At 63.7% G+C, this 42,555-nt stretch carries 34 protein-coding genes, 1 tRNA gene, 2 pseudogenes and 1 riboswitch (1 of these 38 cut by a window edge); of the genes and pseudogenes, 25 read left to right on the forward strand and 12 right to left on the reverse strand.

Going from position 1 to position 42,555, the window contains the following annotated elements:
* Positions 1-350, reverse strand: partial view of a hypothetical protein gene (locus EBQ26_RS12990; RefSeq protein ID WP_238944268.1) — the 5' portion only. Its footprint begins 31 nt before the window's first position; the window shows 350 of its 381 coding nt (coding positions 1-350); its start codon is at positions 348-350; its stop codon lies beyond the left edge, outside the window.
* Between the two features lie 93 nt (positions 351-443).
* On the opposite strand from EBQ26_RS12990, the gene EBQ26_RS09040 reads away from it, so the two are divergent.
* Both EBQ26_RS09040 and secA read left to right on the forward strand, forming a co-directional pair.
* On the forward strand, positions 444-1,448 hold the full coding sequence (locus tag EBQ26_RS09040; RefSeq protein WP_122238693.1) for a M23 family metallopeptidase: 1,005 nt from the start codon (positions 444-446) through the stop codon (positions 1,446-1,448).
* 352 nt (positions 1,449-1,800) lie between these two features.
* Positions 1,801-4,530, forward strand: coding sequence for a preprotein translocase subunit SecA (secA, locus tag EBQ26_RS09045; RefSeq protein ID WP_122238694.1), 2,730 nt, complete (start codon positions 1,801-1,803; stop codon positions 4,528-4,530).
* A gap of 179 nt (positions 4,531-4,709) precedes the next feature.
* Here secA and EBQ26_RS09050 read toward each other — a convergent pair whose 3' ends face one another.
* The 5 genes from EBQ26_RS09050 to EBQ26_RS09070 form a co-directional block, all read right to left on the reverse strand.
* Entirely contained in the window at positions 4,710-5,813 is a 1,104-nt protein-coding gene (locus EBQ26_RS09050; RefSeq protein ID WP_122238695.1) for a hypothetical protein, read from the reverse strand.
* A 182-nt stretch (positions 5,814-5,995) separates the two neighbouring features.
* Positions 5,996-7,903, reverse strand: coding sequence for a TRAP transporter large permease subunit (locus EBQ26_RS09055; RefSeq protein WP_122238730.1), 1,908 nt, complete (start codon positions 7,901-7,903; stop codon positions 5,996-5,998).
* A gap of 163 nt (positions 7,904-8,066) precedes the next feature.
* Positions 8,067-9,104: an LD-carboxypeptidase gene (locus EBQ26_RS09060; protein WP_122238696.1), complete on the reverse strand. Its 1,038-nt coding sequence runs from the start codon at positions 9,102-9,104 to the stop codon at positions 8,067-8,069.
* A 116-nt stretch (positions 9,105-9,220) separates the two neighbouring features.
* Positions 9,221-10,210 carry a tripartite tricarboxylate transporter substrate binding protein BugE gene (locus tag EBQ26_RS09065; RefSeq protein WP_238944269.1) on the reverse strand — a complete coding sequence of 330 codons (990 nt, stop codon included), beginning with the start codon at positions 10,208-10,210 and terminating at the stop codon, positions 9,221-9,223.
* A 224-nt stretch (positions 10,211-10,434) separates the two neighbouring features.
* Positions 10,435-11,685, reverse strand: a complete 1,251-nt coding sequence (locus EBQ26_RS09070) for a glutamate-5-semialdehyde dehydrogenase (RefSeq protein ID WP_122238697.1) — start codon at positions 11,683-11,685, stop codon at positions 10,435-10,437.
* Positions 11,686-11,941: 256 nt separating this feature from the next.
* Here EBQ26_RS09070 and EBQ26_RS09075 point away from each other — a divergent pair, with 256 nt between their 5' ends.
* From EBQ26_RS09075 to pgi, 9 genes and pseudogenes are all read left to right on the forward strand, one after another.
* Entirely contained in the window at positions 11,942-13,873 is a 1,932-nt protein-coding gene (locus tag EBQ26_RS09075) for a type IV pili methyl-accepting chemotaxis transducer N-terminal domain-containing protein (RefSeq protein WP_122238698.1), read from the forward strand.
* Between the two features lie 20 nt (positions 13,874-13,893).
* The gene (locus EBQ26_RS09080) at positions 13,894-14,589 is read left to right on the forward strand and encodes a response regulator (RefSeq protein WP_122238699.1); all 696 of its coding nucleotides are present in this window, start codon (positions 13,894-13,896) and stop codon (positions 14,587-14,589) included.
* A 193-nt stretch (positions 14,590-14,782) separates the two neighbouring features.
* Complete coding sequence (gene guaB / locus EBQ26_RS09085; RefSeq protein WP_122238700.1) at positions 14,783-16,252, forward strand: IMP dehydrogenase; 1,470 nt, start codon at positions 14,783-14,785, stop codon at positions 16,250-16,252.
* 237 nt (positions 16,253-16,489) lie between these two features.
* Positions 16,490-16,816 carry a hypothetical protein gene (locus EBQ26_RS09090; RefSeq protein WP_122238701.1) on the forward strand — a complete coding sequence of 109 codons (327 nt, stop codon included), beginning with the start codon at positions 16,490-16,492 and terminating at the stop codon, positions 16,814-16,816.
* 124 nt (positions 16,817-16,940) lie between these two features.
* Complete coding sequence (locus EBQ26_RS09095; RefSeq protein ID WP_122238702.1) at positions 16,941-17,309, forward strand: RidA family protein; 369 nt, start codon at positions 16,941-16,943, stop codon at positions 17,307-17,309.
* A gap of 41 nt (positions 17,310-17,350) precedes the next feature.
* Entirely contained in the window at positions 17,351-17,578 is a 228-nt protein-coding gene (locus EBQ26_RS09100; RefSeq protein WP_122238703.1) for a hypothetical protein, read from the forward strand.
* A gap of 3 nt (positions 17,579-17,581) precedes the next feature.
* The gene (locus EBQ26_RS09105) at positions 17,582-18,442 is read left to right on the forward strand and encodes a CPBP family intramembrane glutamic endopeptidase (RefSeq protein ID WP_122238704.1); all 861 of its coding nucleotides are present in this window, start codon (positions 17,582-17,584) and stop codon (positions 18,440-18,442) included.
* Between the two features lie 107 nt (positions 18,443-18,549).
* Positions 18,550-18,678: pseudogene (locus tag EBQ26_RS09110) on the forward strand (Rid family hydrolase); the annotation flags it as partial.
* Positions 18,679-18,719: 41 nt separating this feature from the next.
* The gene (gene pgi / locus EBQ26_RS09115) at positions 18,720-20,375 is read left to right on the forward strand and encodes a glucose-6-phosphate isomerase (RefSeq protein ID WP_122238705.1); all 1,656 of its coding nucleotides are present in this window, start codon (positions 18,720-18,722) and stop codon (positions 20,373-20,375) included.
* A 192-nt stretch (positions 20,376-20,567) separates the two neighbouring features.
* On the opposite strand, the gene corA is transcribed toward pgi, so the two are convergent.
* Entirely contained in the window at positions 20,568-21,551 is a 984-nt protein-coding gene (gene corA / locus EBQ26_RS09120; RefSeq protein WP_122238706.1) for a magnesium/cobalt transporter CorA, read from the reverse strand.
* Between the two features lie 348 nt (positions 21,552-21,899).
* A riboswitch (cobalamin riboswitch) is annotated at positions 21,900-22,158 on the forward strand.
* Between the two features lie 213 nt (positions 22,159-22,371).
* On the opposite strand from corA, the gene EBQ26_RS09125 reads away from it, so the two are divergent.
* From EBQ26_RS09125 to secB, 8 genes are all read left to right on the forward strand, one after another.
* Complete coding sequence (locus tag EBQ26_RS09125) at positions 22,372-24,414, forward strand: TonB-dependent receptor (RefSeq protein ID WP_238944270.1); 2,043 nt, start codon at positions 22,372-22,374, stop codon at positions 24,412-24,414.
* A complete protein-coding gene (locus EBQ26_RS09130) occupies positions 24,414-24,986 on the forward strand; it encodes a DUF7676 family protein (protein ID WP_238944271.1) in 573 nt (190 codons plus the stop codon). The genes EBQ26_RS09125 and EBQ26_RS09130 overlap by 1 nt, the downstream gene beginning before the upstream one ends.
* Positions 24,987-25,072: 86 nt before the next feature.
* A complete protein-coding gene (locus tag EBQ26_RS09135; RefSeq protein WP_122238709.1) occupies positions 25,073-25,915 on the forward strand; it encodes an ABC transporter substrate-binding protein in 843 nt (280 codons plus the stop codon).
* Positions 25,912-26,904 (forward strand): FecCD family ABC transporter permease, encoded by a 993-nt coding sequence (locus tag EBQ26_RS09140; protein WP_122238710.1) that lies wholly within the window; start codon positions 25,912-25,914, stop codon positions 26,902-26,904. Before EBQ26_RS09135 ends, EBQ26_RS09140 begins: the two co-directional genes overlap by 4 nt.
* A complete protein-coding gene (locus EBQ26_RS09145; RefSeq protein WP_122238711.1) occupies positions 26,901-27,698 on the forward strand; it encodes an ABC transporter ATP-binding protein in 798 nt (265 codons plus the stop codon). Before EBQ26_RS09140 ends, EBQ26_RS09145 begins: the two co-directional genes overlap by 4 nt.
* A 161-nt stretch (positions 27,699-27,859) precedes the next feature.
* Positions 27,860-28,267 carry a rhodanese-like domain-containing protein gene (locus EBQ26_RS09150; protein ID WP_122238712.1) on the forward strand — a complete coding sequence of 136 codons (408 nt, stop codon included), beginning with the start codon at positions 27,860-27,862 and terminating at the stop codon, positions 28,265-28,267.
* A gap of 122 nt (positions 28,268-28,389) precedes the next feature.
* Positions 28,390-28,647, forward strand: a complete 258-nt coding sequence (gene grxC, locus EBQ26_RS09155; protein ID WP_122238713.1) for a glutaredoxin 3 — start codon at positions 28,390-28,392, stop codon at positions 28,645-28,647.
* A 164-nt stretch (positions 28,648-28,811) separates the two neighbouring features.
* Complete coding sequence (gene secB / locus EBQ26_RS09160) at positions 28,812-29,285, forward strand: protein-export chaperone SecB (protein ID WP_122238714.1); 474 nt, start codon at positions 28,812-28,814, stop codon at positions 29,283-29,285.
* 452 nt (positions 29,286-29,737) lie between these two features.
* Here the strand turns inward: secB and EBQ26_RS09165 are convergent, their stop codons facing one another.
* A complete protein-coding gene (locus EBQ26_RS09165; protein ID WP_122238715.1) occupies positions 29,738-30,430 on the reverse strand; it encodes a MarC family protein in 693 nt (230 codons plus the stop codon).
* A 16-nt stretch (positions 30,431-30,446) separates the two neighbouring features.
* A complete protein-coding gene (gene argC, locus EBQ26_RS09170; protein WP_122238716.1) occupies positions 30,447-31,382 on the reverse strand; it encodes an N-acetyl-gamma-glutamyl-phosphate reductase in 936 nt (311 codons plus the stop codon).
* Between the two features lie 312 nt (positions 31,383-31,694).
* Between argC and sucC the strand changes: the two genes are divergently transcribed.
* The 5 genes from sucC (at position 31,695) to EBQ26_RS09195 (ending at position 37,350) form a co-directional block, all read left to right on the forward strand.
* Positions 31,695-32,858: an ADP-forming succinate--CoA ligase subunit beta gene (sucC, locus tag EBQ26_RS09175; RefSeq protein ID WP_122238717.1), complete on the forward strand. Its 1,164-nt coding sequence runs from the start codon at positions 31,695-31,697 to the stop codon at positions 32,856-32,858.
* A gap of 9 nt (positions 32,859-32,867) precedes the next feature.
* Positions 32,868-33,761, forward strand: a complete 894-nt coding sequence (sucD, locus tag EBQ26_RS09180) for a succinate--CoA ligase subunit alpha (protein ID WP_122238718.1) — start codon at positions 32,868-32,870, stop codon at positions 33,759-33,761.
* Positions 33,762-34,056: 295 nt separating this feature from the next.
* Positions 34,057-36,474, forward strand: a complete 2,418-nt coding sequence (locus EBQ26_RS09185) for a protein-disulfide reductase DsbD family protein (RefSeq protein WP_238944272.1) — start codon at positions 34,057-34,059, stop codon at positions 36,472-36,474.
* 167 nt (positions 36,475-36,641) lie between these two features.
* Positions 36,642-37,067 (forward strand): large conductance mechanosensitive channel protein MscL, encoded by a 426-nt coding sequence (gene mscL, locus EBQ26_RS09190; RefSeq protein WP_122238719.1) that lies wholly within the window; start codon positions 36,642-36,644, stop codon positions 37,065-37,067.
* Between the two features lie 209 nt (positions 37,068-37,276).
* Positions 37,277-37,350 (forward strand) — tRNA-Gly (locus EBQ26_RS09195).
* A gap of 121 nt (positions 37,351-37,471) precedes the next feature.
* On the opposite strand, the gene EBQ26_RS09200 is transcribed toward EBQ26_RS09195, so the two are convergent.
* On the reverse strand, positions 37,472-37,978 hold the full coding sequence (locus EBQ26_RS09200) for an FKBP-type peptidyl-prolyl cis-trans isomerase (protein WP_122238720.1): 507 nt from the start codon (positions 37,976-37,978) through the stop codon (positions 37,472-37,474).
* Positions 37,979-38,119: 141 nt separating this feature from the next.
* Positions 38,120-39,181, reverse strand: a complete 1,062-nt coding sequence (gene ugpC / locus EBQ26_RS09205) for a sn-glycerol-3-phosphate ABC transporter ATP-binding protein UgpC (RefSeq protein ID WP_122238721.1) — start codon at positions 39,179-39,181, stop codon at positions 38,120-38,122.
* A 398-nt stretch (positions 39,182-39,579) separates the two neighbouring features.
* Here ugpC and alaS point away from each other — a divergent pair, with 398 nt between their 5' ends.
* A complete protein-coding gene (gene alaS, locus EBQ26_RS09210; RefSeq protein ID WP_122238733.1) occupies positions 39,580-42,417 on the forward strand; it encodes an alanine--tRNA ligase in 2,838 nt (945 codons plus the stop codon).
* A 21-nt stretch (positions 42,418-42,438) separates the two neighbouring features.
* Here alaS and EBQ26_RS09215 read toward each other — a convergent pair.
* Positions 42,439-42,555, reverse strand: a pseudogene (locus EBQ26_RS09215) (IS5/IS1182 family transposase); the annotation flags it as partial.

The following is a 42,555-nucleotide window of genomic DNA, read 5'->3' on the forward strand; positions in this document are numbered from 1 at the left end:
ATGCGGGTGATGACCGGCAAGGGCACTTGGGCAGCTTCGTCAGGCTCGGCCAGCGCCGCCAGCAAGGTGGGGATGAGCTGGCGCATTTTGGCCGCCACAGCCGAATTTGGCACAATCGCGCACCATTGATCGCCCTCCAAAGGCCCGGCCTGCACCGCTTCACGCAGCGGCGCGGGCAGCAAGGGCCGCAGGCGCGCCAGGACTTGCTGCGATTGCCGCGCCTGCTGCGCCAACTGCATCAGCAGCGGCGACTGGCCCACGCGGGTGTCGATGCGGGTGCGCTCGGAAGTCGAAGGCGTCTGGCGTACGGCTTGCAGCCCAGTGGCAAAGGGGTAAGAGGGCTTGGTCATGACGATGCGACGATGCGGCACAAGCGCCTTCAGCACTGCCCGGGCCATTGCGGCCCGCGACCGCGCCCCAGCCTACTGAAAGCAATTTTCACCATGCAATTGATTATTACCGATGCACGTTTAGCGCGAAGCCGCTGCCTGCGCCTGCCCGTTTGGGGCTTGCTGCTGGGGCTGGCGCTGTTATTCGCCGCCGGGGGCGCAACGGCGCTGCTGTTGCAGCCGTCGTGGCGCGAGGCTGCCGCCACGGCGCAGCAGGGGGTAGCGGATGCGGCCGAGCCCCCGGCCTTGCAAATCGCCGCAGCCGCGCCCGATCCGCTGGAGCAAGAGCGCGCCCAGATGCGCCAGGATATGGACGAAATGGCCCGCCGCCTGGGCGACATGCAGGCGCGGCTGGTGCAATTGCAGTCGTTTTCCGACCGCGTGGCCGAGCTGGCGGGGGTGCCTGCGCCGTCCGCGCCTTTCACGCCCGCCTCGGTGGCCGATAGCCCGGCCTTGCTCAGCGGCTTTGCCGGGGGCGCGGGCGGCCCGCTGGTGGGCGATGCGCCGCTGGAGCGCCAGGAGTTGCAGCACTTGATGGCGCTGATGGACGCGCGCATCACCGCGCAGGCCGATTTCCTCACTGTGGCGGAAGATCAGTTGTTCAACGACTTTCTCGATCGCCGCATGATCCCCACCACACGCCCCTTGCCCGGGCGCGCGGTGGGTTCGGGTTTTGGCACGCGCATCGACCCTTTCACCGGCCGCAAAGCCCAGCACATGGGGCTGGATTTCCAGGCGCCCGTGGGCACGCCCATCCTGGCGGCGGCGGGCGGCATCGTCATCACCCACGAATACCACCACGCCTACGGCCACATGCTGGAGATCGACCACGGCAACAACCTCATCACGCGCTATGCCCACGCCTCGCGCCTGCTGGCCCAGCGCGGCGACGTGGTGCGCCGTGGCGACAAAATCGCCGAAGTCGGCAGCACCGGCCGCTCCACCGGCGCGCATTTGCATTTCGAGGTGCTGCTCAACGGCCAGCAGCAAAACCCCCAGCGCTTTCTGAAGGCAGGCCAGAAGGCCGATTGGTCGGATTTGCTGGCGCAACGCCAGTGAGCGGCGCATTTGTGCGCACACGGGGCCTTGAATCGTGCCCGCATGCCCTTAGCTGAGGGGCGGCGCTGTGCAGCAGGGCGCTGCGCTTTATTACAAATCAAGGGAAAGTGCGATTCGCGAAAATAATGCCAAAACAGGCAAATTTCATTTCTTTTGATTGGCAATTTCGCCTTGCTTGGCGCGCTGTGCATGCTGCCGGCGCGCTTTGTTCTGGCGGGTGTGGCGTGCCTAACACGCTCTAGAATGGGCAGTGCTTTTTTGGGGGCTTTGCGCCCCCGTTCAGATTGGAACTTGAGGAATACGCCGCTGGCTGGGCGCACATTGCGTTTGGGCGCTTCTGGCGGTCATTTTTATGGCGAACTTACTTACCAAGCTATTCGGCAGCCGCAACGACCGGCTGCTCAAGCAGTACCGCAAAACGGTCAATCGCATCAACGCCATGGAGCCTGAGCTGGAGCAGCTCAGCGACGAAGCCCTGACGGCCAAGACGGCGCAATTCAAGCAGCGCCTGGCGCAGGGCGAAAGCCTCGACCATCTGTTGCCCGAAGCCTTCGCTGTGGTGCGCGAAGCCTCCAAGCGTGTGATGAAGATGCGCCATTTCGACGTGCAGCTCATCGGCGGCATGGCGCTGCACTACGGCAAGATCGCCGAAATGCGCACCGGCGAGGGCAAGACGCTGACCTCCACGCTGCCCGTGTACCTCAACGCCTTGCAAGGCAAGGGCGTGCATGTGGTGACGGTCAACGACTACCTGGCGCGCCGCGATGCCGAGTGGATGGGGCGGCTTTACAACTTCCTGGGCCTGACTGTGGGCATCAACCTCGCCAGCCTGCCCAAAGAGGTCAAGCAAGCGGCCTACCAGGCCGACATCACCTACGGCACCAACAACGAATACGGCTTCGACTACCTGCGCGACAACATGGTCTATGAAGCGGCCGACCGCGTGCAGCGCGGCCTGCATTACGCCATCGTGGACGAGGTGGACTCCATCCTCATTGACGAAGCGCGTACGCCGCTGATCATCAGCGGCCCGGCCGAGGACAACACCAGGGTCTATCTGGCCATGAACGCCATCGCGCCGCAACTGGTGCGCCAGGAGGGCGAGGCCGACCCGCGCACGGGCGAGGGCGTGATCACCCCGGGCGACTACACGGTGGACGAGAAAGCGCGCCAGGTGCACCTGACCGACCAGGGCTACGAAACGGCCGAGCGCATCCTGGCCGAGCATGGCCTGCTGGCCGAAGGCTCCTCGCTCTACGACCCCAGCAACATCATGCTGGTGCACCACCTCTACGGCGCGTTGCGCGCGCACACGCTCTACAACCGCGACGAGCATTACGTGGTGCAAAACGACGAAGTCATCATCGTCGATGAATTCACCGGCCGCCTGATGGCCGGGCGGCGCTGGAGCGAGGGCTTGCACCAAGCCGTCGAAGCCAAGGAGGGCGTGCGCATCCAGGCCGAAAACACCACCATGGCCTCCATCACCTTCCAGAACTACTTCCGCATGTACGGCAAGCTCGCCGGCATGACGGGCACGGCCGATACCGAGGCCTATGAGTTCCAGGAAATCTACGGCTTGGAAACCGTCATCATCCCGCCCAACCGCAAGAGCCAGCGCGAGGATCAGCTCGACCGCGTTTACAAAACCACGCGCGAGAAATACGCCGCCGCCATTGCCGATATCCGCGAATGCCACGAGCGCGGCCAGCCGGTGCTGGTGGGCACCAGCTCCATCGAAAACTCCGAAATCATCTCCAACCTGCTGACCCAGGCGGGCCTGGCGCACCAGGTGCTCAACGCCAAGCAGCACGAGCGCGAAGCCGACATCATTGCCCAGGCCGGGCGCGAGGGCATGATCACCATCGCCACCAACATGGCCGGGCGCGGCACCGACATCGTGCTGGGCGGCAACATCGAAAAACAAGTGGCCGCGCTGGAGGCCGACGAGGCGCTGGACGAGGCCGCGCGCCAGCAGCAAATCGACGCCTTGCGCCAGCAGTGGAAGGCCGACAACGCCAAGATCAAGGAGCTGGGCGGGCTGCGCATCATCGCCACCGAGCGCCACGAATCGCGCCGCATCGACAACCAGTTGCGCGGCCGCTCGGGCCGTCAGGGCGACCCTGGCTCCTCGCGCTTTTATCTGGGGCTGGACGACCCGCTGATGCGCATCTTCGCGGGCGACCGCGTGCGCGCCATCATGGAGCGGCTGAAGATGCCCGAAGGCGAAGCCATCGAGGCGGGCATGGTCACGCGCAGCATCGAATCGGCCCAGCGCAAGGTCGAGGCGCGCAACTTCGACATCCGCAAGCAATTGCTCGATTACGACGACGTTGCCAACGAGCAGCGCAAAGTCATTTACGCCCAGCGCAACGAAATCCTGGATGCGGCCAGCGTGGCCGAAGTGGTGGCGGGCATGCGCCAGGCCACCTTTACCGATTTGGTGCATCGCCATGTGCCCGCCGATTCGATGGAGGAGCAATGGAACGTGGCCGCACTTGATGCCGAGCTGGCGCAGGATTGGGATTTGCACCTGAATCTGGCCGCGCAGGTGCAGGCGGCCGACTCCATCACCGCCGAGGATGTGCTCGATCGCGTGCTGGAAGCGGCCAACGCCGCCTATGAGCAGAAAGTCGCCCAGGTCGGCGCCGAGCGCTTCAACCACTTCGAGCGCGTGGTGCTGCTGCAAACCTTCGACCACGCTTGGCGCGAGCACCTCAGCGCGCTCGATTACCTGCGCCAGGGCATCCACCTGCGCGGCTTTGCGCAAAAGCAGCCCAAGCAGGAGTACAAGCGCGAAGCCTTCGAGCTGTTTCGCCTGATGATCGACGGCGCCAGCAGCGAAATCACCCGCATCATCATGCGCGTGAAGATCCAGGACCCCGCCGAGGTCGAGCAAGCGGCCGAACAGATGGAGGACCAGGCCGAGGCCTTCACCCAGCGCGCCATCGACCACACCAATGCCGAGGCCGCCTTTGCCGACGGCGAGCCAGCGCAGCAGGTGCCGCGCGTGGGCCGCAACGATCCCTGCCCGTGCGGCAGCGGCAAGAAGTACAAGAATTGCCACGGGCAATTGACCTGAGCCCAGGGCTTGCGGCGCAGCCGCATCAAAAAAGCCTGCCCGCGCCACGATGGCGAGGGCAGGTTTTTTATGCGTGCTCCTGTCTTTTTTACAAATCAAAAAGAAATAAAAATGCCTTGTTTCGGCATGATGGGTATTTATTTTATTTTCTGTTGGTTTGTTATTTTTGATTTGCCCCGTCAAGCCTGTTCGGGCGCAGGCAGGGGGCTATCGTCTTGCTCATCCTCATCGGGCGCATAGGCGGGGCGACTGTCGTAAATGCGCGCAGGCAGGGGGCGGCTGACCTGGCCGAGTAAACGCAGCCGCTGCGAAGGCGGCAGCAGGTTCTGGATGGCGTCAAAGCGCGCATCGGCGCTGCGGCACGCCTCCAGCGCCTGGGCCATGGCGGGGTTGGGCGCGTGCAGCGGGCTGGCGCGCAGGGCGATGTCGATCACCTCCTCTTGCGTCAGGCGCTCGTGCACGATGCACACCGTATCGCGCACCTGCTCGAACTCGACGGCGCTGAGCGCGCCGCTGTGCAGGAAGTGGTCCAGCAGCGCCTCGTCCAGCGCGCTGCGCCAGGTGAGGCGCTGATGCTCCAGCGCGATGTTTTGCTGCTCGGGCGTGGGCGCTGGCGGCGGCTTGCCGATGGCGCGGGCCAGCCGCGCGCTTTTGTCCAGCATGGCTTGCAAGGTTGGCGGCGGCCCGGCCAGCGCGTGGTCGGCGCTCATGGCGTACATGATCTCGTACGCCTTGGCAAAGCTGCGCGGCTGGATGGGCAGCGGCTCGCCCGGCAGCGCCAACTGGTGCAGCGCCTCGTGCGCCTGGCGCGGCGTCAGGCTGGCATCGTGCAGGATGTTCCACTCGTCAGGGATAAAGGCCGGGTCTGGCACCAAAGAGGTGCTCACGCCCGCATGCACGCCCTGCCGGTTGCGGCGCGCCAGGTCAAACCACGGCGGCAATTGCGGGTGGTCGTAGGCCACAGCAAAGCTGCCATCGGCATGGGTGCCCGCCCACAGTTGCATGAACGGCAGCGCATCCACCTCATAACGCCCGGCCGATTGGTAGCCCGCTTGCTTGAGCGCCTGAACCAGCGCAGGCATGCCCTCTTGCTGCCATTGCAGGTTCTGGCGTTGCAGGCGCACGCGCGCAGCCACGGGCGTCACCAGCTCGGCCGCCCCCAGATTGGCCAGCAGCTTGCGCTTGATCCACCACGGCAGCGCATAACGCAGCGCCAGCAGCAGCAACACGCATAACAACACCACAGTCAGGGCGGCAATACCCAGCAGTTGCAAGAAAGTCATGGCGGCAAGGGGCGAGTGAATGAAAAGAAAGGCCCCCGGCGCAGCATCGGCGGGGGCGGGCGCAGTGCAAGCCAATGTAACACCGTCCGGGTGCATAGGGCCTGGGAACAGGCGCTGGCAGCCCGCTAGAGCGTGTTATGCACTTTTCGCCCCCCGCGAGAGCGCAAAGTGCATAACACGCTCTAGAGCAATGTGGCGCACAGCAAGGCCAGCGCCGCCAGCAGGGCCAGCAGATACGGCCAGCCCGCGGCAAACACCTGCCGGGCGGGCACGCCGCTGACGCCCGCGACGACGAACACCAGCAAGCCCACCGGCGGCGTGAGGCCGCCAATCATCAGCGCCACCACCATCACCACGCCAAACGCGACCGGATCGGCACCGGCCTGCACCGCCAAGGGCAGCAGCAGCGGCGCGAGCAAGACGATGGCCGCGCCAATATCCAGCACCAGGCCGGCGGCCAACAGCAGCAAACACGCCATCAGCGCCACAGGCGCCACGCCCGCGCCCAGGCTGCTGGCCCACTGCGACGACCATTGCGCCAAAGCGGCAGGGATGCCATCAAGCGCCAGCAAAAACGCCAGCGGTGCGGCCGAGCCAATGAGCAAGGCAATGGCCGCGGCCTCTGTTGCACTGTGGCGCACGGCCTGCCACAGCGCGCGCGCGCCGCTGCGCTGCCACAGGTTCAGGCCCAGGGTGTAGAGCGCGGCCAAGGCGGCGGCCTCGGTCGTCGTCACCAGGCCCAGGCGGATGCCCAGCAGCACGATCACGGCCAGCCCCAGCGCAGGCAGCGCGCCCACGGCGGCGGCGCGGCGCTGGGCAGCGCTGGCGCGGGCCGGGCGGGCAGCGGGCGGCGCGTTTGTTGGCGTGGGGTTTTGCGTGGGGTTTGGCGTGAGGGCCGGGGCGGCCCGAGGCTCGGCGCGCCTGGCCGTCCAGTGGAAAGCCAGCCCCAGGCACAAGGCCATGAGCAGCCCGGCATATGCGCCGGTGACAAACAGCCGTCCGACCGGCAATTGCGTGACGGAGGCCAGAATCAGCAAGGCGATGGAAGGGGGGATGAGGTTATCCAGCACCGAGGCCGCCGCGATCAGCGCCCCCGCCCGCGCAGGCGGGTAGCCGTGCTGCACCAGCTCGCGCTGGAAAGTCGTTGCGCCGAACGCGGCGTTGGCGACGGAGGAGCCGGACGCGCCGGAGAAAAACACCGAAGTCAGCAGCGTCGTCTGCGCCAGCCCGGCGCGCCAGTGCCCCACCAGCGCAGCGGCCAGCCGCACCAGCCGCGCCGCCATGTCCGAAGCCGTCAGCCAGGCCCCCGCCAATAGAAAAAACGGAATCGCCAGCAGCAAAAAAGGCGACATGCCATGCACAGCCGCGTTGAACAGCACCGGCGCGCTCAACGCGCCGCCTTGCGCGGCCGAAAGCGGAATGCTCAGCCACGCCGCCGCCAGAAAAGCGTGGGGCAGCGGGGCCGCCACCGCCATGCCCAGCGCCGCCACCAGCGCCGCCGCCGCGCTGGGCGGCCAGGGCAGGGCCGCCCACCAGCCAGCGCTTGGCGCGCCCCAGGCCACGCCGCCCGCCAGCGCCGCCGCCGCCAACAAAAGCCGCCCGCGCCCCTCGCTCAGGCGTAGCAAAGCCACATGCAGGGCCAGCAGCGCGCCGCAGGGCAGAAACAGCGCTAGCCGCCACCACTCGGGCAGGCCCAGCGCAGGCGAAGCGCCGCCCAGCGCCTGCACCAACTGCCACGCGCCGGTGGCAATCACCCAGGCGCTCAGCAGCGTCAGCGCATCGGCCAAGGCGTCGCACACTGCCCGGCCCGCTGGCGGCAGGGCCTGGCGCAACACATCCAGCCGCATCGACAGGCTGCTGCCCAATGCCAGCGGCGCGGCCAGGGCAATCATGGCCAGGTGCAGCCAGACGGCCAATTCATCGGCCCCCACCCAACGCACGCCCAACCACGGCCCATAGCGCAGCAAGACCGCCGCCCCCACCAGTGCCAGCAGCGCCAGCAAAGCCGCCGCGCCCGCCGCGCCCAGCACAGCGCGCAGCGCACGCAAAGCCGCCTGCGCACAGGGCGGGGAGAGGGGGGTATTTTTCATATCAAAAGCAAAAAAATAACGTGCTTTTGGCATGGGGCATAACAAGTGCGATTTGCTTTGGTTTGCAATTTATTTTCTATTTCAAGGGCAAAGAAATAGACTGTTTTTGGCTTAATGGGTGGAGAGTGAGTTTTCTTTCGAAATTGGAGGGCTGGGCAGGCTCTCAGACATGCCCCCAAACAATGAACGCTTCGCGCTCGGTCACGCCCAGTTGCACGGTGGCGCCGAAGGGCAGGCAGACTTTGGTGCGCACGTGGCCGAAGGGCAGGCGGGTGAGCACGGGGATGGGCAGGCGCTGGCGCAGCGCGGCGGTGAGGCTGGCGAGGTTGAAGCCGCGGTCGTGCGCGGTCACGCGCGCGTCGGTGAACTGGCCCAGCACGATGGCGCGCTGGCGTTGCAGGATGCCCGCTTGCTCCAGTTGCATCAGCATGCGCTCGATGCGGTAGGGCGGCTCGGCCACGTCTTCCAGAAACAGGATGCCGCCGTCGATTTGCGGCATCCAGGGCGTGCCCACCAGCGAGGTGAGCACGCAGAGGTTGCCGCCCCAGAGGGTGGCGGCATCGATGTGCAGGCCTTGGTAGGCGGCGCAGTCTTTGCCGATGCGCCAGCCGGTGCCTTCGCCTACGCCCAGGGCGACGTCTTCAAAGCAGGCTTGGGTGATTTCGTCCACGCCTTCGGGCGCGCCCCAGTCGGCGCCCAGGCTGGCGCCGGCCCAGGTGATGCGGCCGGTGCGCTGCCACAGCGCCAGTTGCAAGGCGGTGAAGTCGCTAAAGCCCATGAAGGCGGTGCCGCGGTCGATGGCGGCGGCCAGGCGGGGGTAGTCGATGTCGGGCAGCAGGTGGTTGAGGCCGTAGCCGCCGCGGCTGATGAGGGCGAGGTCTGCGCCGCTGTCTGCGGCGCGTTCGATGGCGGCCAGGCGCTGGGCGTGGGTGCCGGCAAAGCGGGTGTGGCGCGCCAGGGCGGCTTCATCGACGGTGACGTCAAAGCCCGCCTGGCCCAGGCGGCGCAGGCCACGGCGGAAGGCGGCGCGGTCTTGCACGGCGCCCGAGGGGGAGTAGATGTAGATGCTGCGAGGGCGCGCGTGGTCGTGATGGTGGTGCGAATGGCTGGAGTCGTGGCCGTGCTCGTGACTGTGACTGTGGCCGTGGGTGCAGCCGCAGCCGTTGTGGGGCGCGTGGCCGGGGGCAGGGGTGTGGGGCATGGCGGGCGGGCGCGGGCTGGGCGTGGTGCGGGAAAGGGGGGATAAAAAAACATCCCCCGGTCAAGGGCGGCTGACCGGGGGATGCCCGTGGCTTTAGAGCGTGTTTGGGTGGGCGATCAGTTCAGCTTGAGGTTTTGCTGCACGACCACGTCTTTATAGACGGCGAATTCGTCCTTGATTTGCTGGGCGAATTCTTCCGGGGTGTTGGCGACGATGAAGGAGCCGGTGTCCTCAATGCGCTTGCGCACGGCCGGGTCTTGCAGGGCTTTTTTCATCGCGGCGTTGAGTTTTTGCACGACTTCAGCGGGCATGCCTTTGGGGCCGACCAGGCCGTAGAAGGCCATGCGGTTGGCAGGCTCGAGGCCGACTTCCTTGAAGGTGGGCACATCGGGCAGGGCTTTGAGGCGCTCGGGCGCGGCCACGGCGATGGCGCGCAGGCGGTTGCTCTTGATGTAGGCCATGGAGGAGGGCAGGTTGTCCAACTGCATGGGCACCTGGCCGGCAACCACGTCGTTGAGGGCCGGGCCTGCACCGCGGTAGGGGATGTGTTGCATGTCCAGCTTGGCCAGGGTTTTGACCAGCTCCATCAGCATGTGCTGGATGCTGCCGGTGCCCGAGGAGGCGTAGGAATACTGGCCGGGCTTGCTGCCGACTTCCTTGGCGAATTCGGCGTAACTCTTGGCTGGGAAGCTGGGGTTGACGACGAGGACGTTGGGCGTGGCGGCGATGTTGATGATGGGGGTGAAGTCGGCCACGGGGTTGTACTTCACATTGGGGTTGATGGCTGGCGCGGTGGCGACGGTGGAGACGGTGGCGATGCTGAGGCTGTAGCCATCGGGGTTGGCGCGGGCGTTTTCGGTCGCGCCGATGACGCCGCCGCCGCCGCCTTTGTTATCGACCACGACGGCCACGCCCAGCTCTTTGCCCAGCGTGTCGGAGACGGCGCGGGTGATGATGTCGGTGGTGCCGCCAGCGGCAAAGGGCACGAGGATGCGGATGGGTTTGTTGGGGAAGTTGTTGGCCTGGGCCAGGGCGCTACCAGCGGTGGCCAGGCCCAGGGTCAGTGCGGCGGCGGCCATGCAGGCGCGGCGGGTGAGGTGTTTCATTGTCGTCCTTGAAGTTGTGGGAGATGTAACGGCACCCCAGGCACCCACGGGAGGGGCGCTTGGGGCGGGCGCGATGATGGCATAAAAATCGCCTGCGGTGGCGGGCCGAGAAATGGGGTTGCGGGCCTTTTATTGCAAATCAATTGGAAAAATATCATGCCAATTTAGGCTTGATGGGTATGAAGTTGTTTTTATCTTGATTTGTATAAAAGGGCGGGTTTGCGTTATTGGCGAATGTGCCCTTCGCCCAGCACGATGTATTTGAGCGAGGTCAGCCCCTCCACGCCGACGGGGCCGCGGGCGTGGAATTTGTCGGTGCTGATGCCGATTTCCGCGCCCAGGCCGTATTCAAAGCCGTCGGCAAAGCGGGTGCTGGCGTTGACCATCACGCTGGCGGAATCGACTTCGCGCAAAAAGCGCTGGGCGTGCGGGTGGCTGGTGGTGAGGATGGCGTCGGTGTGGCCGCTGCCGTAGCGGTTGATGTGGGCGATGGCCTCGTCCAGCCCGGCGACGATTTTGATGCTGATGATGGGGGCCAGATATTCGCTGCTCCAGTCGTCTTCGGTGGCGGCGGTGATGTCCGCGCCTGCGGTTTGCACCAGCGGTGCGGCTTCGTCCGTCACGCGCATTTGCACGCCTTTGGCGGCGTAGATGGCGGCCATGCGCGGCAAAAACTGCGCCGCCACGCCGCGCGCTACCAGCAGGGTTTCAGTGGCATTGCAGGGGCTGTATTTCTGGGTTTTGGCGTTGTCGGCCACCGTCAGGGCCTGCTCGATGTCGCATGGCTCGTCCACATAGGTGTGGCAGATGCCGTCCAGGTGCTTGATGACGGGCACGCGCGCTTCGCTGCTGATGCGCTCGATCAGGCCGCGGCCGCCGCGCGGGATGATGACATCGACGAACTCGGGCATGGCAATGAGCTGGCCGACGGCGGCGCGATCAGTGGTGGGCACGAGCTGCACGCCGTCTTCAGGCAGACCCGCTGCTGCCAGCGCCTGGCGCACCAGTGCCGCCAGCGCCTGATTGGAGGTGATGGCCTCGCTGCCGCCGCGCAGGATGCAGGCGTTGCCGCTTTTGATGGCCAGGCTGGCCGCTTCGATGGTGACGTTGGGGCGGCTTTCGTAAATCATGCCGAACACGCCCAGCGGCACGCGCATTTGCCCCACGCGGATGCCGCTGGGGCGCTGGCGCATGCCGGTGATTTCGCCAATAGGGTCGGGCATGGCGGCCAGTTGCTCGCAGCCTTGGGCGGCGGTCTCCAGCACCTTGGGGGTGAGCAGGAGGCGGTCGATCATCGGCTCGGCCAGCCCGGCGGCGCGGGCGCGCTCAATGTCGCGGGCGTTTTCGGTTTGCAAGGCGTCCGTGTGCTGGCGCAGCAAACCGGCCAGCGTGTGCAGGGCCTGGGCTTTGGCGCTGGCGCTGGCAATGGCCATGCGGGCGCTGACCTGGCGGGCTTGCTGGCCCAGGCGGTGCATCAGGGCGCGGGTATCGGTGGAAGGGGGGGGGGGGGGGGGGGCTGCCGTATTCATGGGTGGCTATTGTGCCTTTGCCAACGCGCCTGGCCCGGCGCGCTGTGCATGGGGGATGGGGGAGCCTGTTCGGGATTTTGGGCAGGCTCTGACGGACAATGCACACTTGTTTGACCCGATGTGATGCGTCCCAACGATGAGCCAGCACGGCCAACTTCCCGGCGATACGGCAAGCGAGCGATCCAGCGAGCCGCTTTGCGATATGCCCAGTGATTCTTCCCCGCTCAATGCCCTGCCCCGTCATGGGCAGCGTCTGGCCGCACGCATCGTGCTCAGCTCGTTGGTGGCGTTGGCGATGGTGTTGGGCATGATTGGCACCACCTTGTGGCTGTCCTGGCGTTTCGAGGGCGCGGGTGCGGCGATCAACGATGCGGGCAGCTTGCGCATGCTCTCCACGCGCGTCGCGGTGGGGCTGCTGCAAACGCCGCCTTCCGAGGCCATGGTGCGCCAGCAGATGCAGACGATCGATGCCACGCTGGCGCGCCTGGAAAAAGGCGATTTGCGCCCCGTCGTGTTGGCCGAAGACCCCATCGTGCGCCGCAAGCTCGCCGAAGTGGGGCGGCTGTGGCGTGAAGTGGGCAAGCCCCAGGCGCTGCTGGCCCTGCAAACGGGCGATGCCAGCGCGTATATGGCGCAGTTGCCCGATACCGTGCAGCAAATCGATGCCTTCGTGGGCATGATCGAGCGCGACAACGACCGCAAAATCGTCGTGCTGCGCCTGGCGCAATGGGGCCTGGCGGCGTTTGCCGTGCTGGGCACGATGGTGATGATTTACCTGCTGTATTTGTGGATCATCGAGCCGATGCGCAAGCTGCGCGAGGGCTTGCAGCGCATGACCGAGCACGATTTCAGCTCCCGCCTGTACGTCGGTCGTGGCGATGAGTTTGGCCACCTGGCGCGCGGCTACAACCAGATGGCCGATGAGCTGCAAAGCCTCTACAGCGGCCTGGAGCAGCGCGTGGAAGAAAAAACCCGCCAACTGGCCAATCAAAACCGTCAGATCCGCGTGCTGTACGACATGGCGGCGTTTCTGAATCAGCCCAACGATATCGAGGCCATGTGCGAGGGCTTTTTGAGCCGTGTGGCTGAGCAGGTGGGAGCCGACGGCGCCAGCGTGCGCACCTTGGATGTGGGCAGCGCGCAGTTGAGCCTGGTGGCTTCCTTTGGGTTGTCGCAGACGCTGACCGAATCCGAGCACTGCATGCCTGCGAGCGATTGCCATTGCGGCCAGGTGACGCAGGACGAGCGCGCGTTGGGCGAGCGCGTCATCATGATTCGGGATTTGGGGCGCAACCCTGCGGTGGATTGCCGCCGCGATGGCTTTACCAGCGTGGCCGTGTTCCCCATCGTCGCACGCGATGCCACGCTGGGGTCGTATTCCTTGCACTTTCGCCAGGCCCATGACCTCTCGCCCGCTGCGCGCGAGCTGCTGCAATCGCTGGGGCAGCTATTGGGTGTGGCGCTGGAAAACCGCCGCCTGGATGCCAAGGCGCGCGAGTTGGCCGTGGTGCAAGAGCGCAGCCTGGTGGCCCAGGGCCTGCACGACAGCTTGGCGCAGGGGCTGAATTTCCTCAATTTGCAATTGCAGTTGCTGGAAGACGCCAAGCAGCGACATGACGAGCAAGAGATTGACGAAATCCTGCCCCTGCTGCGCACGGGTGTGGAGGACAGTTACCAGGACGTGCGCGAGCTGCTCACCAATTTCCGCAGCCGCCTCAAGCAAGGCGATTTGAGTGAGGCCATCAGCGATACGGTGGAGCGCTTTCGTCGCCAAAGCGGCTGCCAGACGACGCTGGATATCCAATACGATAAGGGCGCGCCGCTGGCGCCCGATCAGCAATTGCAGGTGCTGTTTGTGTTGCAGGAGGCGCTGTCCAACATCCGCAAGCACGCCCAGGCCCGGCATGTGCAGATCCGTATCGACAACGGGCGCGATTTCACCCTGCAAGTGCAAGACGACGGCCAGGGCTACGACCCGGCCGAAGTGGCCGCGCGCAGCGAAGCCCATGTAGGCTTGCATATCATGCGTGAGCGCGCCGCGCGCTTGAACGCGCATATCCGCCTTGAATCGGCCCCTGGCGAGGGCGCTCGCGTCGTGTTGACGCTGCCAGCCAGCGAACGCCAGGCCGCCTGACAATTCGAGATAACCACCCGATGAAGAAAGAAGACGCTCGTTCCACGATTCGCATTTTGCTCATTGATGACCACACGCTGTTTCGCTCCGGCCTGCGCCTGTTGCTCAAGCGCCAGAGCGACTTTGACGTTGTGGCCGAGGCCGCCGATGGCATTGAGGGCCTCAAGCGCGCGCGCGAACTGCAACCCGATGTGATCTTGCTGGATCTGAATATGCCGGGCCTGAGCGGCCTGGAGGTGCTGCACATCCTCGCGCAAGACCTGCCTGCCTGCGCAGTCATTGTGCTGACCGTCTCCGAAGAAGGCGAGGAGCTGGCCCAGGCGCTGCGCAGCGGTGCGCGCGGCTACCTGGTGAAAAACATCGATGCCGATGCGCTGGTGTCCAGCATCCGCCGCGCCGTGGCCGGCGAGCCGGTGATCGACCCGGGGATGACGGTCAAGCTCGTCGAGCAATTTCGCAACCAGGCCCCGCCGCCGCCAGCGCCCAGCGCCGACGTTCAGGGCCAGCGCAGCAAGCTCACCGCCCGCGAGCTGCAAGTGGCGCAACTGCTGGCGCGCGGCGACAGCAACAAGGCCATCGCCCGCGAGCTGGATGTGACCGAGAGCACCGTGAAAATCCACGTGCAAAACGTGCTGAAGAAACTCAATCTGCACAGCCGCGTGCAAATTGCCGTTTACATGGTGGAGCACGGCATTGGCGAGGATGTGGCGTCGTGAGCGCATTCGATGTTTTTTGTAGATCAAAGGGTTATTAAAAAATTGATTTTCAATGACTGTTATGCCTAAATCGATTTTTCAAATTTCCTTTGATTTGTAAAATTAACAAATCCTCGCATCAGGGCTATTGCCGGGTGCTGCTGATCAGGAGAGGGCGGCACGCATACAATCGCCCCTTTTGGAGAAAACCTTTATGCGTCTTCTCGGCAAAGCACTCACCTTTGACGACGTTCTGCTGGTACCTGCGTACTCGCAAATCCTTCCCAAAGACACCTCTTTGGCGACCCAGTTCTCCCGCAACATCCGCTTGAATTTGCCCTTGGTCTCGGCCGCGATGGACACCGTGACCGAGGCGCGCCTGGCCATCGCCCTGGCGCAAGAGGGCGGCATGGGCATCGTGCACAAAAACCTCTCGGCCCAGGAGCAGGCCGCGCAGGTGCTCAAGGTCAAGCGCCACGAATCGGGCGTGGTGCGCGATCCGGTGGCGATTGCACCCGATCAAACGGTGCGCCATGTAATCGATCTCTCCGAGGAGCTGGGCATTTCCGGCTTCCCCGTGGTTGAAGGGCGCAAGGTCGTAGGCATTGTCACCAGCCGCGATCTGCGCTTTGAAAACCGCTTTGACCTGCCCGTGCGTGAAATCATGACGCCGCGCGAGCGCCTCATCACCGTGCCCGAAGGCACCTCGCTGCAGGACGCCAAGGCGCTGCTGAACAAGCACAAGATCGAGCGCCTGCTGGTGGTCAACGACGCGTTTGAGCTCAAGGGCCTGATCACCGTCAAGGACATCACCAAGCAAACCACCTTCCCCAACGCCGCGCGCGATGCCGACGGCCGCCTGCGCGTGGGCGCCGCCGTGGGCGTGGGCGCGGGCACGGAGGAGCGCGTCGAAGCCCTGGTCAAGGCCGGGGTGGACGCCATCGTGGTGGACACCGCCCACGGCCACAGCAAGGGCGTGATCGAACGCGTGCGCTGGGTCAAGCAAAACTACCCGCAGGTGGATGTGATCGGCGGCAACATCGCCACCGGCGAGGCCGCCCGCGCGCTGGCCGAAGCAGGCGCCGATGCCGTCAAGGTCGGCATTGGCCCCGGCTCCATCTGCACCACGCGCGTCGTCGCTGGCGTGGGCGTGCCGCAAATCACCGCCATCGACAACGTGGCCCAGGCCTTGCATGGCACAGGCGTGCCGCTGATCGCCGATGGCGGCGTGCGCTACTCGGGCGACATCGCCAAGGCCATCGCCGCCGGCGCCAGCACCGTGATGATGGGCAGCATCTTCGCCGGCACGGAAGAAGCGCCCGGCGAGATCGTGCTGTTCCAGGGCCGCAGCTACAAGAGCTACCGCGGCATGGGCAGCATCGGCGCCATGCAGCAAGGCAGCGCCGATCGCTACTTCCAGGAAAGCAGCACCGGCAACGCCAATGCCGACAAGCTCGTGCCCGAAGGCATCGAAGGCCGCGTGCCCTACAAAGGCTCGCTGGTGGCCATCATCTACCAGATGGCTGGCGGCGTGCGCGCCTCCATGGGCTATTGCGGCTGCGCCACGATCGAGGACATGCGCGAGCGCGCCGAGTTCGTGCAAATCACCTCGGCGGGCTTTCGCGAAAGCCACGTGCACGACGTGCAAATCACCAAGGAAGCGCCCAACTACCGCGCAGGCTGAAATGCCGGTACGCCGTTAGAGCCGTTTCGATGTTGATGCGGACACTTCTTGCAAGCGCGGCCCGCTCCCGTCATGCCCGCGAAGGCGGACAGGAAGGGAAGTGCCTCCGAGACGGACGTGTCCATTCGCAAACGATGGAGCAGAAAATACTCTAATCCCCTCTCGCATCGCGCAGGCCGGGCGGTTGACGCTGGGGCGCTGGCGCGATGCGGCGCTTTTGTAACGCCTGTTTTCGCCATGGTTGACTCCCCACTTTCACCCATCCCCGGGGATGGCAGCGGCCTGCCCGGGCCAGCGCACCGCAAATGGGCCATCCTCTGGTGGTCGCTGGCGCTGGTTTGCGTGCTGGTGTCGTTTGGCTGCCTGCTGTACGCCTTGAGCAGCCCTTCTGCAGCCGAGGCCAAGGTGGGCCTGGGCAAGCATGTGAGCGCCATCGTCTGGCAAGTGGGGCAGATGGCGGCTATCGTCTGCTTCGGCCTGGGCATGTGGCAGTCGAAAAAACACCGGCACTGGCAGCGCGAGCAACAGCGCTTGCGCGGCGAGGTGCAAGACCCCTGGGATTGAGCCGGCCAGCGGCGACGGCTTTGGCATGAAAATGCTGCTGTGCCAAGCCCGCGTGCGCGGGCGTTTGGCGTTTTACCCACTGAGCGCTCCGATTTTCGGGGTGTGACTTCTGAACCGTCCAACTATGAGCCAAGCAAACCATCCCGTCATCACCCGCCACGGCGTTGGCCCGCGTCTGTCCGAAGCGGCCGTGTGCAACGGCATGGTGTACCTCGCGGGCATGGTGCCCGAAGGCGATGCCACGGACATTCGCGCGCAAACGGCGGATGTGCTGGCGCAAATCGATGCGCATCTGGCCGCTTGCGGCAGCGACAAAACCCGCCTGCTGCGCGTGCAAATCTATCTGGCCGACATCCAGGAGATCGACGCCATGAATGAGGTCTGGGATGCTTGGGTACCCGCAGGCCACACCCCGCCGCGGGCCACGGTGCAGGCGGCTTTGGCGCGACCGCAATGGCGTATTGAAATCGTGGCGACGGCCGCGCAGGGCTGAAGAGCCTGCCGCAGCTGCTTTGTTGTTGCCTCGCCGAGACCATGCGCTCCGCTCCTCCGCCCCCGCAAACGCCGCGCTGTGACCAGACCGCCGTCTGGCAGGCCTTGCAGCAGCATTTCCAACGCAACGGCCAGTATTTCGACGTGCGTCAGGCGCTGCGCAGCGATGCGGGGCGCTTTGCGCGCATGGCTTTGCAAGCGCCGGGCATCCGTGCCGATTTCTCGCGCAATTGGCTGGACGAGGCCACCTGCGCCTTGCACCGGATTTGAGCCGTGCGGCGCGATGTACGCCCTTTCGCAGCGGTGCTGCTGATTTTTGCGGCCTGTTTGTCGCTGCGCTTGGGGGAGTATTTCGTACTGCGTACCGACCAGACTTTCTGGACCGAGGCATTTGTGCACAAGCTGGCAGGGATTGCCCTGCTGTTTTCGGCTTTGCATTATTTCCGTTTGCGCACGGCGGATATTGGTTGGCCGCGTCGCGGCATCGCCAGGGGCATGGCGATGGGCGCAGGCTTCGGTGCGGCTTTGTATGCTGCGGTTTATACGCTGGAAATGCTGTGGCTGGCGGCACAGGGAGAAGCGCCCGCCCTTGAGGTGTACGTCAGCGCTTATTCCGTACACGGCAATATCGGCAGGCAGACGGCATGGATATTTTTCCTGATTTGCGCGCTCGGCAATGTCATCAATGTCACGATGGAGGAGGGCGTATTTCGCGGTCTGTTTCCGCGCTTATTGCAGGCGCGTTACCGCTTTTTGCCCGCCGCCGTGTTTTCTGCGCTGCTTTTCGGCGTGTGGCATGCGGTCGCGCCGCTGCGCGCATGGTCGGACGGGGAGATGACGGCGATGGCGGCGGCGTTACAGGCGCTGTTGCTGGTCTTTACCACTGCGCTAATCGGCTTCAAGTTCGCCCTGCTGACCCGTCTTACCGGCAATCTGTATTTCGCGATGGGTGACCATTTCGCCAACAATTTCATCATCAATATCCTGCACATGACCACGCGGAGCGGCACGGACGAGTGGCTCGGCATCCGCATCGCCGTTGCGCAGGGTATTTCTTTTTTACTGGTGTCGGTTTGTTACGCCGCTGTAGCGGACAGGACGGAAACCGGCCGCCGTCTGTCTTGGAGAGAGTAATCATGTCTTTGCATTCCTATGAAATCCTCGAAACCGTGCGTATGGTGGTTGATCAGAATTTCGATGTGCGCACCATTACCCAGGGCATTGATCTGCACGACTGCACCGACGCCATGAATGAAGTCTGGGATGCCTGGGCGCCCGCAGGCGACACCCCGCCGCGGGCCACGGTGCAGGCGGCTTTGGCGCGGCCGCAGTGGCGCATTGAAATCGTGGCGACGGCCGCGCAGGGCTGAAGAGCCTGCCGCAGCTGCTTTGTTGTTGTCCCGCCGTGACCATGCGCTCCGCTCCCCCGCCCCCGCAAACGCCGCGCTGTGACCAGACCGCCGTCTGGCAGGCCTTGCAGCAGCATTTCCAACGCAACGGCCAGTATTTCGACGTGCGTCAGGCGCTGCGCAGCGATGCGGGGCGCTTTGCGCGCCTGGCTTTGCAAGCGCCGGGCATCCGTGCCGATTTCTCGCGCAATTGGCTGGACGAGGCCACCTGCGCCTTGCTCAACGATTTGGCCCGGGCCTGCGATCTGCCCGCCTCCATCGAAGCGCTGTTTGCCGGGGCGGCTCTGAATACCACCGAGCAGCGCGCCGCCTGGCATGTGCTGCTGCGCTGCCCGCAAGACTTCCGAAGCGGCGATGCCGCCACCGATGAAGCGCTGGCCCAAACACGCGCGGCGCAGCAGGCGTTTCTGCAATTTGCCGAACAGGTGCGCGCCGATCCCGGCATCACCGACGTGGTCAACATCGGCATCGGCGGCTCCGACCTGGGGCCGGCGGTGGTGGTGCAGGCGCTGGAAGCCTTCCGCGATGGCCAGGGCCATGACGGGGGCAGCTGTGGTGAGGGAAAGAGCAAGCGCGTGCATTTCGTCTCCAACATGGATGGCGACGATCTGGGCCTGAAGCTGCGCGAGCTCGATCCCGCCCGCACCTTGTTTTTGCTGGCCTCCAAATCCTTTGGCACGGCCGAGACGGTGGTCAACGCCCAGGCCGCGCGCGCCTGGGTGCTGCAAGCGCATGGCTGGACGGGCGCAGCAGACGCAGCCTCGCATCTGCCCGAGCGCTTGCCCGAGCCGTTGCGCCAGCTCATCGCCCGGCGTTTCGTCGCCATGACCAGCAACTGCCAGGCCGCGCAGGCGTTTGGCGTGCAAACCATCTTCCCCTTTGCCGATTGGGTGGGCGGGCGGTTTTCGCTGTGGTCCAGCATCGGCCTGTCCATTGCCATCGCCGTGGGCAGTGCGCACTTTCGCGCGCTGCTGGCCGGGGCGCACGCGATGGATCAGCACTTTCGCCACACGCCGTTGGCGCGCAATCTGCCGGTGCAACTGGCCTTGCTGGATGTGTGGTATCGCAACTTCCACGGCCTGGCCACGCGCTGCATTGCGCCCTACAGCCACGGCCTGCGGCGTTTGCCCGCGTATTTGCAGCAATTGGAGATGGAGAGCAACGGCAAGGGCTGCGACAGCGCGGGCCAGCCGCTGCCCATTGCCACCGCGCCCGTGGTCTGGGGCGAGGCGGGCACCAATGGCCAGCATGCGTTTTTCCAGCTCATCCACCAGGGGCCGCAAATCATCCCGGTGGAATTCATCGTGGTGCGCGAGAGGGGGTTGGGCAGCGATGCGCAGCACCGCGCCCTGCTGGCCAATGCCGTGGCGCAAGCGCAGGCGCTGACCGAAGGGCGCAGCGATGGCCCGCCCTACACCCACTGCCCCGGTGGGCGGCCCAGCACCATGCTGGTGCTCGACCGGCTCGATCCCGCCAGCGTGGGCGCGCTGATTGCGCTGTACGAGCACCGCACCTTCGTGGCCGGACGGCTGTGGGGCATCAACAGCTTCGACCAATGGGGCGTGGAGCTGGGCAAGATGCTGGCGCGCCACATCCTGGAGGGCGACGCGCCGTCAAAAGGCGGCGAGGGCGAAGGGGTGATGGCCTGGCTGCGCTGAGATCAATTCCATTTCAAAAGAAAGCAGGCCCCTTACCCATATTGCCGAAACAGGGTTGTTTTCATTCCCTTGATTGGCAATCAAGGAATTGTTTTTATAAATCAAAAGAAACAAAACATGCCGCTTTCGGCATGATGGCGCTGAAGTGGTTTTTCTTTTGGTTGGATGGATCGGGACGCGTGGCAAACCTGCTTACTTCAGCCAGCCCTTGCGGCGGAAGTACAGCATGGGCAGGGCGGCGCTGGCGATCATCAGCCCCAGCGCGAAGGGGTAGCCGTACTTCCAGCTCAGCTCGGGCATGAACTGGAAGTTCATGCCGTAGATGCTGGCAATCAGCGTCGGTGGCAGCAGGGCCACGCTGGCCACCGAGAACAGCTTGATGATCTTGTTCTGGTTGATGTTGATGAAACCGACGGTGGCATCCATCAGGAAGTTGATCTTGTCGAACAAAAACGCCGTGTGGCTGTCCAGCGACTCGATATCGCGCAGGATTTGGCGCGCATCCTCGAACTGCTCGGCGCTGAGGATTTTGCTGCGCATCAGAAAGCTCACGGCGCGGCGCGTATCCATCATGTTGCGGCGGATCTTGCCGTTCAAATCCTCGTGGCGCGCGATGCTGCCCAGCACCTCGCCGGCCTGCTCGTCGTTGACCTCGCCCGAGAGAATGCGCTGGCTGGCCGCGTCCAGCTCGTCGTAAATCCACTCCAGCGAATCGGCCGAATACTCCGCATCGGTGTCGAACAGGCTCAGCAGCACCTCCTTGCAATCCTCAATCAGGCCGGGAATGCGCCGCGCGCGCAGGCGAAAGAGGCGAAACACCGGCACATCGTCCTCGCGGATGGAGAACAGCACGTTGTGGCTGCGCAGCTCGGGGTTTTGCAAATTCATGATGAAGGCCACGCGCACGTAGCGCGGCGAGTCGTCATCGATGAGAAAGTCGCTGCGGATGTGCAGCTCGCCGTTGTCTTCCTCGTAAAAACGCGCCGATTCCTCGATGTCGTCATCCACCGCATCGTCGGGGATGAGCAGCGAAAAATGCTGCTTGATCCAGAGCTTTTCCTCCGGCGTGGGCGATTCCATATCCACCCACACGGGCTGCATTTGGGTGAGATCTTCCAGCGTCTCGATGTCTTTTTGCACGAGACGGCCATTGACCAGGGTGAAGATATTGAGCATAGGCGCGCTCCACGACGGCGGTTGCAGGGGCAGGGGTGAAAAAGGTCATTGGCGTCGCTTCCAGCCCCCTTGCCCAGGCGCGCAGAAGATCGCGCTCAGGCTCTCTCAAGCCAGCGCCTGAGCGGGCAAAACGGCTGAAAGCGACCCACTCGGGCCAGCTTCCATAACGGGAATTCCTTGATCCAAAAAGAAAAGCCGCCAGCGCGGTGCTGCGGGCGAAAGCGCAAATTATGGCATTGGCACCAGCGTCCACCAGCCAGGGCGCTGGGGCGCCCAATCCTCCTTGGGGGAGCTGAGGGCTGCGCGGCATCCTCGCTACAATCGCCCTCGCGCCTGCCACCTTGGCAGGCGTATGTTTTGGTTGCAGGTGCCGCGCTGCTTGAATGGTGGGCAGCGGGTTCAACGGGAACAGGGTGCAATTCCCTGACTGCCCCCGCAACGGTAAGCAAGGATGGGAGTGCCACGCCGTCCGGTGCAAAGCATTGCGTCGCAGCGGCAAGTCACTGAACGTGGGTCGGTTCAAGCCAACAGGCTTGGGCTGCCCTTTCGGGAAGGCGGCGCTCTTGGGCTTGCAAGTCCGGATACCGGCCTGCAATGCGATGCTGCGCGCTCTGGAGCATGCAGCTTGACCACGGTGATTGTCTGCGGGGTGGCGGACGGCAGCGGCATAGCCCAAGAGCAGTGGGCCTGGAAACAGGCGCGCGTATTGTCGGCGGGCGTTGGTGTGCGCGGGTCTGCACAGTCACGGTGGACACCTTTGATCCGTCTGTGAGCCATCATGCATAGAAAAACGCCTGTTTCCTTCCCACGCCCCGCCCGATTGTCACTGTTGGTATTGCTGGCCTTGCCTGCGTTGGCGCACCAGCCTTTGCATGCCCAGGCCCATGCCGTGGCCAGTGGCGAGAACGCCCCCGAAGCGGCCCCGGCGCTGCTGCCCGCTGTCGTTGTCACCGGCAGCCGCGCGCCCACGCCGCTGGCCCATGTGCCCCAGCGCATTGACGTGGTGGGCGAGAGTGCCATTGAAGCCACGCCTCAACGCGAGCTGGTGGACGTGCTGAAGAAAAACGCCAGTGTGGATGTCATTCAATACCCCGGTCAGCTTGCAGGCGTAGGCATTCGCGGCTTTGGCCCGCAGTTCAGCGGCCTGAACCAGCGCACGCTGTTGCTGGTCGATGGCTTACCAGCGATGACCGACAACCTCAGCACGCTGGGCACTGGTGATCTGGAGCGTATCGAAGTGCTCAAAGGCCCGGCCTCGGCGCTGTATGGCTCGCAGGCCATGGGCGGCGTGGTCAACCTCATCACCCGGCGCAGCACCGGCCCGCTCAACGCCAATCTCAGCGCTGCGGTGGGCAACTCCAAAGCCCGCGAACTCAAAGGCCGCGTAGGCGGCAGCGTGAGTGAAAGTCTGAGCTTTGACTACAGCGGCCAATGGCAGGCCGAGGGTGATATGCGCATGGGCAATGGCGAAAAGCGCCCGCATTCGGACTACAACATTCAAAAGCACGCGCTGCGCCTGGGCTTGCAACTGGCGCCGCAATGGGCACTCGACTGGCGCAGCAGCCTCTACCGAGGCAAGGACATCGCCACGCCAGGCGATATCGCTTACGGTTTGCAAAACCAGGGCAGCAAGGATTTGGATCGCTGGGGCACGCGCTTGCAATTGAAAGGCCAGATAGACGCGCATAGCGTGAGCGCCAGCGCCTATACGGGGCGTCAGAAGGCGGAGAACGCCACCGTCAGTTCGCGCTTTGACCCGCCCGGCACGGTGTACCCCTACCGCAGCTACGGTGGCACGCTGCGTTGGAGCGGTGTGCAACTGCAAGATGCTTGGCAGTGGGGGCAAGACGCGCGCCTGGTGCTGGGCCTCGACGCCGACCGTGCTCAATCCACTTCGCGCCGTTACGACAAATCGGGCAGGCAGATGGCACCCTACTCAGCCAACAGCCGCCGTCAGAATACGGGCCTGTACGTGCAGCAAAACTGGGCATTCAACCAGGGGGCGACGGTGCTCAATTTGGGGGCGCGGCACGACCGCATCCGCGTGCAGACGCTGGAGACACCCTTGCTCAATAGCTTTACTGCGGGCAAAGCGCATTTCAGTAAAACCAGCCCCAGCGCTGGCGTGCAGCAGCGCCTGGGCGGCGGCTTTACTGCGCACGCCACCTATGGCGAAGGCTTTATGACGCCTGATGCCTTTCAGCTCACGGGCGAGGCGGTGAACGTCAGCGGCGGTCGCACCCTTATCACGCGTGGTAACGCCGCGTTGCGCCCCGAATCCAGTCGCACTTGGGATGTGGGCCTGGGCTGGGAGAATCGCGCCTGGCAAGTGGACCTGACTTATTTCGACACGCGTGTGCGCGACAAAATCGTCAGCGTCAAAACCGTTGATACTCCCGCCCAGAGCTTGACCACTTACGTCAATGCCAACCGTGCCCGTATGCAGGGCGTGGAGCTGATGGCACTCTGGCGCTTTACGCCAGGCTGGTCGCTGGGCCTTTCCGGCACCCGCATGCTCAAATCCCGTGACCTGGTGGGCAACCGCTGGGTGGATGCCAACAACGTCCCGCGCCAAACTTGGCGTTTGATCCTTGAAGGCCAGCATGGCCCCTGGAGCGGTCGATTGGCGCTGCGCCATGTGGGCAGCCGCAAGGATTTGGACTGGGTCAACCCTGCCACCTACGGCCAGCAGCAAAGCTACGCGCCCTACAGCGTGGCGGACTTGAGCCTGCGCTACCAGCTCACCGGCCAGCACGCGCTGCAATTGAGCGTGGACAACCTGACCGACAAGTTCTATTGGGAGAAATTCGGCTTCCCCCAGCCTGGCCGCCAGTTCAAACTCACTTACATCTGGGATCTGTGATGCATACCGCACCCACTATGGCTGCGCCCGAGCGCGTCACCGACCGCGATGGCAGTGTCAGTGAAGTCTGGCCTCTGCCCACGGATGAGGACACCCTCTGGATGCTGTTGCAAGACGTTTTTGGCAATTGGTGGCAGCACATCCATTTTGGTGTCTGCGTGCCCGGCGCCGTCTATGAGATCAAGGCTCCCAACGCTCCCCAGCGCATGAGCCTGCTCGACGGCTATGCCACCATCGATTTCGGTCCCTGGCATTTGCACTTGTGCATAGGCACTTTCAAAGGCGTGACGCCTGAGCTGGCGCATGAGCGCCGCACCGGGCGCGCTGAGCTGTATCGCCTGCTCGACCGCAACGGTGCGCCGCGTAGCTGGGGGCTGCGCTTGTTCACCCATGCAGGGCACCAGCAATTGACCGTATTCTTGCCCAATCCTTTTCTGACCGACGAGCAAAAGCGGCTCAATCCGCCCGATTGGGGCCGTTTGCAAGCCTGGAACGAATTGCGCAGCGGCTACCTGAATTTGCCGCCTGATCCTGCCGACCAAAGCGGCAAAGGTTTTGTGTGCGGCGGCTGAGGTTTGGCCTGGCGGCAACGCTGGCAGGTTGGGCGGCTGGTTGGCTGGCCGCTTGCCAGCCAGCGCTGCCGCCCGCGGCAAGTCCAATGCCGCAGGCAGCCAGTGATTGGCCCGCGTTGGCTGCGGTGCGCCCGCAGCGCATTGTCTCGCTCAACCTTTGTACCGATCAGATCCTGTTGCAATTGGTGGACCCCGCGCGCATCGCCGCGCTCAGCCGTCTGGCCCAGCGCCCCGATAGCTCCATGCTGGCTCAAGCGGCCCGGGGCATCCCCGTCGTCAAGGGCAGCGCGGAAGAAGTGCTGGCCTTGCAACCCGATCTGGTTTTAGTGGGCACACACACCACCTTGCATACCACGCAGATGTTGCGGCATTTTGGTATCCCCGTGCTGGCGGTGCCTGGCGCTGACAGCTTTGCCGATGCCCAGGCGCAAATCCTGCTTGTGGCGCGTAGCACTGGCGATGAAGCGCAAGGGCAGCAGCTCGTGCAGCGCATGCAGGCCGCCCAGCAACGCCTGGCCGCAAGCGTTGCCGGCGAAAGCCCCGATGCTGCGCAACGCCCCGCAGCCGCTCTGTATGCCGTCAACGGCCATAGTGCAGGTGTGGGCACCATTTACGACGACATGCTCACACTGGCCGGCTGGCGTAATGCGACCGCAGATGCGGGCGTGCAGCGCTACGGTTACTTGCCGCTGGAGCGGTTGGTGGCCCAAAACCCCAGGATGCTGCTGTTGCCGCGCTACGACCACAACGCGCGTGGCGCTCAGCGCCCGTTGGAGCACCCAGTGCTCGCACAACTGGACATCCAACGCCTGGAATTGCCCTCGCGCATGACCATTTGTGGCGGGCCGTGGAATATCGCCGCCGCCGAGCAACTGGCTCAGGCGCGTCGCGCCAGCGTGGGTGCTTACTCGGACTCCGTGACCCCATGAACACCGCATTGCGTTCGATGGCGGCTGTTGCCGCCCTGGCCTTGCTCGCGCTGCTGTCGCTGGCCGTAGGCTACATCGACACGCCCTTGCCGCGCTTGCTACAAGGCGCCTGGCAGGGGGAAATCATCCCCACCCGAATCCTGCTGGACTTGCGCCTTCCGCGCACCTTGTTGTGCTTGGCTGTTGGCGCAGCGCTTGGCATGGCGGGCGCTGCGCTGCAAGGATTGCTGCGCAACCCGCTGGCCGAGCCTGGGTTGCTAGGTGTATCCAGCGGAGCGGCGCTGGGCGCTGTTATTGCGCTCTACAGCGGTTTTAGCAGCGTTTTTGTGCTTGCTTTGCCTTTGGCTGGCATGGCTGGCACCGCCGTCGCGGTGGGCTTTGTGTTTTTGCTGGCTGGGCGTCAGGCCAGCACCACGCTGCTGATTCTTGCAGGCGTGGCTGTGTCCGCCATGGCCTCAGCCCTGATCTCGCTGGTCATGAACTGGACGCGTAATGTTTATGCCTTGCAAGAAATCGTCTTCTGGCTGATGGGATCACTGGCTGATCGCAGCCAGCGTGAAGTTGCCCTGGCCCTGCCCTTTATTGCTCTGGGTATGGCCCTGCTGCTTTCGACCCGGCGCGGTTTGCTGGCGCTGGCCCTAGGCGAAGAAACCGCCCATTCCATGGGTGTCAACATCTCGCGGCTGCGCACCTTGGTGCTGCTGGGCACGGCCGCCAGCGTTGGTGCTGCCGTATCCGTCTCTGGCAGCATTGGCTTCATCGGTTTGGTTGCACCACACCTCATGCGCCCCTTCGTGCGCGGCAACCCCGCCCAATTGCTGCCGTTGGCGGCCTGGGCGGGCGCAGCCTTGTTGTTGTTGGCCGATATGGGTGTGCGTTGGCTTTATGTAGGCGGGCAGGAGCTGCGTCTAGGTGTGCTTACCGCCTTGATAGGCTCACCCTTTTTCTTGCTGCTCATCCTGCGACTGCATTGGGAGGGGCGCGCATGAGTTCCCCTGTGCAACTCCAAGCGCGACAGCTCCTGGCCCAGGCCGGGGCGCGTCGCTTGCTTGACGACGCCTGTATCCATATGGCTGCTGGTGATTTGCTGGGGATTGTCGGCCCCAATGGCGCAGGCAAAACCAGTCTGCTGCGTGCGCTGCTGGGCTGGCTGCCCCTGCGCGGCGGCCAGGTGCTGCTGCAAGGCCGCCCGCTGGCCGATTGGTCCCTGAGTGAACGTGCCCGCCGCATGGCCTATCTGTCCCAAGGGCAAACCGTACATTGGCCGATGCCTGTGCGCGATGTTGTCGCGTTGGGCCGTCTGCCGTACGGCGACGCAAAACAGCGCAGCGGGCAGCAGGCCATTGAAGCCGCCTTGCACGCCACCAGCATGCAAGACTTGGCCGAGCGCAATGTGCAAAGCCTCTCGGGTGGCGAGCGTGCCCGCGCGCTGCTGGCGCGCGCCCTGGCCGTGCAGGCCCCGGTACTGCTGGCCGATGAGCCTTTGGCTGCGCTCGACCCCGCCCAGCAATTGCATTGCATGGCTTTGCTGCGCGAACAGGCGCGCCAAGGGCAAGCCGTGGCGGTGGTGCTGCACGATTTAAGTTTGGCTTCGCGTTTTTGCAGCCATCTGTTGCTGCTCGATGGCGGTCGCACTCTGCGCTACGGTCCACCCGCACAGGTGCTGGACGACGATGCCCTGGCGCAGACTTTCGGCATCGAAGCTCTGCACATTGCCAATACAGAGCAGGCGCACTGCATTTTGCCGTGGCGTCCCTTGTCGTCCCTTGGCGGTTCAGGGTAGGCGCTTCTCGGATTGATCCGGGGCGTTTTGCACTTTGCAGGGCTTGTATGCAGGTTGAGAACAACCTCTAAAATGCCGCGCTTTTCCCCGCTGGCTGCCTGGACGCGTTGCCAGGCGGCGTTTTTTATGGGCCACCCGCCCTCACCACGGATTGCGCAGACATGGAATTTTTTTTGGATAACTGGTATTTGCTCGCTCTGGCCCTCGTCTCCGGGGCCATGTTGTTTGCGCCATCGCTGGCCGCAGGCAAGCAAACGGGCATCAGCGCAGCGCAAGCGGTGCAGAAGATGAACAAGGAAAAGGCCACCGTGATCGATATCCGCACGGCGCAGGAGTTTGCCGCTGGCCACATCAAAGGCGCGAAAAACCTGGAGTTGGCGCAGTTGGAGCAGCAATTGCCCACGGTCGTCAAAAACAAAACGGCGCCTGTGCTGTTTGTGTGCAATAGCGGCGTGAGCGCCAACCGGGCCGTTGCCGTGGCGAAAAAGCTCGGCTACGAGCAGGCGCAGCTCGTCGCAGGCGGCATGAAAGCCTGGCGCGATGCCAGTTTGCCGATCGCCACGCGCTGAGTACCCGTTCTCGGAGATTGTGAATAGGCTCTCAAGCCACACGCCTCCCCGAGCAGGCCAGCGCAAGGTTTTTTCGACTCTCTATCTTTCCCCTCTCATCCTTTTTCGCGAGAAGCCCCACCATGCCCACCATCACCATGTATGCCACTGGCACCTGCCCCTATTGCCTGCGCGCCAAGCAATTGCTCAAAGAGCGCGGCGTGCAGGCCATTGAAGAAATCCGCGTGGATCTCCAGCCCGCCGAGCGTGAAGTGATGATGCAGCGCACGGGCCGGCGCACCGTGCCGCAAATCTATATTGGCGATACCCATGTGGGCGGTTTTGACGACTTGGCCGCGCTGGACGCCCGCGGCGGTTTGCTGCCGCTGCTGCAAGGCTGAAGCGACTGGGCGCTGCGCCCCCGCCCGCGTAGTGCTGGATTGCTTGCATAATAGGCCGCACAAAGCCGCGTCTGTGCGGCTTTGCGCCGTATGGCGCGGAGGACTTTGCGGCTTCTGCGCCCTGTGGCCGTCGTATCCCCTCTCCATTTGAGAAAGCTTGCAGCATGGCTGAAGAAACCAACAACCAACTCGATCAACCCGTGTTCCAGATTCAGCGCGTCTACCTGAAAGACCTGTCGCTGGAGCAGCCCAACTCGCCCGCCATCTTGCTCGAGCAACACCAGCCCAGCGTGGATATCCAACTGGCTGTGGCCGCCAACAACCTGGTGGACGGGGTGTTTGAAATCACCGTGACGGGCACGGTGCACACCAAGATTGAAGACAAAACCCTGTTCCTGGTGGAAGCCAAGCAGGCCGGGATTTTCGAAGTGCGCAACATCCCCGAAGACCAGATGGGCGTGGTGCTGGGCGTGGCTTGCCCGCAAATCGTTTACCCCTATTTGCGCGGCAACATCGCCGATGTGATCAACCGCGCAGGCTTCCCGCCCGTGCATCTGGCGGAAATCAACTTCCAGGCCATGTACGAACAGCAACAGCAGCAACAGGCCAACGGCGCGCCGCCTGCGCCTGTGCAGTAATCCATCCTTTCAAAAGGAAAAGTGATTCATTGCTGGAATTGCCGAAATGGGGTTATTTCTTTTCCTTTTGATTTGTAATTTTTAGGCCTTTCCGTTGCGTTTGACGCTGCCGGAAGGCTGTCATGACAAAAGGCCCCAAGTTGGGGCCTTTTGTCATGCTGAGGCAGGGCGCTTTCGCAGTGTGCAGCGTGTTGTACGGGCCATTTATGCACACGCGCCCAGGAGCGCTGAAGGGAACAAGGGGTTGTGGGCGAAAGCCTGCTGTTTTTCTGAAGATTAATTCCTAACCCTTTGATTTTTATGGTCTTCAATGGCTGGGCTGGGCTGCGTAAAAAAGAGGCGATCCAGTGCCAAGCCAATATCCGCCGTGTTTTCTGGACGCTATACAGCGGTTTCCCACAAAGTTATCCACAGATTGTGTGGATGAATGCCTGGTCTTTTGCCGGAGCGCATCACACCGTGCCGTTGCGAATGGCGTCAATGAGCAGCGTGCTTGCGCCATCCCAGAAGATTTGGATACCGACGCACAGCAAGATGAAGGCGGAAAGGCGCAGGAATACGACGGTGCCTGTCTCGCCCAGCAGGCGCAGCAGATACTCGGCGTAGCGGTAGCTGAGAAACACCAGAATGGAAATGGCCAGCAGCCCGGCCATCGCGCCGACGGTGCGCACGGCGGAGACAGCGGCGCTGGGCGAGGCCAGACTCACGCCCACGGTGATGGCGGCCGAGATGGTGCCTGGCCCGCAGGTGAGCGGGAACGACAGGGGGAAGAACGCTTGTGAGCGCACCATCTCGGGTGTGTAGTTCTCGGCGATCTTGGCCGCGCGTGGCGATTCGGCACTGTTGGTGGTGAGCAAGCGCCAGCCGATGCTCATCACCAGCAGGCCGCCGCCCACGCGCACGATGGCCAGCGAGATGCCGAAAATATCCAGCACGAAAGAGCCCAGCAGCGTGGCGCCCAGCAGCAAGAAGAAGACGTTGCGGGCGATTTTGCGCGCCAGCTCCTGACGGGTTTTTTCCGACGCGCCTTCGGTGAGCGTCAGAAAAATCGGCGCTGAGCTGGTGGGGTTGGCAATGGGCAGCAGCGTCGCCAGCGTCATCAAGGCGCTGGCGCCGATGGTGCCCAGGTAGCTGTATGTGTCCATAGGCGCGGCAGTGGTCCTATGCGCGCGGCTCGGCGGGCAGCTCCAGGCCCAGCATCAGCGCCAGGTTTTGCACCGCAGCGCCGCTGGCGCCTTTGCCCAGGTTGTCCAACCGGGCCACGCACACGGCGTGCGCGTGCTGCGGGTTGCCAAAGACGCGGATCTCCAGCCGATTGCTGCCTGCCAGCGTCGTGGCGGCCAGCTTGCCGTCCTCGGTGGCTGGCTCGGCGCTGACCCAAGCGCTGCCCGCATAGTGGGCAGCATAGGTTTGGGCCAGTTGCTCTGCACTGGGCTGGCCGGGCAAGGTATCCAGGTGCAGGGGCAGCTCCACCAGCATGCCTTGCGCGAAGTTGGCCACGCTGGGGATGAAGATGGGGCGGCGCGTCAAGCGGCCATAGCGCATGATTTCCGGAATGTGCTTGTGCGCCAGGCCCAGTGCGTACAGCTCGTAGGCGGGAGCTTGCCCGGCTTCGTAGGCCTCAATCATGGGGCGCCCGCCGCCGCTGTAGCCGCTGACGGCAGGCAGCGCAACGGGATGGTCGGCGGGCAGCAGGCCTGCGTCCACCAGCGGGCGCAACAGGGCGATGGCGCCGGTGGCGTAACAGCCCGGGTTGGTCACGCGCTCGGCCGTTTGCACGGCGGCGCGCTGGGCCGGGGACAGCTCGGGGAAGCCGTAAGTCCAGCCCTCGGCCACGCGGTGTGCGGTGCTGGCGTCGATGATGCGGGGCTTGGGGCCGGGCAGGGCGTCGATCATGGCGACCGATTCGCGCGCGGCGTCGTCGTGCAGGCACAGCACCACGATGTCGGCCTGGGCCATCAGCGCGCGCTTGGCCTCGGGGTTTTTGCGCAGCGCCGGGTCGATGCGGATAAGTTCAATCCCGGCCATGCCCGCGAGCCGCTCGCGGATTTGCAGCCCGGTGGTGCCGGCCTCGCCATCAATAAAGACTTTGAACATGCGCAATCCCTTGCAGATTTTTTACGAAAAAAAGGGGCTGCGCCCAAGCGCGCCATCGGCCCGGACTGCCCCGTTGTGAGCGGTTGCGCGTTGCATATGGTTTGCGAAGGCTACAATGCGCCCGCTTGATTTGCGCCCAGGCCAAGGCCCCGCGCGCAAGCCGGGCATGATACATGAGCCTTGCGGCTTAAGGAGAGCGCTGAATCGACCCGTCCAGATGTTGTGTGGGCGGCTTGGTTGATCTGCATGTTGCCGATGTGTTCGGCGCGTCCTTAGCGCGCATTCCATTTCCCCCTCCCTAAGAGATCCCTCATGAAGATTCACGAGTACCAAGGCAAGGAAATCTTGCGCAAATTCGGGGTGCCTGTGCCCCGCGGAATCCCTGCATTCACCGCCCAGGAAGCCGTAGAGGCCGCGCAAAAGCTGGGCGGCCCGGTGTGGGTGGTCAAGGCGCAAATCCACGCCGGTGGGCGTGGCAAGGGCGGCGGCGTGAAGGTGGCCAAGTCGATCGACGAGGTCAAGACCTTGGCCGAGCAAATTCTGGGCATGCAACTGGTCACGCACCAAACAGGCCCCGAAGGGCAGAAGGTGCGCCGTCTCTATATTGAGGAGGGCGCTGATATCCAGAAGGAGTACTACCTCTCCGTCGTGACCGACCGCGCCAGCCAGAAAGTGGCCTTCATCGCTTCCAGCGAGGGGGGTATGGATATTGAAGAAGTGGCGCACAAAACGCCCGAGAAGATCGTCAAGGTCTTCGTCGATCCGCTCGCTGGCATGAGCGATGCACAGGCCCAGGAGCTGGCCAAGGGCGTGGGCATGCCCGAAGACTCCGTGCCCCAGTTCGTGGACGTGTGCAAGAAGCTCTACCAGTGCTACATGGACACCGACGCTTCGCTGGTCGAGATCAACCCGCTCAACCGCGACAGCAAGGGCAACATCATCGCGCTGGACGCCAAGTTCAACTTCGACTCCAACGCCCTGTTCCGCCATGAGGAAATCGTCGCTCTGCGCGACCTGGACGAAGAAGACCCGGCCGAGGTGGAAGCCTCCAAGTTCGACCTGGCCTATATCAGCCTGGATGGCAACATCGGCTGCTTGGTCAACGGCGCGGGCCTGGCCATGTCCACCATGGACACCATCAAACTGTTTGGCGGCGAGCCGGCCAACTTCCTGGACGTGGGCGGCGGCGCGACCCCCGAGAAGGTCACTGAAGCCTTCAAGATCATGCTGCAAAACCCCAAGGTCGAAGCCATCCTGGTCAACATCTTCGGCGGCATCATGAAGTGCGACACCATCGCCACCGGCGTCATCACCGCCAGCCGCGCCGTGAACCTGCAAGTGCCGCTGGTCGTGCGCATGAAGGGCACCAACGAAGAGCTGGGCAAGAAGATGCTGGCCGATAGCGGCTTGCCCATCATCAGCGCCGACACCATGGCCGAAGCGGCCGAAAAAGTCGTGGCCGCCGTCAAGAAGTAAGGAATTGCCATGTCGATCTACATCAATAAAGACACCAAAGTCATCACCCAAGGCATCACCGGCAAGACCGGCCAGTTCCACACCGAGAAGTGCATCGAGTACGCCAACGGCAAGAACTGCTTTGTTGCGGGCGTCAACCCCAAGAAGGCGGGCGAGAAGATTTTTGACGTGCCCATCTTCGCCAGCGTCAAGGACGCCGCCAAGGAGACTGGCGCCACGGTCAGCGTGATCTACGTGCCGCCCGCTGGCGCAGCCGCCGCGATTTGGGAAGCCGTGGAAGCCGACCTGGACCTGGCCATCTGCATCACCGAAGGCATCCCCGTCAAGGACATGCTGGAAGTGCGCAACCGCATGAAAGCCAAGGAAGCCGCTGGCGGCAAGAAAACCCTGCTGCTGGGCCCCAACTGCCCGGGCCTGATCACGCCCGACGAGATCAAGATCGGCATCATGCCCGGCCACATCCACAAGAAAGGCCGCGTGGGCGTGGTTTCGCGCTCGGGCACGCTGACCTATGAAGCCGTGGCGCAGCTCACCGAGCTGGGTATCGGCCAATCCAGCGCTGTGGGCATTGGTGGCGACCCGATCAACGGTCTGAAGCACATCGACGTGATGAAGGCCTTCAACGACGATCCGGACACCGACGCCGTGATCATGATCGGCGAGATCGGCGGCCCCGACGAGGCCGAAGCCGCGCGCTGGTGCAAGGAGCACATGAAAAAGCCCGTGGTGGGCTTCATCGCTGGCGTGACCGCCCCTCCGGGCAAGCGCATGGGCCACGCTGGCGCGCTGATCTCCGGTGGCGAAGATACGGCCGAAGCCAAGCTGGCCGTGATGGAAGAGTGCGGCTTCAAGGTCACGCGCAACCCATCGGAAATGGGCAAGCTGCTCAAGGCGCTGCTGTAATCGGTGGCGTTTGGCGCAGGGCGCGCAAGTTGTGCGCCTCACGCCAACGGCTGCTAACAGCTTGCAAAGGCCCGCTGGATGCGGGCCTTTTTGCGTGGCGTTTCATCTGTGCCTGCGCCGCAGTGAGTACAACCCCAGCGGGCGATTGCGCAAAGCCCCTGCGGCCGGGGAACTGAGCCCGGCTTTGAGGCTCTTAAAGCGCTTTCTTCTTGCATCGCTGGCATGGGTTATCTGTACGGCAGATGCAATCAGTGACAAGCAATCCATGTTTTTCAATCGGTGGAAATCCCGGGCCATGGCCGGCCTGCTGGCAGCAGCCAGTGCAATGGCCAGCGTACTGGCAGTGCCTGCGCAGGCGCAAATCTTTGAATCCAGTCGCGCCTCCAGTAGCGGCGCCGGGAGCGCTTTGGACGGCGTATTCAGCCCCGCATCGTCAGCCTTGCCGCTTGCCGCTGGCCCCAGCGTGCAAACCCCGCATGTGCGCGCCGAGCTGCTGGCACACGCCCCGGATGGGATTCGCCCTGGCGGCGTTGTCCAACTGGGCTTGTTGATGGAGCATGCGCCGGGCTGGCACACCTATTGGCAAAACCCTGGCGATTCGGGCATGGCGACCGAGCTGCAATGGCAATTGCCCACGGGCTTTACCCCCGGCGCCATCGCATGGCCGACGCCGCTGAAAATGCGGCTGGACGAACTGGCCAACTACGGCTACGAAGGGCGCGTGTTGCTGCCCGTGCCCGTACAAGTGCCTGCCAACTGGCAAGCCACAGCGCCGGATGTGGAAATCCGCCTGGATGCCACATGGCTGGCGTGCCGCCTGGAGTGCATCCCGGAGCAGGGCAGTTTGACGCTGCGCCTGCCAGTGGATGTGCCTTCCGCTGCATGGGCTGGCGAGTTTGCGCAGGCGGCCCGCGCCCAGCCCGTGCCGTTGGCGGTGCAAGGCCACGCTGCGGCGTCGGGCGACACCTTGCACGTGCGGGTGGAAGGGCTGCCGCCCGATTGGCATGGGCAATCGCTGGAAGTCTTTGCCCAAGAGCCACAGGTGCTGCGCCACGGCGCGCGTGCAGGCCACGATTGGCAGCAGCGGTGGGAGCAAGGCGCATGGCTGGCGGAGCTGCCGCTGGCCTTGGATCGCGCCGACAGCGGCCCAACCTTGCCGCTGGTGCTGAGCCGCTTATCGCAAAGCGAAGGCGGCCAATGGGATCCCCATGCCCCTGATGCCTTAGCCGGCCCAACCGGCCCGATCGGCTGGGCCATTGAACTGCCAGTAACAGCGGGCTGGCAAGGCGCCGAGCGCGCCACGTTGGCGCCTGAATTGGTGCAGGCTTTGGCGCAGCAGCGCGAGGCGCAAGAAGGGGGGGCGACCACAGGCGCTGCGGCCAGTGCAGCGTCTGGAGCTGCTGCCACGCCGCCTGCTGCCCAGCCGCTCCCTGCGACTCAGCCGCCGCTGTCTCTGGCGCAGTGGGGCGTGCTGTTGCTGCTGGCCTTGCTGGGCGGCGCAGTACTCAATTTGATGCCTTGCGTTTTCCCCGTGCTGGCCATCAAAGCCCTTGCCCTGGCGCGCTACAGCCAAAACCGCCGTTTGCAACGCCAAAGCGCGCTGGCGTATGGCGCGGGCGTGGTGCTGTCGTTTACTCTGCTGGGGGCATTGGTGTTGGCGTTACAGGCGGCCGGGCAACAACTGGGCTGGGGCTTTCAACTGCAATCGCCCTGGTTTGTAGCGGGCATGGCCTTGCTGTTCACCCTGATCGGGCTGACCCTGGCGGGTATCGTTCAACTCCACATTGGGCTGCCCGAGCGGCTGCGTAGTGTAAAAGCCGGTGGCGATCCGCATTCCCCTGTAGGCGAATCGTTCTTTTCCGGCGTGCTGGCGGTGTTGGTCGCTGCCCCCTGCACAGGCCCGTTCATGGGGGCGGCGTTGGGGGCCACTTTGACGTTGCCTGCGGCGGCCGCGCTGGCGATTTTTGTGGCGATTGGCCTCGGTCTGGCCCTGCCCTTTATGGCACTGGTGTGGTTTCCGCGTGCGCTGGATGCCTTGCCGCGCCCTGGCGCATGGATGGAAACCTTCCGCAACGCCATGGCCTGGCCCATGTTCGCCACCGTCGCCTGGTTGCTGTGGGTGCTGGCGCATCAGGTGGGGGTGAACGCCATGATCGCCTGGCTGTTTGTGCTCTGGGGCCTGGGCTTTGCCTTGTGGCTTTGGGGCAAGCGGCCTGCTGCGGGCGCTGCACTCGCCTTGCGCGGCCTGTGGTGGCTGGCGCTGGCCGTGCCGGTAGCCGTTGCACTGGCTGGTGGCCATCACCTGGGCAAAACCATCGCCGTGCAAGCCCGCCAGCCCGTTGTGACCGCTACGACTCAAGAGCCGGGCGAGCAATGGCAAGCCTGGTCGCTGCAAGAGCAGCAGCGCAGCTTGCAAGAAGGCCGCCCCGTGTTTGTGGACTTCACCGCAAGTTGGTGCATCACCTGCCAGTACAACAAAGCCACGACCTTGGCCGATGCCGATGTGCTGGCCGACTTCGCCCGGGCCAAGGTGCGCCTGCTGCGCGCGGACTGGACGCGCAGCAACCCCGAAATCACCCGCGCCCTGCACGCCCTGGGCCGCACCGGCGTGCCCACCTATGCGCTGCATGTGCCCGGGCAGCCAGTGCAAGTCATGACGGAAATCCTCGATAAAGCCGCTTTGCGTGCACAACTGGCGGCTTTGGCGCCTTGAATCACTGTGGGCAAAGGGCGGTTGCCTTTTGTTGCCTTTATTCCTGCGCATCAGCCAATGGGAGGGTGGAAAACTCCCCCACAATGGCGCCCTGCAAAGCGGCCCGCCCAGGCGGGCGCTGTTGTGTTTGTTTTTTCCCCTTTTCAAAACATTCAGGGAGGTGTGCCATGAGCTTCATGCAAGAGTTTCGTGAATTTGCCATCAAAGGCAATGTGATTGATTTGGCCGTGGGCGTCATCATCGGCGGCGCGTTCGGCAAGATCGTGGATTCGGTGGTGAGCGATCTCATCATGCCGGTCGTCGGCCTGGTATTTGGCAAGCTGGACTTCTCGAACCTCTTTATCCCCCTGGGCCAAGCGCCCGAAGGCATTGCCCCCTCGCTGGCCGCATACCGCGAAGCGGGCGTGCCTGTTTTTGCCTACGGCAACTTCATCACCATTGCGCTGAACTTCCTGATTCTGGCCTTCATCATCTTCATCATGATCAAGCAGATCAACCGCCTCAAGCGCGCTGCACCGCCCGAAGCGCCGCCTGCTACCCCCGAAGACATCGTGTTGCTGCGTGAAATCCGCGACAGCCTGCGCAAACCCTGATTGAATGGCATTCCAATCAAGAGAAATTGCGATTCAGGTGTAACTTGCCGAAACAGGGTTATTTCTTTTCCTTTTGAATTGTAATAAATCGCTCTGCAGCACCCGAAGCCCTGCATACATGGCCCTGTATGCAGGGCTTTTTGCATGCCTAGGGCCACCTGTGCCAGAGCGGCCTGCGCTTGCGTTAGAATCGCGCCCCGTTGCTTCTGGCGGGCGTCGTTCAATGGTAGGACCTGAGCTTCCCAAGCTCAAGACGTGGGTTCGATTCCCATCGCCCGCTCCAAGCCCCCAATACCCACATCCCGCATGGCTGTAGATCCCAGCTATGCGGGATTTTTTATGTCCAACAAGTGGGGTGCGTTACATGCAGCCAGCAGAGTGGGCTATGTGGGCCGCGTGGCGCGTCAATGGTGGTGGCCATGCTCGCCGTGGGCGTGGCCGTGGCTGATTTCCTCGGGCGTGGCGGCGCGGATTTCCAGAATGCGCACCACGAAGCGCACGTGTTTGCCTGCCAAGGGATGGTTGCCGTCCAAATGGGCTTGCTCGCCCTTGATTTTCACCACATGCAGCACTTGGGGGCGGCCCTGGGCGTCCGTGGTTTGCAATTGGCCGCCCACTTTGGCGCCGGGTGGCAGGCTTGCACGTGGCACCACTTGCGCCAGGCTTTCGTCGCGCACGCCAAAGCCGTCTTGCGGGGGCAAATCCACCGTCGTGGCAAAGCCAACGCTTTGGCCTTCCAGGGCGGCCTCAATTTTGGGCAGCAAGTTGCCGTAGCCGCCGTGCAAGTAGCTCAACTGCTCGGCTTTGGATTGCATGGGGCGGCCTTTTTCGTCATCCAGCCGATAGCGGATGGTGACCACCGTTTGCGGTTGCACCGTTGTGGCGGAGGGGGTGGAAGTGGAAGAAGCCATGAGAGAACGTCCTTTCGTCATGCGTTGTTGCTGCGCCGTCGCGCCGCGTTGGGCGTGTTGGCGGCTAAAAAAATCCGGCACAAGCGTGTGCCGCGCCTGTGCCGGAGTGTCGGGTTTAGAGGCCTGGCTTTGAACAGGCCCTTACGCCGCTTCGGCCTGCGCCGCAGCCTCTGCGGCGGCTTCAATTTGCTCGTCGGTGGCGCGCAGGCCTGTTTCTGCGTCGAAGAAATGCAAGCGCGTATCGCGGGGTTGCACGCGAATCACGTCGCCGGGGTGGGGTGAAGGCGCGCCTTCTTCAATGCGTACCACCATGGCTTCATCCCCGAGGCGGCCGTACACCAGGCGCTCGGCGCCCAGCAGCTCAACGGTGTCCACCTGCACTTCCCACACGCCATCGGCGGTGATGTCGATGTGCTCGGGGCGAATGCCGGTAATCAGCCCGCGTGGGCCGCCAGGCGGCGCTTTGAGCAAGTTCATCGGCGGCGAGCCGATGAAGCTGGCCACAAAGGTGCTGGCGGGCGTGTGGTAGACCTCCTCGGGCGTGCCGAACTGCTCCACATGCCCGGCGCTGAGCACGATCATGCGTTGCGCCAGCGTCATGGCCTCTACTTGGTCGTGCGTGACAAACAGCGAGGTGATGCCCATTTCGCGGTGCAGCTTCTGGATTTCCAGGCGGGTTTGCCCGCGCAATTTGGCGTCCAGGTTCGAGAGCGGTTCGTCGAACAAAAACACCTGGGGCTGGCGCACGATGGCGCGGCCCATCGCCACGCGCTGGCGCTGCCCGCCCGAAAGCTCGCGGGGGCGGCGTTCGAGCAAATGGCCCAGCTCCAAAATCTTGGCGGCTTTTTCTACTCGGCGTGTGATTTCGTCATTGGGCACTTTGGCGATCTTCAGCCCGTAAGCCATGTTGTCGAACACGCTCATATGCGGGTACAGCGCGTAGTTCTGGAACACCATGGCGATATTGCGGCGGGCAGGCTCCAGATCATTGACGACTTGATCGCCGATCAGGATTTGCCCATCCGAAATTTCCTCCAGCCCTGCCACCATGCGCAGCAAGGTGGATTTGCCGCAGCCGGAAGGCCCCACGATGACGATGAACTCCCCATCGGCAATTTCGGCATTGATACCGTGAAGCACCTGAAGGGTTTTGCCGCTACGGCCGTAGCGTTTGATGACGTTGCGCAAAGAAATGGAAGCCATGGGTGAGCAGAAAACAGGCTAGAAAAAAGAGCGGCGATCATAACGAAAGGCAACCGGGCAAAAAACCGACAGCCCTTGCAGGTCGGCGGTTTTCTGGCGCGGCCTGTGGCGGGGCGGGGCAAGAGCATCCACTGCGCGCCTACATCACGCGGCGCGTGGGCTGTGTGTGATTTTTTGCCACCAGATGGGTGCAAGATGCGGGCCTGCCGCAACTGGCGGGGCAACGGGCGCCAGCGCCAATCGCTAAAATTTGCGCGATTTGATTCAGGGCCTGTTTTTTGCTCGCTGTGCTTTGAACAGGCCTCAAGCACCAGTGCCATGCATTGCTGCGCTGCGCGATCAACAGCTTGCATGGCACCGACCGCGTCGGCCTTCGGGCCGCGTTTGCTTTTCACACCATGACCACCGACAAACCCTCCACCCCCACCTCCGTCGCTGAAATCCGCCAGAGCTTTCTGGACTTCTTCGCCGCCAAGGGCCACACCATCGTGCCCTCGTCCTCGCTCGTGCCTGCCAACGATCCCACGCTGATGTTCACCAACAGCGGCATGGTGCAGTTCAAGGACGTGTTCCTGGGCACCGACAAGCGCCCCTACGTGCGCGCCACCAGCGTGCAGGCCAGCCTGCGCGCCGGCGGCAAGCACAACGATCTGGAAAACGTGGGCTACACCGCGCGCCACCACACCTTCTTCGAGATGCTGGGCAACTGGAGCTTTGGCGACTACTTCAAGAAGGAATCCATCCTCTGGGGCTGGGAGCTGTTGACCAAGGTCTATGGCCTGCCGCCCGAAAAGCTGCTGGCCACCGTCTATCACGAGGACGACGAGGCCTACGACATCTGGACGCAAATCATCGGCCTGCCGCCCGAGCGCGTGATCCGCATCGGCGACAACAAGGGCGGCAAGTACAAGAGCGACAACTTCTGGATGATGGCCGATACCGGCCCCTGCGGCCCCTGCTCGGAAATCTTCTACGACCACGGCCCGCATATCCCCGGCGGCCCGCCGGGCAGCCCCGATGAAGACGGCGACCGCTTCATCGAAATCTGGAACCACGTGTTCATGCAGTTCGAGATGCACGAGGATGGCAGCGTCACCCGCCTGCCCGCGCCCTGCGTCGATACCGGCATGGGGCTGGAGCGCCTGGCCGCCATCCTGCAAGGCGTGCACAGCAATTACGAGATTGATTTGTTCCAGGCGCTGATCAAAGCCGCCGCGCGCGAAACCGGTTGCACCGATCTGGACAACCCCTCGCTCAAAGTCATTGCCGACCACATCCGCGCCACCGCATTTCTGGTCAGCGACGGCGTGATCCCATCGAACGAAGGCCGCGGCTACGTGCAGCGCCGCATCATCCGCCGTGCCATCCGCCACGGCTACAAGCTGGGGCAGAAAAAGCCCTTCTTCCACAAGCTGGTGCGCGACCTGGTGCAGCAAATGGGCGCGGCCTACCCGCGCCTGGCCGAGCAGGAAGCGCGCATCACCGAAGCGCTCAAGACCGAGGAAGAGCGGTTTTTTCAAACGCTGGCTCAAGGAATGGATATTTTTGACTCATCCCTTGATCAAATTTTGGCGGAGAGAAAAGCAAAAAGCATTAATTCCGAAGTAAAACTAATTTCTACATGGTGTGATGGAGTGAATTGGGGGAATGGCTATAAGTTTTTAATATCTGAAGAGGGAAAATGGTTTAATGTAAAATTAATGGAAAATATTAAAGAGGATTTTGAAAGTCCGGAAGGGTTCTTTATTAAGCGAGATTGGGCTGGATTAACCCTGCCCGGCGACGTGGCCTTCAAACTGCACGACACCTACGGCTTTCCGCTCGACCTCACGCAAGACGTGTGCCGCGAGCGCGGCGTGACGGTGGACGTGGCCGGCTTTGACGCCGCCATGCAGCACCAGAAAGACACGGCCCGCGCCGCCGGCAAGTTCAAGATGGACAAGCAGCTCGCCTACGACGGCGTGCCCAGCCGCTTTACCGGCTATACCAGCCTGAATGAAAGCGCCACCGTGCTCGCGCTCTATGCCGACGGCGCGCCCGTACAGCAACTGCAAGCCGGGCAGCACGGCGTGGTCGTGCTCGACACCACGCCCTTCTACGCCGAAAGCGGCGGCCAGGTGGGCGATCGCGGCCAAATCACCACCGCCAGCGGCGCGGTGTTTGATGTGCAGGACACGCAAAAAATCAAGGCCGACGTGTTCGGTCAGCACGGCGTGCTGCAAAGCGGCAGCCTCAAAGTGGGCGATGCGGTGCAGGCCGCGGTCAATGCCGAGCTGCGCGCCGCCACCACGCGCAACCACAGCGTGACGCACCTGATGCACAAGGCCTTGCGTGAAACCCTGGGCGAGCACGTGCAGCAAAAAGGCTCACTGGTCGATGAGGACAAAACCCGCTTCGACTTCGTGCAAAACGCTCCCGTCACGCAAGAGCAATTGCACCGCATCGAGCAATTGGTCAATGCCGAAATCGTGGCCGATGCGCCCACCGTCATCCGCGAAATGGGCATCGAGGACGCCAAGGCCAGCGGCGCCATGATGCTGTTTGGCGAGAAATACGGCGACGTGGTGCGCGTGGTCGATATTGGCGAGAGCCGCGAACTCTGCGGCGGCACGCACGTGCAGCGCGCCGGGGAAATCGGCCTGTTCAAGCTCGTCATGGAAGGCGGCGTGGCCGCTGGCGTGCGCCGTGTGGAAGCCATCACTGGCGCCAAGGCCCTGGCCTATGTGCAGCAGCTCGAAACCACCATGGCCCAGGCCGCCCGCACCCTCAAAGCTCCGCTGCACGAGTTGCAAGCCAAGCTGGAGCAGCAGCTCGAACATGCCAAGGCGCTGGAAAAGGAAATCGCCGCCCTCAAAGGCAAGCTCGCCTCATCCCAAGGCGATGAACTGGTGGCGCAAGCCATCGACGTAGGCGGCCTGAAAGTGCTGGCCGCCCAGCTCGACGGGGCCGACGCCAAGACCCTGCGCGACACGCTGGACAAGCTCAAGGACAAGCTCAAAACCGCCGCCATCGTGCTCGCCGCTGTGGACGGCGGCAAGGTGCAACTGGCCGCAGGCGTGACCAAGGACAGCGTGGGCAAGCTCAAGGCCGGCGAGCTCGTCAACTTCGTCGCCCAACAAGTGGGCGGCAAAGGCGGCGGCAAGCCCGACATGGCCATGGCCGGCGGCACCGACGCCGCGGCCCTGCCCGCCGCGCTGCACAGCGTGCAGGGCTGGGTGGCGCAAAAGTTGGCTTGAACCTGCCGTGGCTAGAGCGTGTTATGAACTTTGAGCCAACCGAATCAACGGCATGGCATTGGGCAGCATGAGAATGGCAAAGACCACGAAGTGCAATCCCCCCAGTACGTCTGGCAATCGCTCGTAATCACGAGACAA

Source organism: Allofranklinella schreckenbergeri, from assembly GCF_003703475.1.
Taxonomy (GTDB): domain Bacteria; phylum Pseudomonadota; class Gammaproteobacteria; order Burkholderiales; family Burkholderiaceae_C; genus Lampropedia; species Lampropedia schreckenbergeri.

Excerpts from the sequence above, each read along its gene's own strand:
- EBQ26_RS09140 (WP_122238710.1), top strand. The coding sequence starts at position 25,912 with ATGAACACCGCATTGCGTTCGATGGCGGCTGTTGCCGCCCTGGCCTTG.
- EBQ26_RS09200 (WP_122238720.1), bottom strand. The coding sequence starts at position 37,978 with ATGGCTTCTTCCACTTCCACCCCCTCCGCCACAACGGTGCAACCGCAA.
- sucD (WP_122238718.1), top strand. The coding sequence starts at position 32,868 with ATGTCGATCTACATCAATAAAGACACCAAAGTCATCACCCAAGGCATC.
- EBQ26_RS09135 (WP_122238709.1), top strand. The coding sequence starts at position 25,073 with ATGCCGCAGGCAGCCAGTGATTGGCCCGCGTTGGCTGCGGTGCGCCCG.
- EBQ26_RS09145 (WP_122238711.1), top strand. The coding sequence starts at position 26,901 with ATGAGTTCCCCTGTGCAACTCCAAGCGCGACAGCTCCTGGCCCAGGCC.
- sucC (WP_122238717.1), top strand. The coding sequence starts at position 31,695 with ATGAAGATTCACGAGTACCAAGGCAAGGAAATCTTGCGCAAATTCGGG.
- EBQ26_RS09050 (WP_122238695.1), bottom strand. The coding sequence starts at position 5,813 with ATGACTTTCTTGCAACTGCTGGGTATTGCCGCCCTGACTGTGGTGTTG.
- mscL (WP_122238719.1), top strand. The coding sequence starts at position 36,642 with ATGAGCTTCATGCAAGAGTTTCGTGAATTTGCCATCAAAGGCAATGTG.
- EBQ26_RS09065 (WP_238944269.1), bottom strand. The coding sequence starts at position 10,210 with ATGAAACACCTCACCCGCCGCGCCTGCATGGCCGCCGCCGCACTGACC.
- EBQ26_RS09075 (WP_122238698.1), top strand. The coding sequence starts at position 11,942 with ATGCCCAGTGATTCTTCCCCGCTCAATGCCCTGCCCCGTCATGGGCAG.
- EBQ26_RS09130 (WP_238944271.1), top strand. The coding sequence starts at position 24,414 with ATGCATACCGCACCCACTATGGCTGCGCCCGAGCGCGTCACCGACCGC.
- corA (WP_122238706.1), bottom strand. The coding sequence starts at position 21,551 with ATGCTCAATATCTTCACCCTGGTCAATGGCCGTCTCGTGCAAAAAGAC.
- EBQ26_RS09165 (WP_122238715.1), bottom strand. The coding sequence starts at position 30,430 with ATGGACACATACAGCTACCTGGGCACCATCGGCGCCAGCGCCTTGATG.
- ugpC (WP_122238721.1), bottom strand. The coding sequence starts at position 39,181 with ATGGCTTCCATTTCTTTGCGCAACGTCATCAAACGCTACGGCCGTAGC.
- secA (WP_122238694.1), top strand. The coding sequence starts at position 1,801 with ATGGCGAACTTACTTACCAAGCTATTCGGCAGCCGCAACGACCGGCTG.
- grxC (WP_122238713.1), top strand. The coding sequence starts at position 28,390 with ATGCCCACCATCACCATGTATGCCACTGGCACCTGCCCCTATTGCCTG.
- alaS (WP_122238733.1), top strand. The coding sequence starts at position 39,580 with ATGACCACCGACAAACCCTCCACCCCCACCTCCGTCGCTGAAATCCGC.
- EBQ26_RS09150 (WP_122238712.1), top strand. The coding sequence starts at position 27,860 with ATGGAATTTTTTTTGGATAACTGGTATTTGCTCGCTCTGGCCCTCGTC.
- EBQ26_RS09090 (WP_122238701.1), top strand. The coding sequence starts at position 16,490 with ATGGTTGACTCCCCACTTTCACCCATCCCCGGGGATGGCAGCGGCCTG.
- EBQ26_RS09070 (WP_122238697.1), bottom strand. The coding sequence starts at position 11,685 with ATGCACCGCCTGGGCCAGCAAGCCCGCCAGGTCAGCGCCCGCATGGCC.
- EBQ26_RS09100 (WP_122238703.1), top strand. The coding sequence starts at position 17,351 with ATGCGCTCCGCTCCTCCGCCCCCGCAAACGCCGCGCTGTGACCAGACC.
- EBQ26_RS09185 (WP_238944272.1), top strand. The coding sequence starts at position 34,057 with ATGGCCGGCCTGCTGGCAGCAGCCAGTGCAATGGCCAGCGTACTGGCA.
- argC (WP_122238716.1), bottom strand. The coding sequence starts at position 31,382 with ATGTTCAAAGTCTTTATTGATGGCGAGGCCGGCACCACCGGGCTGCAA.
- EBQ26_RS09080 (WP_122238699.1), top strand. The coding sequence starts at position 13,894 with ATGAAGAAAGAAGACGCTCGTTCCACGATTCGCATTTTGCTCATTGAT.
- EBQ26_RS09040 (WP_122238693.1), top strand. The coding sequence starts at position 444 with ATGCAATTGATTATTACCGATGCACGTTTAGCGCGAAGCCGCTGCCTG.
- EBQ26_RS09095 (WP_122238702.1), top strand. The coding sequence starts at position 16,941 with ATGAGCCAAGCAAACCATCCCGTCATCACCCGCCACGGCGTTGGCCCG.
- secB (WP_122238714.1), top strand. The coding sequence starts at position 28,812 with ATGGCTGAAGAAACCAACAACCAACTCGATCAACCCGTGTTCCAGATT.
- EBQ26_RS09055 (WP_122238730.1), bottom strand. The coding sequence starts at position 7,903 with ATGAAAAATACCCCCCTCTCCCCGCCCTGTGCGCAGGCGGCTTTGCGT.
- pgi (WP_122238705.1), top strand. The coding sequence starts at position 18,720 with ATGCGCTCCGCTCCCCCGCCCCCGCAAACGCCGCGCTGTGACCAGACC.
- EBQ26_RS09060 (WP_122238696.1), bottom strand. The coding sequence starts at position 9,104 with ATGCCCCACACCCCTGCCCCCGGCCACGCGCCCCACAACGGCTGCGGC.
- guaB (WP_122238700.1), top strand. The coding sequence starts at position 14,783 with ATGCGTCTTCTCGGCAAAGCACTCACCTTTGACGACGTTCTGCTGGTA.